Annotated in this window: 49 protein-coding genes and 3 pseudogenes; 3 read left to right on the forward strand and 49 right to left on the reverse strand. The window is 54.2% G+C overall.

Translation table 11 applies throughout. From position 1 onward, the window contains the following. A partial coding sequence (locus tag BUB35_RS05075; protein ID WP_159432863.1) for a ParA family protein occupies positions 1-414 on the reverse strand: 414 nt, incomplete at its 3' end. 161 nt (positions 415-575) lie between these two features. On the opposite strand from BUB35_RS05075, the gene BUB35_RS18460 reads away from it, so the two are divergent. After that, complete coding sequence (locus tag BUB35_RS18460) at positions 576-713, forward strand: Arm DNA-binding domain-containing protein (RefSeq protein WP_159432864.1); 138 nt, start codon at positions 576-578, stop codon at positions 711-713. Positions 714-736: 23 nt separating this feature from the next. Further along, positions 737-1,549 carry a tyrosine-type recombinase/integrase gene (locus BUB35_RS05085; protein WP_330391101.1) on the forward strand — a complete coding sequence of 271 codons (813 nt, stop codon included), beginning with the start codon at positions 737-739 and terminating at the stop codon, positions 1,547-1,549. A gap of 31 nt (positions 1,550-1,580) precedes the next feature. On the opposite strand, the gene BUB35_RS05090 is transcribed toward BUB35_RS05085, so the two are convergent. The 4 genes from BUB35_RS05090 to BUB35_RS05105 all read right to left on the reverse strand — a co-directional run bounded on the left by BUB35_RS05090 (position 1,581) and on the right by BUB35_RS05105 (position 6,729). Beyond that, positions 1,581-3,107: a recombinase family protein gene (locus BUB35_RS05090; protein ID WP_072849781.1), complete on the reverse strand. Its 1,527-nt coding sequence runs from the start codon at positions 3,105-3,107 to the stop codon at positions 1,581-1,583. Further along, positions 3,092-4,750, reverse strand: a complete 1,659-nt coding sequence (locus BUB35_RS05095; RefSeq protein ID WP_072849783.1) for a recombinase family protein — start codon at positions 4,748-4,750, stop codon at positions 3,092-3,094. Before BUB35_RS05095 ends, BUB35_RS05090 begins: the two co-directional genes overlap by 16 nt. 3 nt (positions 4,751-4,753) lie before the next feature. Continuing rightward, positions 4,754-6,382: a recombinase family protein gene (locus BUB35_RS05100; protein ID WP_072849785.1), complete on the reverse strand. Its 1,629-nt coding sequence runs from the start codon at positions 6,380-6,382 to the stop codon at positions 4,754-4,756. 122 nt (positions 6,383-6,504) lie between these two features. Beyond that, positions 6,505-6,729, reverse strand: a complete 225-nt coding sequence (locus tag BUB35_RS05105) for a DUF6870 family protein (RefSeq protein WP_176927043.1) — start codon at positions 6,727-6,729, stop codon at positions 6,505-6,507. Positions 6,730-7,432: 703 nt separating this feature from the next. Here BUB35_RS05105 and BUB35_RS05115 point away from each other — a divergent pair. Beyond that, positions 7,433-7,807, forward strand: coding sequence for a helix-turn-helix domain-containing protein (locus tag BUB35_RS05115; RefSeq protein WP_084730578.1), 375 nt, complete (start codon positions 7,433-7,435; stop codon positions 7,805-7,807). A 58-nt stretch (positions 7,808-7,865) separates the two neighbouring features. Here the strand turns inward: BUB35_RS05115 and BUB35_RS05120 are convergent, their stop codons facing one another. The 44 genes and pseudogenes from BUB35_RS05120 to BUB35_RS05345 form a co-directional block, all read right to left on the reverse strand. Beyond that, the gene (locus BUB35_RS05120) at positions 7,866-8,291 is read right to left on the reverse strand and encodes an RNA polymerase sigma factor (protein ID WP_072849789.1); all 426 of its coding nucleotides are present in this window, start codon (positions 8,289-8,291) and stop codon (positions 7,866-7,868) included. Positions 8,292-8,735: 444 nt separating this feature from the next. Continuing rightward, entirely contained in the window at positions 8,736-9,467 is a 732-nt protein-coding gene (locus tag BUB35_RS05125; protein ID WP_072849791.1) for an ABC transporter permease, read from the reverse strand. Between the two features lie 12 nt (positions 9,468-9,479). After that, positions 9,480-10,211, reverse strand: coding sequence for an ABC transporter permease (locus BUB35_RS05130; protein WP_072849793.1), 732 nt, complete (start codon positions 10,209-10,211; stop codon positions 9,480-9,482). Continuing rightward, complete coding sequence (locus tag BUB35_RS05135) at positions 10,204-11,127, reverse strand: ABC transporter ATP-binding protein (protein ID WP_071433747.1); 924 nt, start codon at positions 11,125-11,127, stop codon at positions 10,204-10,206. Before BUB35_RS05135 ends, BUB35_RS05130 begins: the two co-directional genes overlap by 8 nt. A gap of 17 nt (positions 11,128-11,144) precedes the next feature. Beyond that, complete coding sequence (locus BUB35_RS05140) at positions 11,145-11,570, reverse strand: DUF3887 domain-containing protein (RefSeq protein WP_072849795.1); 426 nt, start codon at positions 11,568-11,570, stop codon at positions 11,145-11,147. A 12-nt stretch (positions 11,571-11,582) separates the two neighbouring features. Continuing rightward, the gene (locus BUB35_RS05145; protein WP_072849796.1) at positions 11,583-12,350 is read right to left on the reverse strand and encodes an ABC transporter permease; all 768 of its coding nucleotides are present in this window, start codon (positions 12,348-12,350) and stop codon (positions 11,583-11,585) included. Positions 12,351-12,442: 92 nt separating this feature from the next. Then, positions 12,443-13,366 (reverse strand): sensor histidine kinase, encoded by a 924-nt coding sequence (locus tag BUB35_RS05150; RefSeq protein WP_071433753.1) that lies wholly within the window; start codon positions 13,364-13,366, stop codon positions 12,443-12,445. Positions 13,367-13,368: 2 nt separating this feature from the next. Further along, the gene (locus BUB35_RS05155; RefSeq protein WP_072849797.1) at positions 13,369-14,070 is read right to left on the reverse strand and encodes a response regulator transcription factor; all 702 of its coding nucleotides are present in this window, start codon (positions 14,068-14,070) and stop codon (positions 13,369-13,371) included. Beyond that, positions 14,063-14,251 carry a helix-turn-helix domain-containing protein gene (locus tag BUB35_RS05160; RefSeq protein ID WP_071433757.1) on the reverse strand — a complete coding sequence of 63 codons (189 nt, stop codon included), beginning with the start codon at positions 14,249-14,251 and terminating at the stop codon, positions 14,063-14,065. The genes BUB35_RS05155 and BUB35_RS05160 overlap by 8 nt, the downstream gene beginning before the upstream one ends. 109 nt (positions 14,252-14,360) lie before the next feature. Beyond that, positions 14,361-14,513: pseudogene (locus tag BUB35_RS05165) on the reverse strand (TnpV protein); the annotation flags it as partial. A gap of 74 nt (positions 14,514-14,587) precedes the next feature. Then, on the reverse strand, positions 14,588-15,013 hold the full coding sequence (locus BUB35_RS05170; RefSeq protein ID WP_072849801.1) for an RNA polymerase sigma factor: 426 nt from the start codon (positions 15,011-15,013) through the stop codon (positions 14,588-14,590). 470 nt (positions 15,014-15,483) lie between these two features. Next, positions 15,484-17,811 carry an ABC transporter permease gene (locus BUB35_RS05175; RefSeq protein ID WP_072849803.1) on the reverse strand — a complete coding sequence of 776 codons (2,328 nt, stop codon included), beginning with the start codon at positions 17,809-17,811 and terminating at the stop codon, positions 15,484-15,486. Then, positions 17,808-18,491 (reverse strand): ABC transporter ATP-binding protein, encoded by a 684-nt coding sequence (locus BUB35_RS05180; RefSeq protein WP_072849805.1) that lies wholly within the window; start codon positions 18,489-18,491, stop codon positions 17,808-17,810. The genes BUB35_RS05175 and BUB35_RS05180 overlap by 4 nt, the downstream gene beginning before the upstream one ends. 156 nt (positions 18,492-18,647) lie before the next feature. Beyond that, positions 18,648-19,349: a biosynthetic peptidoglycan transglycosylase gene (locus BUB35_RS05185; RefSeq protein WP_040917449.1), complete on the reverse strand. Its 702-nt coding sequence runs from the start codon at positions 19,347-19,349 to the stop codon at positions 18,648-18,650. Positions 19,350-19,390: 41 nt separating this feature from the next. Next, a complete protein-coding gene (locus tag BUB35_RS05190) occupies positions 19,391-21,208 on the reverse strand; it encodes an ABC transporter permease (protein ID WP_072849807.1) in 1,818 nt (605 codons plus the stop codon). Then, complete coding sequence (locus tag BUB35_RS05195; protein WP_072849809.1) at positions 21,205-21,888, reverse strand: ABC transporter ATP-binding protein; 684 nt, start codon at positions 21,886-21,888, stop codon at positions 21,205-21,207. Before BUB35_RS05195 ends, BUB35_RS05190 begins: the two co-directional genes overlap by 4 nt. A gap of 73 nt (positions 21,889-21,961) precedes the next feature. Next, positions 21,962-22,999 (reverse strand): sensor histidine kinase, encoded by a 1,038-nt coding sequence (locus tag BUB35_RS05200; protein ID WP_072849811.1) that lies wholly within the window; start codon positions 22,997-22,999, stop codon positions 21,962-21,964. An 8-nt stretch (positions 23,000-23,007) separates the two neighbouring features. Then, complete coding sequence (locus BUB35_RS05205; protein WP_007045920.1) at positions 23,008-23,700, reverse strand: response regulator transcription factor; 693 nt, start codon at positions 23,698-23,700, stop codon at positions 23,008-23,010. Beyond that, positions 23,697-23,891, reverse strand: a complete 195-nt coding sequence (locus BUB35_RS05210; RefSeq protein WP_072849813.1) for a MerR family transcriptional regulator — start codon at positions 23,889-23,891, stop codon at positions 23,697-23,699. The genes BUB35_RS05205 and BUB35_RS05210 overlap by 4 nt, the downstream gene beginning before the upstream one ends. Before the next feature lie 230 nt (positions 23,892-24,121). Continuing rightward, entirely contained in the window at positions 24,122-25,534 is a 1,413-nt protein-coding gene (locus tag BUB35_RS05215; RefSeq protein ID WP_072849815.1) for a relaxase/mobilization nuclease domain-containing protein, read from the reverse strand. Between the two features lie 59 nt (positions 25,535-25,593). Next, positions 25,594-25,944, reverse strand: a complete 351-nt coding sequence (locus BUB35_RS05220) for a hypothetical protein (protein ID WP_072849817.1) — start codon at positions 25,942-25,944, stop codon at positions 25,594-25,596. After that, positions 25,941-26,789: a nucleotidyl transferase AbiEii/AbiGii toxin family protein gene (locus BUB35_RS05225; RefSeq protein ID WP_072849818.1), complete on the reverse strand. Its 849-nt coding sequence runs from the start codon at positions 26,787-26,789 to the stop codon at positions 25,941-25,943. The genes BUB35_RS05220 and BUB35_RS05225 overlap by 4 nt, the downstream gene beginning before the upstream one ends. After that, positions 26,786-27,379 (reverse strand): type IV toxin-antitoxin system AbiEi family antitoxin domain-containing protein, encoded by a 594-nt coding sequence (locus BUB35_RS05230; RefSeq protein WP_072849820.1) that lies wholly within the window; start codon positions 27,377-27,379, stop codon positions 26,786-26,788. The genes BUB35_RS05225 and BUB35_RS05230 overlap by 4 nt, the downstream gene beginning before the upstream one ends. Before the next feature lie 102 nt (positions 27,380-27,481). Then, complete coding sequence (locus BUB35_RS05235) at positions 27,482-27,793, reverse strand: CD1845 family protein (protein ID WP_084730579.1); 312 nt, start codon at positions 27,791-27,793, stop codon at positions 27,482-27,484. Further along, the gene (locus BUB35_RS05240) at positions 27,790-28,095 is read right to left on the reverse strand and encodes a hypothetical protein (protein WP_072849822.1); all 306 of its coding nucleotides are present in this window, start codon (positions 28,093-28,095) and stop codon (positions 27,790-27,792) included. Before BUB35_RS05240 ends, BUB35_RS05235 begins: the two co-directional genes overlap by 4 nt. 141 nt (positions 28,096-28,236) lie before the next feature. Then, the gene (locus BUB35_RS05245) at positions 28,237-28,581 is read right to left on the reverse strand and encodes a plasmid mobilization protein (protein ID WP_072849824.1); all 345 of its coding nucleotides are present in this window, start codon (positions 28,579-28,581) and stop codon (positions 28,237-28,239) included. Beyond that, on the reverse strand, positions 28,578-29,654 hold the full coding sequence (locus BUB35_RS20250; protein ID WP_072849826.1) for a DUF3849 domain-containing protein: 1,077 nt from the start codon (positions 29,652-29,654) through the stop codon (positions 28,578-28,580). The genes BUB35_RS05245 and BUB35_RS20250 overlap by 4 nt, the downstream gene beginning before the upstream one ends. 1 nt (position 29,655) lies before the next feature. Continuing rightward, positions 29,656-37,632, reverse strand: a complete 7,977-nt coding sequence (locus BUB35_RS05255) for an SNF2-related protein (RefSeq protein ID WP_200777570.1) — start codon at positions 37,630-37,632, stop codon at positions 29,656-29,658. Between the two features lie 77 nt (positions 37,633-37,709). Continuing rightward, positions 37,710-37,925 (reverse strand): transposon-transfer assisting family protein, encoded by a 216-nt coding sequence (locus tag BUB35_RS05265; protein WP_007045895.1) that lies wholly within the window; start codon positions 37,923-37,925, stop codon positions 37,710-37,712. Position 37,926: 1 nt separating this feature from the next. After that, a complete protein-coding gene (locus BUB35_RS05270) occupies positions 37,927-41,058 on the reverse strand; it encodes an LPD16 domain-containing protein (RefSeq protein WP_072849830.1) in 3,132 nt (1,043 codons plus the stop codon). 2 nt (positions 41,059-41,060) lie between these two features. Next, positions 41,061-41,342 (reverse strand): immunoglobulin, encoded by a 282-nt coding sequence (locus BUB35_RS05275; RefSeq protein WP_072849832.1) that lies wholly within the window; start codon positions 41,340-41,342, stop codon positions 41,061-41,063. Further along, on the reverse strand, positions 41,339-43,438 hold the full coding sequence (locus BUB35_RS05280; protein ID WP_072849834.1) for a type IA DNA topoisomerase: 2,100 nt from the start codon (positions 43,436-43,438) through the stop codon (positions 41,339-41,341). The genes BUB35_RS05275 and BUB35_RS05280 overlap by 4 nt, the downstream gene beginning before the upstream one ends. Further along, a complete protein-coding gene (locus BUB35_RS05285; RefSeq protein ID WP_087232315.1) occupies positions 43,419-44,105 on the reverse strand; it encodes a conjugal transfer protein TraG in 687 nt (228 codons plus the stop codon). The genes BUB35_RS05280 and BUB35_RS05285 overlap by 20 nt, the downstream gene beginning before the upstream one ends. A gap of 193 nt (positions 44,106-44,298) precedes the next feature. Continuing rightward, positions 44,299-45,066, reverse strand: a complete 768-nt coding sequence (locus BUB35_RS05295) for a DUF4366 domain-containing protein (protein ID WP_072849837.1) — start codon at positions 45,064-45,066, stop codon at positions 44,299-44,301. Beyond that, the gene (locus BUB35_RS05300) at positions 45,056-45,310 is read right to left on the reverse strand and encodes a DUF4315 family protein (protein WP_072849839.1); all 255 of its coding nucleotides are present in this window, start codon (positions 45,308-45,310) and stop codon (positions 45,056-45,058) included. The genes BUB35_RS05295 and BUB35_RS05300 overlap by 11 nt, the downstream gene beginning before the upstream one ends. Before the next feature lie 27 nt (positions 45,311-45,337). After that, positions 45,338-47,071, reverse strand: coding sequence for a CD1108 family mobile element protein (locus BUB35_RS05305; RefSeq protein ID WP_072849841.1), 1,734 nt, complete (start codon positions 47,069-47,071; stop codon positions 45,338-45,340). Then, a complete protein-coding gene (locus tag BUB35_RS05310) occupies positions 47,064-47,444 on the reverse strand; it encodes a DUF3851 family protein (protein ID WP_054334883.1) in 381 nt (126 codons plus the stop codon). Before BUB35_RS05310 ends, BUB35_RS05305 begins: the two co-directional genes overlap by 8 nt. Next, positions 47,441-49,888 carry a VirB4-like conjugal transfer ATPase, CD1110 family gene (locus BUB35_RS05315; RefSeq protein WP_072849843.1) on the reverse strand — a complete coding sequence of 816 codons (2,448 nt, stop codon included), beginning with the start codon at positions 49,886-49,888 and terminating at the stop codon, positions 47,441-47,443. Before BUB35_RS05315 ends, BUB35_RS05310 begins: the two co-directional genes overlap by 4 nt. Next, positions 49,818-50,234 carry a PrgI family protein gene (locus BUB35_RS05320; protein ID WP_072849845.1) on the reverse strand — a complete coding sequence of 139 codons (417 nt, stop codon included), beginning with the start codon at positions 50,232-50,234 and terminating at the stop codon, positions 49,818-49,820. Before BUB35_RS05320 ends, BUB35_RS05315 begins: the two co-directional genes overlap by 71 nt. 22 nt (positions 50,235-50,256) lie before the next feature. Continuing rightward, positions 50,257-50,535, reverse strand: a pseudogene (locus BUB35_RS05325) (hypothetical protein); the annotation flags it as partial. A 99-nt stretch (positions 50,536-50,634) separates the two neighbouring features. Beyond that, a complete protein-coding gene (locus BUB35_RS05330; RefSeq protein ID WP_015573035.1) occupies positions 50,635-52,467 on the reverse strand; it encodes a reverse transcriptase domain-containing protein in 1,833 nt (610 codons plus the stop codon). Positions 52,468-53,076: 609 nt separating this feature from the next. After that, positions 53,077-53,715 (reverse strand): annotated as a pseudogene (locus BUB35_RS05335) (VirB6/TrbL-like conjugal transfer protein, CD1112 family); the annotation flags it as partial. A 70-nt stretch (positions 53,716-53,785) separates the two neighbouring features. Next, a complete protein-coding gene (locus tag BUB35_RS20255; RefSeq protein ID WP_072849849.1) occupies positions 53,786-53,950 on the reverse strand; it encodes a Maff2 family mobile element protein in 165 nt (54 codons plus the stop codon). 20 nt (positions 53,951-53,970) lie between these two features. After that, a partial coding sequence (locus BUB35_RS05345) for a DUF4368 domain-containing protein (RefSeq protein ID WP_072849857.1) occupies positions 53,971-54,769 on the reverse strand: 799 nt, incomplete at its 5' end.

Raw genomic sequence — 54,769 nt, forward strand, 5'->3', positions numbered from 1 at the left:
CAATGTACTAAGTGAAGGCATACAATCAATGATAATATAGTCATACCTATCTTTTATCAGTGATACATACTGCTTTAAAATCTGTTCCCTGCTCATAACATTAACTAAAGATACCTCTAAACCAGAAAGCTCGATATTGCCAGGCAAAATATCAATGCCTTCCTCATGGTGTAAAATTCCTTCTGTTGGCATAATTTCTTCTTCCTTGATTACTTTTCCAAGAATTGTTGCCAGAGATACTTCCAGCTGATCTGGCTGCGGATAACCCATACTGATTGTCAAGCTGCCTTGTGGATCGGCATCAATTAAAAGCACCTTCTTTCCTTCCTTTGCCAAACAAATGCCTAAATTAGCACAGGTAGTTGTTTTTCCTACGCCGCCTTTCTGATTTGCAACTGCAATAATCTTTCCCATAAAAATCCTCCTTTTTCCTGAGCAAATTTTATTCTTTTTTTGTTGTTGTTTTTTGTCTAAAAAAATATTATTTAATAGATATAAAAATAGCTTTAATTAGTAATACAAAATAATTCTCTATTTACAACAAAAAGTTGTTTTTTCTGAAAAGAGGTATGCTTATGGCTGCATTTAAAAATAATCGAGGTACTTGGACTGCAAAATTCTACTATACAGACTGGACGGGCAAAAGAAAGCAAAAGAAAAAAGAAGGATTTGTAACAAAAAAGAAGCCCTCCAATTTGAGAATGACTTCTTAAATAAATGCAAATCTACAGTTAACATTACCTTTCGTAACTTAGTTGAAAACTACATGGAAGATTGTAAAGTACATCTAAAACCTACAACTATGGAGAACAAAAAGTTTTTAATTCAAACGAAACTGATGCCTTATTTCTCTGATCTTCCAATTTGTGATATAGATATTTCAATGGTCCGCAAATGGCAAAATGAATTACTTTCTCATGAAAATGGATACTCACAAACGTATTTAAAAACAGTACATAATCAATTATCTGCAATTTTCAATTATGCTGTAAAGTATTATAGATTACCCAGCAATCCCGCTGCCACGTGCGGCTCAATGGGTAAGAAAAAGGCAGATACCATGCAGTTTTGGACACAGGAAGATTTTAATACTTTCATTTCATATCTTGAAGATCAAACACTATACTATGTAATATTTCACCTTTTCTTTTATAGCGGTATCAGAGAAGGAGAACTTCTCGCACTGACTCTTGACGATTTTGATTTTGAAAAAAACACTGTAAAAATTACAAAAAATTACGTGAAAATCGGGAATGAAGAAATCATTCAATCGCCAAAAACTCCCAAAAGTAAAAGAGTCATCACATTGCCGCAGGAAATTATGGACATGGTAAAAAATTATAGTGCAAAACTATATGGGTATTCACCATCAGAACGTCTGTTTTTTGTAAATAAACATGCCATCTTACGAAAGTTAAATAATATTTCCAAACTATCTGGTGTAAAAAAATACGTATACACGATTTGCGCCACCCGTATGTCAAGCACACGACAAAAAAATATAATTCTGAAAAGCAGAAAACCCAAGCTACCAAGATTGAGGATTTGATAGCCTGGGGTTTCTGTTTTTGTATCGTCAGTTATTCAAAGAGGTCATGGACCTTGTAAACAATCTCAATGCGGTTGTCGGGGAATACATATACCTTTTCAATCAGCAGATCGGTCAGCTCAGAGGTCAGCACATCTGCTTCTGCAATCGAGTGAACGATCTCTTGCCGGTTGCTTTGGCGGACCTGTTCTTCTCGCTTCAGTTTTGCCTGGGCGGTGACAGCAGCATAGGCATTTTTGACTTTCCGTATTTCTGCGTCATAAACTGCTTTCTCCGATTTATAAGCGTCCAGTTCGATCTGCCCCAGGAGATACCGTTCAAAGAGAGCTTGCTTCTGATCCCTCAAATCTTCTAACTGTTTCTCGTATTCGGAGCATTTAGCGGCGGTGGCGTCCAGGTGAAGGGTTCCGTCCTCATGTGCAGGCAGCAGGATTTCCAGCTGTTTTTTCAATGTGATAAGCACCGCTTCTTCCAGCCCGGCAGCATCCGCTCGTATAGTATGGCAGCGGCTGTTTGCATCGGCAGTCGAATGGCGGCACATATAAAACGGCTTCTTTTGCGCAATGCGGGAAAGTGCATGGTCACAGCAGCCACAATAAACCTTGCCTTTCAGTGGGTACGCCCTGGCTTTCCGGGCCGGTAAAGAAAACCGGCGCTGCACAGCTTGTACCTTTTCAAACAGCTCTTTCTCAATGATTGCCGGATGGTGGTCGGGAATAATGAACCATTTGTCACGGTCCTTCATGCGGCTCCGCGTACCACCCACTTCAATGACTGCCCGCCGTCCAATGACGTAGGAACCGATATAGCGTTCGTCCTCCAGGATGCGGAGAACCGTAGAACTGCTCCAGCGGCCACGAGAGCGTGAGACATCGTGGTACTGCTGCCCATGAGCGGCTTTATATTCTCCTGGGGTTGGGATGCCCCGCTTAAACAGTTCCCTGGTAATGGCTGCCGCTCCAATGCCAGTTGCCGCAAGCTGGAAAATGAGCTGTACCACCACAGCAGTTTCCGGGTTTGGCTCCATTCTGCCATCGGCGCTTTTGCGATACCCATACGGGCAAATCTTACTCTGATATTCTCCACGTTGCATTTTGGCGTATTTGGCACTTTTGGTTTTCATGGACATATCGCGGCTGTAATACTCGCTGATCAAATATTTGAAAGCCACATCCATCCCGCCGGTATCACCTTTGTGCTGATCGCTGTCGAAATCGTCATTGATGGAGATAAACCGGGTGTGAAACAATGGGAACACCCGCTCGATGAAGTAGCCGGTTTCGATGCTGTTTCGCCCAAACCGAGAAAAATCTTTTACAATGATGCAATCAATCTGATTGGCCCGCACCAATTCAATCAGCTCCTGGACTTTGGGACGCTCAAAATTTGTCCCGCTATATCCGTTGTCGATAAATTCCAGAACCTCTGCGTCAGTGGACTCCAGCATGGAAGAAACGAACTCGTTCAGCACAAGGTGCTGGTTCTCAATGCTCATGCTGTCGTATTTGTAATCCTCCAGGGAAAGACGGATATATAGGGCGATTACATATTTCTGCATTGGTTCAGCACCTCCTCGCAATGTTCAAATTCGCTTTGAAAACGGAAATGAACTGTAATCTGTTTCTCCCTGGAAACCTCCACACGTTCAATCAGCCGGTCAATCAGGGCTGCCGTCAGCTGGCGATCTTCCTTGATATGCTTTGCATCCTGGGACAGCATTTTATACTGTTCCAGCTGCCCGGCAATAATCGCAAGCCCCGCTTTCAGATGCTCGATTTCCTTGCTGACCGCCTCGATTTTGGCTTCGTACTTCTCTTTGAAGGCAAAATACTCGTCTTGTGACAGATGGTTCTGGATCAGACCCTCATACAATCCGCGCTGGTAGGTACGCAGCTGTTGGATTTCCTGTTTCCGGCTGGCAATTTTAGCCTGAATACTTTTCTGCTCCTCAGCTTCTTTGGAGAGGCTTTCCAGGCCGATTGAGTATTGCCCCAGCGTGGTATCAAGCTGCTCCTGTATCATATCGGCCAGGGCATCCAACAGCTCTTTTTCAAAGATAAACGTGCCAGGGCAAGCGCCTTTCTTGATGCGGTTGTTGCTGATGCAGTGGTAGACATATACATCCGGGGTCTTTTTGCGGACGCATTTTTGCCGGTGAAGGCTGTGCCCACAGTGGGCGCAGAAAATTTTCCCTCTCAGAAGATTGGGGGACCAGGAATGTATTTCCCTGTCCTTGGCCTGTTGTGCAGCATGGTCTAAGGCTTTTTGTACAGCATCGAACAGCTCTCTGCTCACAATGGCCTCATGCGTATCACGAACGACCGTCCATTCATCGGCGCTGGCCCTGACCTGTTTGTGGTCGATGACCTTGGAGACGCCCTGCACAAGATCGCCGGCATAAACGCCTGCCCGGAGAATTTTGGCAACCGTGCGCGTCTGCCAATTCCCATTTCCAATCAAATTCTCATGTGTAATCTCGCCCAGCCTTTTCTTATAGTGGCTTGGGGAGAGGACCCCAGCCTCGTTTAATCGAACTGCAATGGTGTTTAGGCCATCGCCTTCAGCGGCCCACTGAAACATAGTTTTGACCACCTCAGCCGCCACCGGGTCAACGATCAGTTGGTGGCAATCATCGGGGGCTTTCAAATATCCATAGGGTGTACGCCCGCCAACGTACTTGCCATCTTTCATTGCCTGCCGCTGCTGCGCTTTGATCTTTTTCGCTATATCCAGCGCATAGGCTTCGTTAATCATGTTCCGCAGAGGAATGATAATGCCATCATGGGCATGATCCGGGGAGGAAGAATCATAGCGGTCGTTTACAGCGATAAATCGAACCCCCTGTGTGGGAAAATACCGCTCGATATAGTAGCCAGTGTCAATGACATTCCGCCCCAGGCGGGAAAGATCTTTGACAATGACACAGTTGATAAGGCCCGCTTCAATATCGGAGAGCATCTGCTGGAAGCCGGGCCGGTGAAAATTCGTACCCGTTGCACCGTTGTCAATGTAGGTTTGAACCACGATGATTTCCGGGTTCTGCTCCAGATACCGGGCGATAATCAGCTGCTGGGTTTCAATAGAGGCAGTACGGGTATGCTTATCCTCAACGGAAAGCCGCACATAAACTCCGGCACGGCAAGTTGTATCTATCTCCGGCGCAGGAAGCACCGCAGTTTCTTTTCTGCTTTTTCTTGCCACAAATTATCCCACCTTTCTTTGGCTTGTTTGCTCCGCCAACTGAATCAGTTGAATGGCTTTCTGGTATTCATCCTGATATGTGAAGGTGATCTCCAGTTCCTTTTTCCCAATCACCTTGATACTCTGTATCATGTGAACCACAGCTTTGCGGTCAAGGGTCTCCATCGTGGAAAACTGCGTGAAATGGGAAATCCAACGGTTCCGCTCACTTCGGTTTTCCAACACATCGGACAGCTTATCTTTCAGCGTGCGGATCGCTTCTTTCGCATTTTCCGCAGCCCTTGTGTATTTGGCTTTATAATCGGTGTATTCTTCTTTGTCGATTGTGCCGGTAACCAGGTTTTCGTAAAGGCGGGCCTTAAACTCCAACGCCTGCGCCAACTGCCGCTCATTGGCTGCGATGTGGGAAGCGTATTCATTCGCCAGCGCCTGGTTGATGTTGCTCTGGTCGATGCCGTCCAGAATGGCTTGCAGGCAGGTCACATTGTCTATGTACCCCTTCAGGCTGTCTTTGACACACTCCACCAGATCGCTCTCCTTGAGCATCACAGGATTGGCACAGCCATGCTTTTTCCCGGTGGGGCAGTAATAATAGTGGTATTCCTTGCCTTTGACCCGGTTCGTTTTCCGCGTCATGCGCGCCCCGCAGCAGCCGCAGATCAAGATGCCGGAGAACAAATATACCGTATCTTTCTTTGGTGACGTGCGGGTATCCAGCCTGCGGATACGCTGAACAAGCTCGAAATCCTGCTTGGGAATCAGTGGCTCATGGGCGTCGGGAACGCGAATCCATTCAGAGGATGGCCGCTGCTCCATCTGTTTGATTTTATAGTGCGGCGTACCCTGTTTTCCCTGTACCAGTGTGCCAGTATAGGTTTCGTCCTGCAAAATGCGGATAACCGTCGTAGCAGACCATTTACAGTCCTCTTTGTCTGTGTATCCATGTTTGGCATAAGGGAAACCGTTGTTTTTCTTATAGGCCAGTGGCGACAGGACGCCCATCTCATTTAAGGTAGTGGCGATCCGCAGTGCGCTTGTCCCATCCAGACGCATACGGAAAATGTCCTGGACAACACGGGCCGCATACGGGTCTGGTACAAGCAGGTTTTTGTTTTCCTCTGACTTCATATAGCCGTAAACAGGGAAAGCCCCAACAAAATCTCCGTTCCGCCGCTTTATATCCAAAGAGGTACGGGTTTTGATGGAAATGTCCCGGCAGTAGGCTTCGTTCATAATGTTCTTGACGGATACGGTCAAGTCGTCCCCGCTGTTCTCATGGGCAGTGTCGATATTATCCGTGATGGCAATAAAGCGAACCCCATAAGCGGGAAACACCCGCCGCAGGTAGCGCCCGGTTTCGATGTATTCCCGCCCCAGGCGGGAAAGGTCTTTGACTATGACGCAGTTGATCTTGCCATCGGTAATATCCTGCATCATTTCCTTAAACGCCGGACGGTCAAAAATGATACCGCTGTAACCATCGTCGATTTTTTCGGATATGATTTCAATGTCCGGGTTCCGTTTAATAAAATTCTCAATCAGCTTTCGCTGATTGGTAACGCTGTCGCTCTCGCTGGAGCGGTCATCTGTGTAAGACAGACGAATGTAAGAGGTTGCCTGATATTTTGGCATGAAAAAGCACTCCTTTCCTCCCGGAAGCTCCCGCAAGAAAAGAGTGGTTTTTGAGGTTTTCAGTTTTCATCCTTTTCCAAGTCCATCGTAACATGGTCTTTGGAAAAAATCGAGGATGTCAGTCATCTCAAAATTCCTTGCAGGCATTCCTCCAATGTGACCCCGTTGTTGGCAAAAGCAGCGTTTACCACAAAATCGCCACAGCGGAAGCGATATGGATTTTTGATTTGGTGAAGAAAGGCTGCAATCCGTTCCTCTTTGGGTAGTGCCTTATCTACCGCAACTTCACGGATGTCAACCAATTCATCGGTTGTAGCTGGTGAACAGGCTTGCATCAACTGGCTCATAGGGATACTCCTTTCTTTGTGGTCGTGTTCAAAGTTACATGAATACGCTGGCAGCCGAAACTGCCAGCACATGGTATCTAACTTTGAAAGGCAACCCCCATCGGCGCTCATGCACCGATGGGGAATCGCCGCGAAATCAATTTGGTTATCACGCCACATTTGCCACGCATCCCTGACGCTGGGGACAGAACAGGTCTCCGCTGGCGCGGCTGTCATAACTCCGCAGCGTCGTTCATAGCGTGCGCCGCAGGGTTCCCCCCAAGTCTTTGGCGGGCCGTGAGGAAGTATCTTTAAGCCCCCGCGCAGTCATCGCGCCGGATGTGCCACCATCCGGGTCACAGGGACGTTGATCGCTCCGAAACAGCTTGTCCATCACCTCCTGGCTGCTCCATCTTCGCGGCGCCCTGCACTCGCTCATACGCGGGTTATGTACCTGTTCTGCCGTGTATTCAGTTGTCAAAGATCAGCGAAGGAAAAATCCCCTTCTTGCTAACCATGACAAAAACAGGCAGTTTGTCCTGCCTGTAATGCGATTTTTTTGAAAAATATTTTTGCCTTGCCGCTTCAATAAGAGCCGCGGGCGAGTCAAGCGTACAGCAAGCACAATAAAATAGGTACTATCGTACTCAAATACACCTTTTATAAGGTTCTTCCTGCAAGGAAATGGGCACGATAAAATATAAACAAGGAGACGATAGTGCCTATGGAACTGATAAAAGAGCTGGGACGAAGGATACAAAAAGCGCGTAAGGAAAAAGGACTGACGCAGCAGGAACTCGCAGATCTGAGCCACGTTTCTCTGAAGCACGTTCAAGGCTGCGAAAGAGGGGTGAAGAACCCTTCTTTTGAGGTCCTGCGCGCTTTTTGCAAAGTCTTGAATTTATCTTTGGATTCCCTGATGAATCTCGACCTGCCAGAAGATGAGCAAGCCGCCAACGATATGCGGCAGCTTTACCTTTCGTGCCCTCCGGCTGCCAGAAAAGTGCTGTTAAACTCGACCCGTGCGTTGGCTGATGAGCTGAAAGAGATGGTGCAGACGGCCGGAGTTGGCCCAGATGAACATTTAGAGGATAAGTAAGCCGGTGGAGGAATAAAAACCCCCACCGGCTTTCTTTTGCCGCTATGCGGCGGTCAGGTTATCGGGCTGTGTCCAGCAGACGCGCCAGCTTCTTCAGTCCGCGACGGATGCTCGCCCACACGCGGCGGCGGTCGGTGCCCTCGATCTGGGCGATCTCGGCCACCGTCATGCCCAGGTAAAACCGGGCGTAGATGCGCCGGGCCTGGATGGCGGGCAGCTTCATCAGCGCAGCATACACTTCTTCCCGTAGCTGTTTCTGCTCCAGAATTTCTTCCGGGGTGAGTGGCCGGTTGAGTGCATCGTTTTCAATGCCATCCTCCCGGTTCAAAGAATAATGAGCCTTATGCCGGTACTTCCGGCGTTCGTAGGCGGCATCGTCCTGCTCCTGGCCCCGGATCGCGGCCAGGACTTCCTCAGCCACGTCCACAAAGACATCGGTTTTATATGTATCGGGATACAGGTCCCGAAGATTGATCTTCTGCATGATGTACCTCCGTTTCAATTCACTGGTTGACGGGTGAACCGAAACGAAGGCGGCGGGCGGCACCGTTCGGGAAAATTCCCGAAAAAACGACAAGGAAAAGCGCCAGTTTCCGATGTACGGTGGCTGGCGCTTTTTATATGCGTCTTATAAGTCTTATGAACCAGCCACGATAGTGCCTGTTCATAAGCAGATGGGGGCCGGTTGGCGGCCAGGCTTTTTTTGGCAGGTAAATCCCTGCCGAATTATGTAGAAACCCTCTGTGCTTCACGGCGGCTCCCTCCGCGGGCCGCCGTGTCAGCGTGTAGTCGTCACTCCTTTGTCGAGAGCATAAGGAACGGCGGCCTTGATTTTGTCAAAGCCGCCGTAAGGTTGAGTATAGGGCATGGCGATTGCCTGCTGAACGACGGCTTTTTTCTTTTGCCGTCGTCCGGCAGGTAAAACTAATTATTTTGCTTTCCTGTTCAGCCCTTTCAGAATGAACAGTGCCAGAACAACACAGACCAGTAGAACGATGATACCAATGAAAACCTGAACCATGCTTGCATCGTAATAGCCGGAGATATTGAAAACGGCTGTCATGGGATATACCGTCTTTAGCTGGCTGGACATACTTGCGAACAGTCCGGCGAACGAATAAATTTCAGCAAATACCAGCGCCAGCCAGTAACCTTTTTTCATCCGGGCCACCAAAGCGATAATCGGAGAAATGGCAAAGAACACGCCGATCCCGTCCAGAAGATATGTTTTCAGGTTTCCCAAAACAAGACCAATGGAAAGAACTTCAAAGTGCAAAACGGCCTCAACGAGAAAGGTAATCGCAAAAAGCAGAAGATAGATTAAGACGCTGAACACCAGAGCAAGCATCATTTTGGAGAGTGTCAGCTTCACTTCATCCACGGGAATGAGCCGCAGGGATTTCAGGGTGTCCTCCTGTTCCTCTCGGCAGATCATATAGCTGCCCAGCAGGGCAATGACCGCAGGCAGCACATAAAAGGTGGCAAGGGATTGGGCCGCTGTCATAAACCATCCGGCCCCGTCGATATAGCGGCTTTCATAGAACGTGAACTGCCCCTGTGCAAAGACAATCAACGCCACCATAACTGTGGCAAACCCGGCAATCCACAAAATTTTGGAACGGCGGAGTTTCCGGCGCTCCGCCCAAAGTAAAAGCTCCATTTCAAATGCACCTCACTTTCTCTTTTTCAAAGCAGCCCCAGCCAGCAGGACAGAAGCAACGCCCCACACACCTATGCAGAGGAACGCCCCCGGAATGTTGAGGGGCTGGGTAATTACGACACCCGGAATATCCCGCATGACAATGGCGGTCATACTGGACAGTGGATGCAGGTACATATTCACCATTAAGAGGATAAAGCCGAGGAACGTATAAACCAGTGTCAGACAGACGGGAAGTATATAGCCTTTTTGCGCTGCGGCAACCGCCAGTACCGGCAGCATGGCAAAGGCGGTCAGCAGAGAGATTTCCATACACTTCCGCAGAAGATAAAGGACGCTCCCGCTGTCAAAGGCAATATAGCCGGACAGGACGCCAGTAAGGATGGACGCGGCTGCGGTAATCAGCATGAAGCAGGCCGAGTACACCAGCACCACAGCAAATTTACTGAAAAAGTACGCCATCTTATTGACTGGCACGATCCAGAGCTGTTTGAGCATATCATATTGGTTTTCGTTATACATCAGCATGGTACACAGCATCCCCAGCACCACCGGCAGGATAATCCACGGGGTATAGCTGAACGCCGTCCACTTGTAAAACTCGATGGGTTCCACGCCGGTTCCCTTAACACTTGCGAAGTAGAACACGGCGGCCAGCGGCATAAACAGAGCTGCCAGCAGCATGAGCCAGATAAACTTTCTCCGGCGCAGCTTTAGAAATTCAACCTGTATCAGTTTAAGCAATGCCCTCTCCCCCCGTAATCTGCTTGAAATAGTCCTCAAGGGTATCATTGCAGATTTGGGAGCTGATAACAGCCACATCCTGCACCACAAGGGCCTTGTTGATTGCCGCCATATCCAGTGCGGTGTCATAGAGCCGCAGGTTATGTTCGTCCTGCACCGCATAATCCGTCACATGGAACTGCCGTTCCAAAATCAGAGAGGCTTTGGGGACATCCGACACCTGAAGCTGGATGTATTTCCGATTTTTCTTTTCCAAATCCTCCATGCTGCTTTCTTCCAGCAGTACGCCGTGGTCGATGATGCCAATATCATCCGCCAGAAGTGCGATTTCGGAAAGAATGTGGCTGGAAATCAGGATGGTTTTGCCACGATCCACGCTTAAATCCTTGATAAAATTCCGCACTTCGGCAATGCCGATGGGGTCAAGCCCGTTGGTCGGTTCATCCAGGATCAAAAGCTCCGGGTCATGCAGGATGGCGTTGGCAATGCCGAGGCGCTGCTTCATACCGAGAGAATACTTGCTGAACAGCTTTTTGTCCCGGTAAGGAAGCCCCACGACTTCCAGTGCGTTCTTGACGGCGTTGGGCCGGGGCGTCCCGCGCAGCTTCGCAAAGATTTCAAGGTTTTCTGTGCCGGTCAGGTTCGGGTAAAAGCCGGGAGTTTCGATGATAGCCCCAATACGGGGATAAATGCGTTTCTCATGGCCTTTGATGTTCTGGCCGAACACATCCACTTCGCCGGAAGTGATTGGCGTAAGGCCCAAAATCATTTTCATAATGGTGGTCTTACCGGCTCCATTTCGGCCCAAAAGCCCGTAAATCCGGCCCGGCTTCACATGAATATCCACAGAACTGACGGCGGTTTGCTCGCCGTAAATCTTCGTCAGCTTTTTGGTTTCAATCACAAAGTCACTCATAAAGATGCCTCTCTTTCTTATTCTGCTTCATTTTTCCAAATGACATAGTTGTAAAGGCTGCCATCCGGGGAATAGTTGATGAACAATTTGAAATCGCCCTTTTCACAGGGAATGACAAATTCAACACGGATTTGGTCGGAGTGTTCCGGCACATAACAGGACACCTCCGGGGAAGCGTCCTCCGGCAGTCCGCCCAGCTTATCGGCTTCTTCCTCCCATGTTTCCTGTATCGCCTCCGCAGAAGTGTTGTCCTGTACGCCCTGCGGCAGCGCATTGAAGAAAGTTTCAAAATCTCCATCCATCATCTGGTTAAAGTATTCGGTTGCTTCCTCTGTAATGGCCTGCTGGTCGGGGGCCTCGCTGGAAGATGGGGCGGCCTGCTGGCAGGCGCAAAGTGAAAAAGTGAACAGAACACAGAGGAATAAACTAATCAATCGTTTCATAGGTCTTTCCTTTCAGTAAGATTGCTTTTTTAGAGCCACGACGGATGCGGCGGCAAATGCGGCACCAATCAGGAGCAGCGAACCGGCACAAACAAGCGGCGAAGTATTGGGTAAAACGCCTTGCATTAGGCTTTCTACCATAGCTGCGGCTGCTTCGGAAATATGGGGATAAATCCCCATCACGCTTGCCAGCGGGTGTATTCCCGTAAGGTAAGCCGGGGCAATGACTACGGGAACCAGATAAAGCAGCGTCATGCCAATAGGCAGGATATATCCTTTTGACAGCGTGGCAAGAAACACAATCGGAAGCATGGCTATGGGGATCAGAAGCCCGCCCGTCAGATACAAAAGGCCAGCATCCATCAGTGTTTGGGCGTTCAGGTCGGAAAATCCCCCGGCAATCAGCCCGCCGACAACACATAAAAGAAAGGTAATCAGGCACAGTCCCACGGACATCAGGATCACCACAGCGACTTTTGAAAAGTATAGCTGCGCTTTTGTGATAGGAATGATGAGCAGTTCTTTCAGCGTGTCGTTCTTGTGTTCGTCAAAAAATAAGGTTGTGGCGAACATTCCCAGCACAATCGGCAGGAACAGGCTGGACAGGTTCTTAAACGCCAAAGTGTAGAGGTCGCCAAAGCTATCCATGTAGGGGCTGCTCCTTGCAATGCTGCAAGCCCGCTCAATCGCAAATGCTCCAAACAGCAGCGTCAGAGCCAGAATACACCAGACAATCTTATTTCGCTTCCATTTCTGGATTTCAGTTGCAATGATCGTCATGCGGTTTCCTCCTTTCATGGTTCCCATTATAAAGGCCAAACCTTGCCATAACCTTGCCGAGAAAAAATTTTTTCAAAAAAAGCTCTGTGATTTCACAGAGCTTTCGGAAGTATGATGGTAAATGTTGTTCCAGCTTCAAGGATACTGTCTGCCGTGATGGTTCCTTTATGGACGCTTACCAGTTCCTTAGCAATGGAGAGGCCCAGCCCGTTCCCTTTGGCAGATCGGGAGTGGTCGCATTGATACATCCGCTCAAAGATATGGGGGAGATCAGCGGCGGAAATCCCTTTCCCGTTATCAGCCACTATGATTTTTGCCTGCTGCTCCGTTTCGGTCACGGTCAGGGTCACTTGTCTTGCGCCGCTGTGCGTCAGGATATTTTGCAGCAGGTTATTGAGAATACGGGTGTAGGCGGTAGGGTCAACCCTCGTCATGTATTCTGTTTCGGGTATCTCAATTTCATAGGTGAGATTGTGACTTTCCAGCAGCGGCACCCAGTCGGCCATGATGTCGCGGGAAAGCTCGTTCAGGTCGCAGACTTCAAAATGAAAAATCTGCTCCCCGGCATCCAGCTTCACCCATTCAAACAGGGCGGTCACAAAGTCTTTCAGGTGGTGGGCTTTTTCCATAGCTACCCGAATATATTCTTCCTGCTCGGCCCCTGTCACCATCTTGCTTTCCACGGCTTCCAAATAGCCCACCAGAGAGGCAAGCGGCGTTTTCACATCATGGGAAAGGCTTGTCATAAGCCGTTTATAAGCCTGCTCGGATTGCTTCTGCTGTATCAGTCGGGATTGGCTGCTCATAGCAATCTCGTTGATGTCATAGCAGATTTGTTTCGTCAGATCGCTTTCCCGCGCCAGTACACGGCGGTTCAAGTTCCCGTTCTTTATATCTGCCAGAGCGTCTTTGATAAGGGAAAGCTGGCCCCGGACGCGGTGAAGTTTTGCCAAAAGGTAACCGATTACCAGTAGGGCAATCAATAGGGCCAGCAGCAGATAAAGATTTAACTCCATGCTCATGCCTCCTTATTGAACCGATACCCCACACCCCGGACGGTTTGGATATAAAACGGCTGTTCTGGATTTGGCTCAATCTTCTTCCGTAGTTTACTGATAAAGGCCATGATATTGTTATCGTCAAAGTCGTATTCTTCCGTCCATACCTGCGTGTAAAGTTGCTTTTTTGTAAATACCCGTCCCTTATTGGACGCCAAAACCAGAAGCAAATCAAATTCCTTGCCGGTTAGCTCTACCGGGATATTTTGGACATTCACCGTCCGATTGACTTTATCAATCACCATATCTTTCAGAAGTATGGTGGCGGCCTCGTTCCCGGTCACGGGATTTAGGGTGGTGTAGCGCCGGATTAGGGAATTGACGCGGGCCATCAGCTCGTTAATGCTGAAAGGTTTTGTCAGGTAATCGTCCGCCCCCAGCCGCAAGCCGGAAACCTTATCTTCCTCGTCGCTTTTGGCAGTCAGCATCAGCACCGGCACATTATTTTTCTCCCGGATTTTCTGCAATACCTGAAAGCCGTCCATACCCGGCATCATCACATCCAGAATAATCAGGCAACAGGTGTCTTTGTTTTCTCCCAGCAGCCGTAAGCCCTCTAAACCGCCATGCGCCACCACCGCAGACAAGTTTTCCTGTTCCACGCATTTCTTCATCAAGGCACAAAGTTCCTTATCATCGTCTATAATCAAAACACTATTCATGTTTCAAAGCCCTCCCTTGCTTTGTCCTGCCGTCCACCGGCTTTTTAGCATCTTTGGGAATTAACCATAGTGTTGCCATTTTCACAGCGCCGGGAATACGGCCAGCTACGCAGTAGTAGTTTATTTGACGGGCAGAAATGCCCCATTTTTCGCCAGCTTCTTTCAAAGTCATGTATTCCATCTCGCATTCCTCCAATATATCCATTATATTTCTTGATCTCGAAGAATACAAGATACAAAGCGTGTCGGAATTATGAATTTAGGCAGAGGCCAAAGCCTCTGCCTAAAAACTAATTGTAAATCAGTTCGTCTTGAATAATTTCCTCTGCCTGCGCTTTCAGCGTGTTCATCAGCCCCACCCAGCGCATAGGGTCACGGGCTTTCAATTCCTCGGTGACGCCTGCCGCCTCCATCATGCGGGGCAGCATGGCGTCCATCCGTTCCCGCCCCGCCTTAGTAAAAGCCGATGGAGACAAATGCCCCACCGGCTTTCTTTTGCCGCTATGCAGCGGTCAGGTTATCGTGCCGTGTCCAGCAGGCGCGCCAGCTTCTTCAGCCCGCGCCGGATGCTCGCCCACACACGGCGGCGGTCGGTGCCCTCGATCTGGGCGATCTCGGCCACCGTCATGCCCAGGTAAAACCGGGCGTAGATGCGCCGGGCCTGGATGGCGGGCAGCTGCATCAGCGCAGCATACACTTCCTCCTGCAGCTGCTTCTGCTCCAGGACTTCCTCCGGGGTGAGCGGCCGGTTGATGGCATCGTTTTCAATGCCATCCTCCCGGTTCAGAGAGTAGTGGGCCTTGTGCCGGTACTTCCGACGCTCATAGGCCGCATCGCCCTGCTCCTGGCCCCGGATCGTGGCCAGGACTTCCTCGGTCACATCCACAAAGACATCGGTTTTATATGTATCGGGATACAGGTCCCGAAGATTGATCTTCTGCATAATGTACCTCCGTTTCAATTCACTGGTTGACGGGTGAACCGAAACGAAGGCGGTGGGCGGCACCGTTCGGGGAAATTCCCGAAAAAACGACAAGCAAAAGCGCCAGCTTCCGATGTACGGTGGCTGGCGCTTTTTATATGCGTCTTATAGGTCTTATGAACCAGCCACGATAGTGCCTGTTCATAAGCAGATGGGGGCCGGTTGACGGCCAGGCTTTTTTTGGCAGATAAATTCCTGCCGAATTATGTCGAAGCAGTTTTTGTTTCACGGCGACTCCCTCCTAAAGCCGCCGTAATCTTTAGCGTATGGTCGTCATTCCTTCGAAGGGTACAAAAGAGCGGCGGCCCTGAATTTCTTCAAAGCCGCCGGTACATGATAAAGGCATGGTAATTGCCTGCTGAACGACGGCTTTTTTTCTTTTGCCGTCGTCCGGCAGATGTTGATAAGAAATTTTCTAAAGTAGATTGCAATTATAATTCGTTGATTGTTTCAGTAATTGCCAAGTTGCGTATGCGTTTTGCCGGAGCGTAAACGGATATAACACATGAGAAAATGACCAGTAAAAGTATGATTGCAATCGAAGTAAAAGGAATCTTCCAAATACCACCAAAATGGGTAATAACAACCTTTACATAAATCAGATGGTGCAGCAGCAATCCAAGTACAACCCCGGCTACTGTGCCGCAAATAGAGTATGTAGCAGCTTCAGCAGCTATCATTTTTGTTACCTGTCTGCTTCCCATTCCAACCGCACGCATGACCCCATATTGCTTAATTCTTGCAGATACGCCCATTGAAACGCTGTTCATAATATTCAATATGGTAATAAGGGAAATAATCGCCAAAAAACTATACGCAGCAATTCGGAATACCCAATAAGAGCCACTTACTTCGCTGTTTTTCTCCCTGCTATCTGCAATTATATTTCCCTCTGCCAAATCGTAAATTTTATTTACTGCCATTTCGGACACATCTTTTTCCAATACAACGCCTACCATAGCGTAATCCTGTTCTCCTGTTAAGCGCGTATAAGTTTCTTCCGAACATACCACAACTGCTGAACCACTAACGCTTCCTACACCCTCGGACACAACGCACCCAATTTCAAGTTCTTCGTCTCCAATTTTAACCTTATCTCCGACATTCAAGGCGGTGTATTCACTATATACTGCCAACACATATTTGGAATTTCCATATATCTTTGACATATCTCCGCTGATAACGGATTTTTTGAAGCTGTCCATCATGGTATCCCCGTAGGAATATAGATCAACCGTTTCCGCATTTCCGTTAATTTCAGCAGGACATTCTATACTATACATCATGCCAAAAACAGACTCTATTCCTGGTATCTCCGAAATTTCTTCTGCCAAACTCGGGTCTATGGAATTCGAATCATCTTGACTTGCGATCGTAATGTCCGGAGTAAAATCACTCACCGACGGAAGCAGCTTATGAACAATATCAAGGCAGGCTGAGAATGTCAGAAAGAGCATAATCGTAAGTGCAAAGGAGCCTGTCATAAGGATTAAATTTTTCTTAGCTCCTGTTGCATGATGGATACCAAGAGAGGTTTCCACTTTGAGAAATTTGGTATTTGCTGCATGGACAATTTTTCCCGATACGCCTGTGTTACCAGATATTGCTGCCACAGGGGAAACCTTTGACGCCTGTTTAGCCGGTGATTGGGCTGCGATAAATACAGTGATAATACCGACGGCAGCTCCACAAAGGATACCGTTTATACTCACCGAAAACAGCGGCATATCTACCCATTCGCCTTTTACGATAAATTTTAATACCGCACACGATACCCAACAAGTTACTGTTCCCAATGCACAGCCAATAGGAATTGCGGTTTTACACCAATTCAACGCCTCAAGCCTAACAAAACGTACAATCTGCTGTTTGCTTGCACCAATACAGCGCATCATTCCAAAAAATTTTGTCCGTTGCGCCACATTGCTGTTCATACAGCTTGAAATCATAAAAATTCCTGCGATTAGAATGATAACAAAGCAAGCTACCGCTAAAGGATAAAGCGCATTTATACTTTCATTTGTACTTGCTCCCAACAGGCTCAAAACGGGTGTATTCTCACTGACATTTTCAGATGTGAGGGAATACTGCTCTTTTATATTGGCAATCGTTTTTTTCAAACCGTTCTCATTCTTAAAGCGAACATAAAATCGAGACATGGATTCCAACCCATTTAGGCTTCGCACTTCATCAAACGTGGCTCTGCACATATACATACAGGTCCCGTCAATAATATCGTTAAAATCCTCGTCATCTTCATAAAACCCTGATATAGTATAATTAAAATCTCCCGCAGGTGTATTCAAGATAATGTTGTCGCCTATCTGGAAGTTAAAGAGTTCCTTTGCGTCTGCACTAAGAGCAACTTCTTTTTCGTTTTGTGGATATGAGCCTTCCAACGGATATTTCATAATATCCGTAACATAAGTTTCCTCAATACCATACAGCACAGCATTTTTCCCATTGATATAATAACCCTGGTCTGCATTAACATTTATATCATCATACCAAGAAGAATACGCTACATCAGAGCTATCTATAATCTGTTTTGCTTCATCTTCGGACATATTTTGAAGAATAATGTGCCAATCGCCATGATTACTCCTCATTGCCATTGTTTGTCCATTTGTCCACATCTCTAACAAAGAAAAAATCGAGGTGACAAGAAAGACAGCAAGAATGATACAAATGCGTGTCATGCGGCTTTGCCGCCTATGCACCTTTGCAGAAATCGGGATCAAGCTCAGATAACTTTTCATTCCTTGCACCTCCCCAAATCCGTCACCACACCGTCCGACACCCGCAAAATGCGATCGGCGGTCTGGGCGATACTCTGACTGTGGGTAATCATAACGATGGTCTGCTCATATAGCCTGGAGGCTTCTTTCAGCAGAGCGATCACCTCACTGGTATTTTGGGTGTCCAGGTTGCCGGTTGGCTCGTCGGCCAGGATCAGGGCCGGGCGGGTAATCAGTGCGCGGCCTATCGCTACACGCTGCTGCTGGCCGCCGGAAAGCTGGCTGGGCAGATGGCGGCGGCGTTCTTTCAGGCCCAGCACCGTCAGCAGTTCTTCCAGATACTTTTTGTTTGGCTTCTGGTAGTCCAGCAGCACCGGGAAGATGATGTTCTGTTCTACCGTCAGCTCTGGGATCAGGTTGAAACTCTGGAAGATGAAGCCGATGTTTCGGCGGCGGAACACCGTCAGGTTACGCTCTTTCATCGAAAAAATATCTTTTCCGTCAATGAACACCTTCCCCGAAGTGGGAGTGTCCAGCGCGCCGATCATATTCAGCAGCGTACTTTTGCCGGAACCAGACTCACCGACAACCGCAACAAACTCACCTTTGGGGACGGAGAAGGTGGCGTCTTTCAAAGCATGAACCGTAGCCTCGCCGGTCCCGTATGTTTTTGAGATATTCTTAACTTCTAACAAATCCATATCGTGTAACACCTCTTTCTGTTTTGATGTAGAAAGAGTAACACGTCAATCCTACTGCATTATGACAAGAACCCTACAATTTTGTAGGAATTGCAGAAATAAAAGCAACGGCCTTGATGGTTATCTCAAAGCCGTTGCTTTTATGTATGACGCTATTTATTTTGTAATTGTCTTTGCCTGATCTTCGGTAATATAGTCGTACTTTACCATCTGTTTGACCACATATTTCTGCCGCTGCTCCGCCAAAGCGGGATTTTCTGTCAAGGAGTACACGGAGGGCGCATTGGGAATCCCCGCCATGAGGGTACACTCATAATCCGTCATCTCAATGGGAGATTCACTCAAATAACCTTCGCAGGCGTCACCAATGCCGTAATAGCCATCTCCAAAATAAATGGAATTGACATACAACTCCAGAATTTCCTCTTTCGTGTAAGCGCGTTCCAGCCGGAACGCCATAAACATTTCTGCTACCTTGCGAATAAAGCTCTTTTCCTGCGTGAAATACATATTTTTTGCAAGCTGTTGCGTAATTGTGCTGCCGCCTTCCCGCAGGCTCCAAGTGGTTAGGTTATTCCATGCGGCCCGTCCTATGGCAATCAGATCAATTCCAAAATGCTGTTCAAAACGATGATCCTCAACGGCCACAACGGCATTCAGATACATTTCAGGAAGTCCTGATAATTCCGTATAGCCCGGATCTGACTGAATTTCCTCTACTTTGCTTTCAAGACTTTGCTGGGTCAGCGCCGCCTGATACATCTGGTAGCCACGGCCAATCAACACACATCCTGCCATAACCGCTGCGGCAATTACCAGAAGCAACAGCCGCACAATGGTTTTTCTCAATGTCCTCATGGCGCGCTTTTCCCTATGTTTGTATCGGCTCATAACTGCCGTTACAGTTCGTTGATGGTTTCCGTCACCGAGATGGTTCGTATCCGTTTTGCCGGAGAATAAGCGGCAAGCACCGCCGCGGCAATGACAAACAGGACGATGACGGCCAGCGACCCGACAGGCAGGCTCCAGGACGCATAAGGGAATTGGTTTGTGATAAGGAAATCGTACATCATTTTGCTGAAGGGCAAGCCAATCGCGCAGCCAATGAAGCAGCCCCAAAAAGCATAGGTGAAGGCTTCTGCCAGAATCATCTTGGAAAGCTGGCGGCCATCCATGCCCACCGCCCGCATGGAACCATACTGCTTGATGCGGGCCGATACACTCATAGAGATGCTGTTCATGATGTTCATCACAGTAACCAGCGTGATAATACCAAGGAAAGCATAGACGCAGGCAACAAAGGCAAAATAGGTGCCGGATGTACGCTCGTCCCGCTTATCGTTCATGGTATAACCGTTTTCCTCCACGATCTGACGAATTGCGGCCACGTCCTCATCCGTCGCGCCGGAAGTTGTCTGAATCATAATCAGTGAATAGTCGGTGATACCAGTCAACCGGGTGAATGTCTCGCCAGATGTAATCAGCGTGATCTTCCCGCCAGTAAGGCCATCTCCGCTGAACGGGTCATATTTCAACAGCCCGGCAATCGTGAGCTGCTCGTTCCCTACAAGGATGGTATCACCTACGGCCCAGGAACTGTTCTGATCCCAGGTTGCAAGGACATACCCGCTGTCGCCATAGACCTTTGATAAGTCACTGCCCCAACGAAGCGTACCGTCTTTTTGGAGAGCCTTCAGGTCAAAATCGTCAAAGGAAACCAAATCCACAGTGCTGGAAAGGGTCGTGTCTCCGTCCAGGCCAGCAGCCACGTCGAAGCTGCTTCTGCGTCCGTAAACCTGTTTGACACCTTCCATATTTGTAAGTGTCTGCACCAGATCGCTGTCAATAGAATTAGCCCCATCGCTGCTTGAAATGTCAATATCAGAGGTGGCAGCCGATTGCGGCATCAGGTGATCGACAAAATCAATCAGGACAGAAAAGCTCAAAAACAGAATAATACTCAGGGCAAAGGAGCTAATCATTAAAAACAGGTTCTTCTTTGCGGCCACAGCATGATGAACCCCCAGCGTTGTTTCAATCCTGAGAAAGCCTGTATGGACGGCGTGGTGACCCGTTTTTACCTTTTCAGAATTTCCAGTAACCGCCGCAACGGGAGAAACCTTTGCGGCGTGTTTGGCCGGAGTCCTCGCTGCCAACAGGACGCTAATCACTCCAACCAAAATACCACTGACAATTCCAATGCCGCTGATACCAAACAGCGGAATGTTGGAGAATTCTTCCCCGACAAGAAATCGTAAGACAGCGCATAATACCCAGGAAGCCAAAATTCCCAAGACAAGGCCAATGGGAACGGCGGTTTTGCACCAGTTCAGGGCTTCCAGACGGACAAAGCGGATAATCTGCTGCTTACTCATGCCGATGCAGCGCATCATGCCAAAGAACTGCGTGCGCTGCGCCACACTGCTGTTCATGCTGCTGGAGATCATCAGTACCCCGGCAATCAGAACCAGCAGAAACATTACAACCGCCGTAACCATCAGCGTCTGTCCCATTACAGTGTCCACCAGACTGTCAACGAGCGAAAAATCACCATGTTTATCTGACAGCCTGGATTGTTCAATCCGAGCGCCCATTTCCGCCATGCTGAAAATAGCTGTGACCATAAACACGGCGAAAATGATGCAGAGCAGCGTCATGCGGTTTTGCCGCCGGTGAACCTTTGCAGAGATGGGGATCAGGCTCAAATAACTTCTCATTCCCGGCACCTCCCAAAATCCGTCACCACACCATCTGATACCTGCAAAATGCGGTCAGCGGTCTGGGCGATACTCTGACTATGGGTAATCATAACGATGGTCTGCTCATACAGCCTGGAGGCTTCTTTCAGCAGAGCGATGACCTCACTGGTATTTTGGGTGTCCAGGTTGCCGGTCGGCTCGTCGGCCAGAATCAGGGCCGGACGGGTAATCAGAGCGCGGCCTATCGCCACACGTTGCTGTTGGCCGCCGGAAAGCTGGCTGGGCAGATGATTGCGCCGCTCTTTCAGGCCCAGCACCGTCAGCAGTTCTTCCAGATACTTTTTGTTTGGCTTCTGGTAGTCCAGCAGCACTGGGAAGATGATGTTCTGTTCTACCGTCAGTTCCGGAATCAGATTAAAACTCTGGAAGATGAAGCCGATATTCCGTCGGCGGAATACCGTCAGGTTGCGTTCCTTCATCGAGAAAATGTCTTTACTGTCGATGAACACTTTGCCGGAAGTGGGAGTGTCCAGTGCGCCGATCATATTCAGCAGCGTACTTTTGCCGGAACCAGACTCACCGACAACTGCAACAAACTCACCTTTGGGGACGGAGAAGGTGGCGTCTTTCAAAGCATGAACCGTAGCCTCGCCGGTCCCGTATGTTTTTGAGATATTCTTAACTTCTAACAAATCCATATCGTGTAACACCTCTTTCTGTTTTGATGTAGAAAGAGTAGCACGTCAACCCTACTGCATTATGACTGGAATCCTACAGTTTTGTAGGATTCAGAAAATTGATGGTAAAGGTTGTCCCTACACCTAACGTACTATTCACCTCAATCGTTCCATTATGATCTTCTATAATCGCTTTCGCCAATGGCAATCCCAGACCAATTCCCTGGGTATCTTTTGAAAAACGGCTGCGGTAAAACCGCTTGAAAATGTGTGGCAAATCCTCCGGGTGGATACCGCTGCCATTATCGCTTACGATAATCTGCACCATAGAAGCGAAAGCCCGCCATGTAAGACGGATGGTAGCTCCCTCCTTAGTATGGTCAAAAGCATTTTTCACGATATTGCTGATTGCTTCGATCAGCCAAGTCTGGTCGCAGACAAGGGCGACTTCCTCATCCCCTGAAAGAACAAGAGTTTTTTCCTGCTGTTGTGCCTGATAGGCAAAATGCCTTTCGATATAGCCCATCATATCCGCAACATTTTGTGGCTGTTTATCCAATGTTATGGTTCCTGCGTCCAGTTTGGTAATTTTCAAAAGGTTTTGCACAAGACTTTCAATTCGATCCAACTCCTGCTCAGAGAGGGAGGCAAATTCTTTTAATTCCGAGCTGTTCTGCACCTCTTGCTGCATTAAACCATTATAAATGTTGAGGGCAGCCAATGGCGTTTTCAACTGATGGGAAATGTCTGAGATGGTATCCTTCAGAAAAGTTTTGGCACGCCCTTCGTTCTCAGCATGGGCGTTCAAAATCGTGACCAGAGAATTGACCTCATGGAACAGCCGGTACAGGTCACCCTCATCATCACACTCGATACGGGCATTCTGGTTCCCAGCTATGTATTCCCGAATCTGTGTGATGGCCTCATTCATGGTCTTGCTTTGATCTCGGAAATACCAATACAGAGCAGTGCAAATAATGAGCGCCATCAACAGGGCAGCGATTGCCACATAAAGGGCCGCGTTATTCAGTCCCAGGCAAATTGTGAGAACGGAAGCTGCGGTGAACACTGCCACCGATAGCAACACATACAGAAATAGCCGTTTAATTTTTCGATTGACCAGTATTTTCATGGCTCACCTCATCCCGTTGTGTTCCATTTATACCCCATACGTCGGACCGTCACAATCTTTTGAGGATCAGCAGGGTTATCTTCTACTTTTGTTCGGAGTCGCCGGATATACACAGTCAGAGTATTGTTATCAATGTATTTCTCATCACAATCCCAGAGCTTGCTCAGAATTTGCTCTGGAGAAAGAATGATGTTCGGGTTTTCCATAAACAGGCACAGTAACTTATATTCGCTGGCTGTTAAGTCAAGCGGTGTCCCGTTTTTAATAACCTTTTGCTTGAGAAGCTGAATCTGTATACCATTGGATTGCAGCTCTGTCTCAGCCTGTTCCTGATTAAAGTTTTCACTACGCCGCAGCAAGGCATTGATCCTGGAAAGGAACACAGCCAGTTTGAATGGTTTTGTCATATAGTCATCGCCGCCAATGTCAAGACCCATGATAATATCCGTTTCTTCGTCGGCAGCCGTCAAAAACATGATCGGCACTTTGGAGGACGCCCGGATTTTCCGGCACAGGTCAAAGCCTGATCCGTCCGGCAATGTCACATCCAAAATCACAAGATCATAGTTACCATTCGTCCACAACTGTTCAGCTTCAACGCTGGTACGCGCAATCGTCAGTTCATAGCCTTGCTTCTTGATTGCAAAGGACAGGCCGTTGATTAAACTCAAGTCATCCTCCACAAAGAAAATGTGCTTCATTTGTTTTCACCATCCTTACAGCGTGTGCTTTTGAATCTTCTGTCGGCGGGCTTTTGAGCGCCTTTGGGTATCAGCCAAACGGTTCCCATTTTTACTGCGCCGGGAATACGATCAGCCGCACAATAGTAGTTTATCCGTCGAGGGGTCACACCCCATTTTTTGCTTGCCTCTTTCAAAGTCATATAGTCCATGTTCATGCCTCCATAAAAGCCATTATAGTTCTTTTTCTCGAACAAAGCAAGAATACGGAGTTGCGCTGCAAAGTTATAGATAAAGGTTTGCAGAGTGACTGGCAAGCGATGCCTGTGGCTATCCAGATAGCCCCACGCGCTTGTTGAGGGAAGTCCCCCAAGCCCCCTTGGAACACAGATTTTCAATCTGTGGCTGCGCGTTCTTGCGAACGCTTTTGACCGCGACCAGCTCACCGCTGGCCGTGGTCTTTTTCTTTCTGTTGCGGTTCGGTCTGCTCCATCGCCAGGACCCGATCCACATTGTTCTTGACCGTCAGCAGCTCCCGCATGGCGGCGCGGGCCTGCCGGTACTCTCCATAAGCCTTTTTCTTGTCCGCCAGCAGCTGGGCGTACTCGGTCTGAAGCTCCTTGATGGTGGGCAGCTTCTTCACATTCAGCTCGTTGAAGGCTTCCTTGGCCGCCTGGTGCAGCAAGATTTCCTCCTCATGCTCCTGCCGGAATTTCTTTGAATATCCAGCCTTGCGATAGGCTACATAGGTCTCGCGGGTCTTGGCGTAGTTGACGATGTGGGTGCGCAGCACGGCAATCTCGGCCATGCGCTTCTCGGCGGCCTTGATCTGATCGGACAGCGCATTGTAACGGGCCGTCGCCTCTGCTGTTTTTGCTTCTAGATCGGCATAATCCAGCAGCCCGTGTTCAGACAGGTAGTTGAGGGTCTGTGCTATCTGCTTGAGGTTGAACACCTTGGCCCAGCGGACGTACCCGGCACCTTTCCTGGCCTGGAGTTTTGCCTGGATGTCCACCAGCAGATTGACCTTGGACGGAGCGGCCTGCGGAGCAGATTGCTTGCGGGGCGTATGCTCTTTCTGGCCGGAGAGGACCGCCAGCAGATCGTTCAGCGTGTAGCCGTCTCCCAGCCGGTCAAAGCGGACGTTGTTGCCCCAGCCCTCCGCGCCGATGGAGATGGTTTTTCCACGCCGGTGAACGGTAAAGCCGTCCTGCTCCAACAGGCGCAGCAACTCCTCCAGGCTGGCCGGTTTCTGTGCCAGCGCCCGGTCAATAGCCTGGCGCAGCTGCTCTTTGTGGGAGGGCTTTGCCGCATCGCCCAGCCACTTGTTGTAGCTCTGGCCGCGCCGCTTTGGAGCCTCCACAATGGAGTAGCCGTTTTCGATGCAGATGGTATCGCTCAGACGGTGGACAGCGCGGGTGCTGCCCCAAAAGTTGCGGAACTTGCGGTCACACTCCAGCGTGGTGGAGTTCCATATAATATGGTTGTGGACGTGAGCCTTGTCGATGTGGGTACAGACGATGAAAGCGTGCTTGCCCTTGGTGAAGCGCCGGGCCAGCTCCACGCCCAGGCGGTTTGCTTCCTCCGGCGTGATCTCGCCCGGCACAAAGGACTGCCGCAGGTGGTAGGCAATCACATTGTCCGCACCGCGCACCCGGCCGGTGCGGGCGGCGTAGGTCTGCTTGTCCAGCAGGAACTGCGCATCGGCCACGCGGCTGTCACACTGGTAGCTGGTGATGAGCCTACCGTGGTCGGTCTTTTCTGGATTTTTTACATAGTCGATGATGTCGCTGATCGCCTTGCCGACCGTGCGGCCCTTGCCGGCGTGCAGCGGTATAATGCGGGTGGTGGCCATGTGGGGTCCGCCTCCTATTCCAAAAAATAAGCGGCCTGCTCATCACAGACCGCATCGGTTTACTCTATATCAGTTTCCTCGTCCATATAAAAATCGAAATCTTCTTCAAAGTCATCTTCCAATTCATCCAGTTCTATCCTGGGCGGGAACCGAATTTCATATTGTTCCGTCGCCAGGGTTCGCACGGCATCCCGCCTGTCTTTCATCCGCTTCTTCAGCCACGAAAGCTGTTCTTTGGATAATCTCCAGGGAAGGTTGACAAGCCGGGTAAGTGTCATTTCTTCTGCCTGCCGTTCTGGCGGGAGAGCGGCGCAGGTTTTACAGATGTGTGCGGCATGGCCTTTGCCGGAAAACTTTTCGTTGGCTTTATACTCGCCACAGACCTTGCAGTAGTGCCCACGCTTTTTCATACCGTGCCCTCGCAACGAGCGAACAGCTGACGGACCGCAGCCATGACCGTATCCCAGCCAAGGTCGGACGCATAGGAGAACTTTTTCTGATAGGCCGCCCACAGGTCCTGCATGACCGGGCTGTTCTCCACTTCATCAAAGACTTCGGCGGCCTCGGCCAGATGGCGTTCGGTGCCGCGCTTGTGGGCTGTCGCCAGCAGCGCGTCATGGAGAACGTGCGGGTCCAGAGTGCTGCCATAGAGTTGTTGCAGGATGGCGATGTCGTAAAAATCTCTCATGCGGGTGTTGGTCGTGGTCCGGGTGATGATGGTTTCCAGCTTTTCAGCCAGCACAGTTTCCAGGTTATAGGCCCAAACGTCGATGGAGCGATCTTCCAGCATGAGCTTGAAGCTGTACCGCACCTCTTTAGGGGTGATGGCATCGCCGGTGGAAATGTCGATTTTCAGCGGCGTGCGTACCCCGTCAAAAAGCGTTGTCATCGTCACCCGGATGCCGGGATATTCCGCTTCATCCATGATCTCCGAAATGCTTTTCACCTGGAAGGTAACGCCGTCATCAATGGGAACAGCGATGATCTCGGCTATCATGTTCTCCACATCCTCCACGCTGATGTTGGCCCCCTTGACCGTTGCGTCCAGGTCCATCGTAGAGCGGGCATCCAGCCCGACCATCGCGGCCACCAGCATCCCGCCCTTGAGGATAAATTTGTCCCGGTAGGCCGAGAGGGAGATACGCTCCAGGAACCGCTCCATCATGTAGTTTCGCATCAGAATCTGCGCGTCCGCAGCGTTTTTCCTGGACAGGTTGCGGATCAAATCTTTCAGCTGTCTGGCTGTCTTTATCATAACAGCACCTCCAAATACTGGCGTAAAATCTTCTCGACCCGGAACAGTTTGGCATAGCGCACCAGCGTCCGCAGGTCCTTGTCTTTCCGGCGGGCATACGCTTTCAAAGCGTCCTGGAATGTCTGCATCTCGATGTGGCTCCGGCTGCGCAGCACATCGCAGATCGTCCGTTCCATATCATAGACCGGCACATCGTGGCCGAAGGGGGTTTGCGCAGTTGTCAGGCCGACCTCATACAGCTCCGCCTTGATGGTAAAGACCTGAACGCCCTCACTTTTAAGCCGGGTGGGGTTGTAGCCCGTCTTGACCGTAATGGAATAGGCCAGCGGCTCCCGGTCGGTCAGGTCGTGGAAAAACAGCGCCGTTTCATGGGAAAAAACCGCCTGCGGACAACGAAGATGCAGCAGATACATGGCGTCCACCCAGGCGTCTTTGGAAAGATAAATCCCATGCGCCGCCTGTTCCAACCCGCGGGAGCGTACAAACTGATAAAAAACAGGTTTTGAGATCCCGGCCGCGAGGGCCTGCCCGGTGCGCAGCATTCCGTCCTGACGTTCCATCAGCTGGTCCAGCTGTTGAAATTGGCTCACGTTCTTCACCTTCCTTTCATGCTAATATTATACGCGAAATTAGCACAAAAGTAAAGTTAAAAATTGCCGGGGCTTCACTCCCGGCAATTCTTCGTTTCCTGTTCAGCCATACACCGCATCCTGGATCATATACCGCAGGTCCTGCACCTTGCTCACCAGCCAGGCGGCGGCCATCGGAAGGCCCAGCGGGCTGACCAGAAAGGCGATCACCAGCAGGATCACGCCGTTTTGCGGCGAGTAGGTCACCAGCACCGCGACCCCCAGCAGCGCCACCACCGTGGAGGCCAGGCCGAAGATGAAGCTGGACACATACAGCAGCCCGAAGCACAGCCAGGTGAACAGCATCAGCGCCAGCACCACCGGCGCGGCAAGGATTTTTAGCCCCAATTTCAAAACAAACAGCACAGCTCTCATTTCAGCGCCTCCTTCCGCCAGTCCAGGTAGGGCTGGCACAATTCTTCCACGGCTTTTTCGTCGGCTTCTGTAACCTCCCGGCGGCCTTTCGTCCGGCGGAGCAATTCAAAGTCCTGGTAATCCGTGAGCAGCAGGTCAAACAGTTCCTCCGGGGTCCGGCAGAGGATGCCGTCCACGCAGTAGCGGGAATCCTTGTTCCAGGTCAATCGAACATAGCCGCGCTTGCAGGGGAGGACTTCTTCCTCCGGGTCACACAGCAGATACTCTTGAAACAACTCCAAGATATTTTCAAATGTCAACATCAGCCTTCACCTCCGTTTCTGATGATATTATCGCCTGCGGCCCGCAAAAGTGCAACGATACGGGCAAAGAAAAAAGAGGGAGGCCCGGCGCAGCAGCCTGCACGCGCCGGACCTCCCTCAAAGCCGGGGCGTATGCCCCTGTCACGACAGCTTTGCCAGCTGGGTCAATACCTGATGCACCCCATCCCACAAAGCATCCTGCCGCCGGGATATATCCTCCAGGTCGGCGTCATAAATGCGCCCGGTTTCATGCACGCGGCGGGTCAGCTGGTTCAGGTTGTTGCTGGAATAGCGCATCAGGGAGACCAGCTCCTTCAGCTCCGGCAGTTCCAGGCGCACCACATAACCGTCCAGGGCCATCTTGCGCAGATAGGCTTCCCGGTTCTTTGTCCCCAGCTGGACCATCTTCTGCTCGATCAGCGCCAGTTCTTCCGGCGAGACCCGGAAGTTCAGCTGCACCTCCCGCTTGCGCTTGGGGGCGCTCACCGTTCCGGCTCCTTTTTCTTATGGATGGGGGATTTTTTCTCCGGCTTTTCAGCAGGGCGCGGCTCCTGTTTCAGCTGGCGGCGGACCGAGGGGCGTCGCTGGCGCAGCCCCTTGGAGCGGTCCTCGCTGGCCAGAATGGTGACATAGGTGCCGGGCAGGTCCTTCATGCCGGTGATCGCCAGGCTACGGAACGGCAGCAGCGCCATCAGCTGGTCGTGGGCCTGGGTGCCGGCGCGGGCCAGAAAATCCGGCGAAACGCGGGCCATGTAATGGGTGCCGTGGGGGCTGTTGGGCGTATCCGGCGCACGAAGCTCCTGCAACAGCCGGGCGGCCTCGACGTGAATCTCCTCCGGTGTCAGCGGCTGGAGCCGCAAATAATCCTGCCGCGCCTGGCTCAAGAACAGATCGACCAGGCCGGGGTGGCCGTCCACCACGAAGTCCAGGTTGCGGTCGCTGCCGAAGCCATCCGGGTTGGGCGGGATGTCCACGGTCCTGGCCCACGCCTTGTTGGCCGGGCTGAACCGCCCGTCCCATTCCTTCTGCTGCACAGTGTTCGCCAGCACATAGAGGGTACGGGTGTAGCCGAACTGCTCGATCACCTGGGGCACCGCGTCTTTGTCCAGCCGGTTGTCCCGGTAATGTTCCGAAATGGACGCCTCGATGGCCTCCTTGCAGGCGATGTTGGCGCGCCGGGACGCCCGGTACAAATCCAGGTTGCCCTGCTCACGGGCATAGGCGGCGTCGTGCCGGTAGAGCGGCAGTTCCCGCTGGGCATCCAGCGCCGCCTCGGCCCGCTGCTCGATGCTGTCCCGCACCACATCCATGTAGGAAGTTTCCCGGTCGGCAAACTCCTTGTAGACATCCGCCAGCGGGGACGGGGAGGCCAGCAACGCGGCGGCCCGGCTTTGGGGCAGGTCCAACTCCTCCATCGCCATCAGAATGTCCTCCCGGACCGTATACTCGTAGGCATGATTTAAGATTTCCTCCGGCGGCTGGCTTTTCAGCCAGTCCCGAAACTTATCCTGTTCGGCGGCCATCTTCTCATAGAGGGCCGTGTTTTTATCGGTATTCATGTTATCGCACCTCCTGTTCGTGGTGTTTGGGTTTCTTCTCAGAGCAGCGCGGCGGCACCGGGCGTTTCAGCCCTTCCAGCACCGAGGGGCGGCTGCTCTTGGCAAGAACCGCTTCCGGCGCAGGGCGGCCCCGGCCGTCCATGTTCAGCAGTACATCCAGCTCGGCCAGCCGGGCGGATTTGTCCCGCAGCTCCTGTTCCTGGGGGAAGGGCTTGCCCACTTCGGCCTTGGCGGCGGCCTGTTGCTGGTAGAGATTGTCCAACTGGTTCTTCACCGCCTCCAGCCGCTGGGGCATCTGACCGAGTGCATTGTCGATGCGGGTGAGGTTTCCGCGAGGGTCGGTGCCGAGGGTCGCCCGGTGGGTCATCTGGCCTTTCAGCAGGAGCGTATACTCCTGTTTCCAGGCGTCAAACTGCACCGACATAGCAAAACCCCGATAACTGCCAACCAGCACCGGGTCGGACCCCTTGACCTCCTTGCAGGCGTCCAGCAGCGCCGCCCCGGCGTTCTCCTTGTCGGTGAGGGTGTCGCCACGGACTTCCATGCCGGCAAAGCCGTCCTCTGGGTGGGGATGGGCGGCCAGGGTCGCCATATCCGCTTCCAGCCCGGCGATAAAGCCCTTGTTTTTCTCGATCTCCTCCGGGAAGGTTTTGAGCAGCTGGTCCTCCAGCCGGTACTGCTTGCTCTGGTGGTCGGCCTTCAGCAGCTTCAGCCGGGACACGTCCACATCCAGGTCCATGCGCTCCTTGATGCGGGGGTCTCCGGCGCACAGCGCCTTGATTTCCGCAAAGGAAAGCGCCGTTTCGTCCACATCATCGCAGGAGCGCACCGGGCTTTTACTGGTCATGATTTGCGAAATGAATTTCTGCTTGTTCTCCACCGTCTGCCAGAGATAGGCGTCAAATGTTCCTTCGGTGACGTAGCGGAACACATGGACGGTCTCGTTTTGGTTGCCCTGACGCTCGATGCGGCCCTTTCGCTGGGCCAGGTCGCCAGGCCGCCACGGGCAGTCCAGGTCATGCAGCGCCACCAGGCGGTCCTGCACATTGGTTCCGGCCCCCATCTTTTGGGTGCTGCCCAGAAGGACGCGCACCTGGCCGGTGCGAACCTTGGAAAACAGCTCCTTTTTGCGCACCTCGGTGTTGGCCTCGTGGATAAAGGCGATCTGCTCGGCGGGCATACCTTTGGCGATGAGCTTTTGCCGGATGTCCTCATACACGGTAAAGGCCGGTTCCGGCTCATCCAGCGGCACCGCGTCCTCCAAAGCGTGGAGGGTCGGGTTGTCCAGGGCCTTCGCTACCTTTTTGGCGGGCTTGGCCTGGGGCGTGGAGATGTCGCAGAACACCAGCTGGGTCAGCTTGTCTGCCTGCCCGTCCCGCCAGATTTGCATGATATTGTCCACGCACTGGTTGACCTTGGTGCCCGGTTCGTCCGGCAGCATCTGGTTGATGATCCGCTGATCCAGCCCCAGCTTTCGCCCATCCGACGTGATCTTGAGCATATTGTCCACCGATGGGTCCACGCTGCCCCGGTGTACTTCGGACGCACGTTCGGAGAGAGCCTTTACCATCTCTTTCTGGATTTCGGTAGGCTGGGCCACGATGTTGTGGTACTCCACCTGGGGCGTAGGCAGGTGCAGCTGGTCGGCGGTCTTGATGTCGGCCACCTCTTTGAACAGGTTCATCAGTTCCGGCAGGTTGAAAAACTTGGAGAACCGGGTCCTGGCCCGGTAGCCGGTGCCCTCCGGGGCCAGCTCCAGCGCCGTCACTGTCTCCCCGAAGCGGCTGGCCCAGCAGTCAAAGTGTGCCATGCTCAGCTCTTGCAGCCGGTCATACTGGAGATACCGCTGCATGGTGTAAAGCTCGGTCATGGAGTTGCTGACCGGTGTGCCAGTAGCAAAGATAACGCCGCGGCTGCCGGTGATCTCGTCCATATAGCGGCACTTGGCGAACATATCCGAAGATTTCTGCGCGTCCGTCGTGGAGAGGCCAGCCACGTTGCGCATTTTTGTGTAGAGAAAGAGGTTCTTGTAGTTATGCGCCTCGTCCACAAACAGCCGGTCCACGCCCAACTGCTCAAACGTCACCACATCGTCCTTGCGCCCCTCGGCTTGCAGCTTTTCCAGCCGTGCCTCCAGAGACTTTTTCGTGCGCTCCAGCTGCTTGACCGTGAACCGCTCGCCGCCGCTGGCCTCCACCTCGGCGATGCCCTCGGTGATTTCCCAAATCTGCTCATGCAGCAGCCGCTCCTGGCGTTCCTTGCTGATGGGGATTTTTTCAAACTGAGAGTGGCCCATAATGATGGCATCATAGTCGCCGGTGGCGATGCGGGCACAAAACTTCTTGCGGTTGTGCTTTTCAAAGTCCTTTTTGGTTGTGACCAGGATGTTCGCGGACGGGTACAGACGCAGGAACTCCGAAGCCCACTGCTCAGTCAGGTGGTTGGGCACCACAAAAAGGGATTTCTGGCACAGCCCCAGGCGCTTGGCCTCCATCGCGGCCCCCACCATTTCAAAGGTCTTGCCTGCGCCCACCTCATGGGCCAGCAGCGTGTTGCCGCCGTACAGCACATGGGCGATGGCGTTTTTCTGGTGTTCCCGCAGGGTGATGGCCGGGTTCATGCCGCCGAAAACGATGTGGCTGCCGTCATATTCGCGGGGGCGGGTGGCGTTCATTTCCTCGTTATACTGGCGCACCAGCGCCTGTCGCCGCTCCGGGTCGCGCCAAATCCAGTCCTTGAACGCCTCCCGGATGGCCTGCTGCTTCTGGGCGGCCAGGGTGGTCTCCTTGGCGTTCAGCACCCGGCGCTCCTTGCCGTCCGCATCTTCAACAGTATCGTAGATACGCACATCCCGCAGGTTGAGGGAATCTTCGAGGATTTTATAGGCGTTGGCGCGGCTGGTCCCGTAGGTGGTATAGGCCGCCACATCCCTCTGTCCCACAGCGTTTTTGCCGGAGATCTGCCACTCAGCGGTGAACGCAGAGTAGTGGACTTCGATGCTGCGCTGAAGGTAAAAGGGCGTGTCAAATGTCTCGTACATGAACTGCTGGATGTACTCTTTGTCGATCCAGGTTGCCCCCAGCCGCACCTCGATCTCAGAAGCGTCCAGGTCCTTGGGCTGGGCGGCGGTCAGGGCCTCCACATTGATGGCAAAGGCCGGGTCCTGTTCCGCCGCCCGCTGGGCCTGGCGCAGCTTCCGGCGCACGTTGCCGGACAGGTACTCGTCCGCCGTGACGTATTGGGGCCGCTCGCCCTCCGACACCGGGCCGGGCAGGCGGAAAATCACGCCCCGCAGTTCGGCGGCCAGTTCCTCGCCGGTTTTGCCGGTGAGCTGTTCCATGTAGGCCATGTCCACGCTGGCTTTTTCAGAAATGGAGACCGCCAGGGCCTCGCTGGCCGTGTCCACGGTGGTGACGGCCTCATGGGGCTTAATCGTGCGCTTGGTGAACATATCTGCCTTGCGCTCCAACCGGCCATCCTCGTCCAGTACTTCCAGCGCGCAGAGCAGGTAATAGCTGCTGTCATCGGCAAAGGCCAGCCGATTCGCCCGGTCATTGATAAGACCGTACTTGGCAGAGAAATCGTCATAGCGGCGGTTCAACTCGGCCATCTGCGCCCGGATGTCGGCATCTGGCGCGGCGGCGTCCATCTCCAGGTCGATGAGCCGTTGCACACAATCCCGCAGCCCCACCAGCCCTTTGACGCGGGCCTCGGCGGTGGCGTTCAGGTCAGGGCGCACCATGCGGCTGTTTTCCCGGAAGTACACCGCGCCGTCCACCACCGTGTAGGAGTAATTCTTCACATTGGGGTCAGCCGGTAGGGAATCGTCGATGTCCTCGCCCTCGCCCAGCTCCGGCAGCGCGGCCTCCTGGTAGGTGCCGTGGATGTGCTGTACGGCGTCGTGCAGCTGGTCGGCCAGCTCCAGCCCCTCGATGGGGACCACGGTGTAATCCTGCTTGCCGTATTGGGTGCTTTCGGCGGTGGGCTGCCCCAGCACCATCTCCGGGTGGTCGAGAAAATACTGGTTGACCGTGAAGCCTTCCTCGGTCCGGCCGGTCTGCGTCCAGTCCGGGGTAATGTCCAGCGGACGGTCCCGCTTTTGCAGGAAGAGAATATCCGAAACGACCTCAGTTCCGGCATTTGCCTTGAACGCATTGTTTGGCAGGCGGATGGCCCCCAGCAGCTCGGCCCGCTGGGCCAGATACCGGCGCACGGTGGAATCCTTGGCGTCCATCGTATAGCGGCTGGTGACGAAAGCCACCACGCCGCCCGGCCGCACCTGGTCCAACGATTTTGCGAAAAAGTAGTTGTGAATGTTGAAACCCAGTTTGTTGTAGGCTTTGTCGTTCACCTGATACTGTCCGAAAGGGACGTTACCGATGGCAAAGTCATAGAAATCCCGCCGGTCGGTGGTCTCAAATCCTGCCACGGTGATGTCGGCCTTGGGGTAGAGCTGCTTTGCAATCCGGCCACTGATGGAATCCAGTTCCACGCCGTACAGACGGCTGCCGGCCATGCTCTCCGGCAGCATCCCGAAGAAATTGCCCACACCGCAGGACGGTTCCAGAATGTTGCCGGTGCGGAAGCCCATCTGTTCTACCGCGTCGTAGATGGCGCGGATCACAGTGGGGCTGGTGTAGTGGGCGTTGAGGGTGGAGGCCCTGGCCGCTTCATATTCCTCCGGGGTCAGCAGTTCCTTCAGCTCCGCATACTCAGCGGCCCACGCGGGTTTGTCCGGGTCAAAGGCGTCCGCCACGCCGCCCCAGCCCACATAGCGGGACAGCACTTCCTGTTGTTCCGGCGTAGCCTGCCCGGTGGTTTCCTCCAGGTATTTCAGCAGCTTGATTGCCGCCACATTAGCCTGGTACTTGGCCTTGGGGCCGCCCTCGCCTAAGTGGTCATCGGTGATGCGGAAGTTCTCGGCATTACGGCGCAGGTTGTCCCGATACTCCTGATAGGCCGCCTGCTCGGCTGCCCTCTGGTTGGGGAAGGTCTGCCACTCGCCGTTGACCGGGATAGAAACCGAGTGTTCCGGCTTTTCCTCCGGCGTCGGTTCGGGCGGCGTGGGTTCCGGCTGGTCAACGTGCAGCCGTTCCACCACTACGTCATAGGGCAAATGGTTCTGTTCGCCAGGATAGACGGTCACCGGTTCGGAATGGAACTCCGGTGCCTCGGCGGCTTCTTCAATGGGCTTGGCGGTTTCGGCAGGTTCTTCCACGTCGGCAGGGGCTTCCTGCTCCTGCACAAAGCCGTCCAGCTGGCGGGCATATAGCCCGCGCAGCAGCGGCGCGACCTCATCCCAGCGGAAGAACAACATGGCCAGTCGTTTTTCGTCCGCGTCCAGCACTTCCAGCTCGATGCCTTCGGGTATGGTGCGGTAGTCGGCGGTGTCGCCGGTCTCCAGCTCCATCGTCTCGATGATGTCGGGATAAGCCCGACTCAACCACTGGGCAATTTCAGCGTTGGACTCGCCGCTGCGCAGCAGCTCGGAAATCTCCGCCTTATCCGGCGCACCGATCAGGCCGTGGGCCAGCACGTCCCGCAAGTCCTGGTCTGCGGTATCAGGGTTGATGGGCAGAAACTCGGTGATGGCCTCGTTGCGGGCATCCTCGCGCAGCAGCGTCTCAAACCGTTCCCGACTTTCGGCCCGGAAGATTGGGTAAGCCATGCCGGAAGGAAGAAGCTGTACGGTATCCGCCCGCAGTTCTGTGATCTGGTATTCCTGATTTTCCAGATAGACCGTATCTCCCTCATGGTAGACCGGCGCGGTTGGGTCATAGACCTTTTCCTCCGGGATAGCCTGCTGAATGGCCTCGTATTCTTCATCGGAAACGGTAATGTCGATCTCATGGGTCGGCTCCCCGTTCCCGATGGTGATGGTGTCTCCCTCGCGGGTGACGGGCTGGCCGGACAGATCGGGCGGCGTAACCTGCGCCTGCGCGGCCTCATCCGGGTAGTTGCCAAAAATGCGCAGGTAGGTCCGCTGTTCTAAATCGTAGACCGCCGCGCCATCGTAGGCAAAGCCGTCCGGCTCCATCGTGCCGTCCACATAGCCCTGAGCGACTTTTTCGGCTTCTTCCCGTGTGGGATATTCCATGCGCTCATCAAAGCCGTTCTCAGAATGGTGATAGACCACCACCTGATACCGGCGGGCATCCTGCTCTTGCCTTTCCGGCTGGCGCTCCTGTTCTGTCAGAAAAGTGCCGTCCGCTATGAGCTGGGCAATCCGTCGCTGCACCTTGGGCCACGGCAATTCCATTTCTACGGAGCTTCCGGCGCGGGCGAGCAACAGCTTTGTGCTGTCCCCGCCGCTATATTCGCGGGCCAGCCAGGCAGCGGTATCTTTCTCTCGTGCATGATCTGCCATATAGTGGACCACCGCACGTTTGCTGGCAACGTCCCCATTCCAAGCGCGGATGGCATCGTCGATGTCATCCTGCGAAAGCGGGCGCAGCAGCTCGTGGAGACGCGGATAGGTCTCGTCAATGATTTCTCTGTGCAAGCGTTGGCGGAACTCCGGCGTATAGGAATAGAGCTGGAGCAGCTCCCTGTTGCCGGACGACAAAACAGCGCGGCGGATGGCCGATCTGCCTTCAATCACGGCACTTTCATAATCGCTGTGACCACAGGCGTTGCGGTATCGGGCGTCCTGGGTAACGGCCTCCAAAATGATGGGCTTATATTTCTCATGCAGCTCTCGGAGGGTAGGCTTTACCGCCTCCGCCTCATAGTCGCCAGCTTCTGGCTGCGGCTGCTCCTGGGCAAAAAAAGAAGCAGAGGGCGTTTTCACACTCTCTGCTTCATCAATTTTCTGGATTTGTTCCGCTTCGGAGAGGAACAGGTTTAAGCTCAGCTGTTGATAAGTTCCGCCATCAGAATCTCCTCGGCCTGGGCCTTGCAGGTGTTCATCAGGCCCACCCACTGCATCGGGTCGCGGGCTTTCAGTTCCTCCGTCGCGCCCGCCGCCTCGGCCAACCGGGGCATCATCTGCTCCAGACGGCTGTTCGCGGTCTCGTCGATCTCCTGAAGGTGCGGGTACAGCTTCTCGCTCATCAGCAGCTGGTTGTACAGGATGGGCCGATGCTCCTTCAGGTACGCTTTGCGCATCCTGCCGTACTTGCCCAGGGGCCTCTGCGGCTGCTCGGTCAGGTTCAGGTCGGGAATCAGGTAATCTCCGTTCCTCGTGTAAGTCAGGTTGTTCTCCATGTGTGACGCTCCTTTCTGCGAGTTGTTCACGTTCATAGTTCTGGATGGTGACGCCGATCTGCCGCAGCACCTGCTGGTTTACCTGGCTGACCGCCGTGCCCAGCGCCCCGATGGCCGCAGGGGTGTTGAAGTCGAAGATCGGCATGAAATCTTCATGGCCGAAATACTGCTCCGGTTCCAGCCCGCAGCGGGACATGAGGGCATAGGTGATGCTGACGGTGGCGGCGGATTTGAATTGCACCTCGATGTTGTACTCATCGTACTCCTCCAAAAAGGAACCGTCAACGATATAGAGAATGTCCTGCCTGTGTTCGTCCCAGTATTCCTCCGCCAGCTTGGCGGCCACATCAGCCAGTTGCTGGGCCAGGTCGTTGCTGCTCACATCGTAGTTGCGTTCCAGCATAGCCGACAAAGGCCCAATGTGCCGTTCCTCCAGCTGCCACAGCCAGGGGGTGCGGGAATGTTCCCGCGTGCCGGTGTCGGAAATATCGAACACATAGCGCAGGCGGGGCCGGTCCCCGGAATCGTCCACCAGGGCGATGCCCTTGGAACCGCGCCGCACATACCGGCCCATGCGGTCATTCCACAGGTCGTACTCGGCGCAGGCGGTAGCGTCCGGGCGCTGAGCGTAGATCATCAGCTGCTCATGGAATGGATACTTGTAGAGCCGGGCAGCAGTGGTGAGAAAGCCCGCCCACTCCTGCCAACTGCCGGTGAGCTGGACCGCGACCTTCTCCGCCATCTGCGCGTACATTTCTGCTTTGGTTGGCATGGTTATCTGTCCTCCCTTCCATTCAGGAATCGAAAAGGGGCGGCACGGTGGCCGCCCCGGCTGGTCAAAACAGGGTGTTACTCGTCAAAATCCGGGTACAGTTCCAGCTCGTCAAACTCGACGTCAGTCATGGCACGCAGCTTGGCGAGGGTGCTGTCGGTCAGGGCCAGCAGTTCGGTCTCGTCCGGCTCCAGATGGCCACGCATCTCGGACAACGCCTCGATGGCTCCCAGGCGACTGCCGGGGTTGTAGATACACAGCAAATTGGTTTCCTCAAAGGTCATAGCGTTCATATCAGATCTCCCTTTCCGCGCTCTTTTTGGGCGCTGTCTTTTTGTGTTCGGATTTAGGCTGACTTTTCAGCTGATCCATGACGGACTTCTTCTTGTCCCGATCTTCCCGGTGGGCGGCGGCCGCCAAATCCATGAGAGAGATGGGCTGGCCGCTGCGGGCCTGCTGTTCCAGCTGGGCCACCGTCGGCTCCTTGGTGCCGTTGTTGATAACGCCGTCGATCATGCCGTAGTCGTCCTCCACCGTCATCTCCGCACTTTTCAGCGGATTGTCCGGCAGGAAGCCGGGGATTTGCTGAAAGCCAAAACTGTCGCAGTAATGACAGGATACCTTGCCGTCCTGCTTGATGGCAACGATGTCACTGACGCTCATAGACGGGTGGCGGTAGTCGGCAGGGTGTTCGTTGTTGAAGCGGTATTCAAGATTATCCAGCACGCTGCCTTTCAGGTCGCCGGGTGTGAGCGGCGCAGTATAGACCAGATCGTAGTTATCGCGCTGCACAGTCCGCCCGATGGACTTGACCCATTCCAGCCCTTCATAGCGAATGTCCCTCAGTTCATCGGTGTGCTTTACCTGATAGATGGCATAGCAATCGCCCTTGTGGTTGAGAAACGCCTGCTCCCGTTCCTGCTGGTGGTCCATGCGGTCCATGACCTGAGCATCAAAGGAGGGACTATCCTCCCATTCCTCACGGGTGACGGCAAAAATGCCATCGTGGGCGTCCAGGTCGGCGGTATCAAAGGCCATCGCCGGATTCTCTCCCTGCTGGACCATGTACACAGTCAGGTCCTGCGCCATCAGCTCGTAGGCCCGCTCTTTGGAAAGGGGCAGAAGGTCGCTGTCCAGGTAGCCGCACTTTTCCAAATCGTCTTGGGTCAGCGCCGGGTCCGGCATGGGGTATTCGTCCAGCGCCTGCTCCGGGGCATCCGGCAGCTGGGTGACTTCCGGCACAGCGGCTTGAGCCGCTGCCTGCATCTGTTGGATTGCCGCCTCCTGCAAGGTCTCGATCATGGACAGCGGTGCATAGCGAATGGACTGGCCGCCCATGCCGCGCATCTCACAGATTTTCAGCGCAGCGGTGGACAGCGACAGCTCCGGCGCATCCAGCTGGCCGCCGTCCAGCTGCTTCATGGTCGCTGCATCGTAGAGCGTGTAGTCCCAGCCGGTGTCGCAGGACTGAACATGAAGATAAGTGGCATCATCAACCAGCAACAGGGCCTCCTGGGCTTCGGCGCTGGGCTGGGTCCTTTCAGTATCGAAGGATACCGGGAATTCCTTATCAGAGTTCCACGCAGTATCTACGCCCATCGCCCTCGCTTCATCCGCCATTTTCACAAGGTTGGGGTCAGGTTCCGGCACCAGCTGGTCCAGACGATCCAACAGCTCGGCAGCTTTTGTGACCGCTTCTCCAGGTTCATTTTCATCGGCAAATTCCTGGAGCCAGTCCCGAACACCGCTGGCATCCCCGCTGCGGAGCGTAGCGGTCAGTTCCCGCAGCGCATCCTCACGATTATCCACCTGATCCCGATATTCATAGGTATCGTAGTCAAAAGAAAACTGGTCGATGTCGGCTGCCAGCTGCTCGATAGGGTCCAGCTGCGGTTCCGGGGCAGCAGTCAGGTCAATACCGCGCTCCTTGCAGATAACCTTATAGTGCCGGTCGATGTCGTTAATCAGCTCACCGGCGGTCTTATTGATAGTTTCCAAACTGGCCCGCAGCTCCGGCAGCTCCTTACCCTGGCTCCAGTTGGCGATGTAGCCGAAGCTGTTCTCGCCGGTCTGGATACCGTAATACTGGCAAACCGCGTAGGAAATGCTCTCGGCTTCCACCTCCTCGGTATTGCGGTCTTTCTTCTTGGGCGGCTCCTTGTCACCGGCCCTGGCCGCTTCCTCCTGTGCCTTGGCGTAGTTGTGCAGCTTGCTGTGGGCGATCTCATGGACGGCGGCGGAAACGGTCTGTACCTCGCTCATGCCTGCTCGGATGGCGATGCGCTGCTGGTCCGGCGAGAAATACCCGTCCATGTTGGCGGCCATCGGCTCCACAGAAAGCGGCACCGGCGCGGACCGGCGCAGCGCCTCCATGAAAGCCTCGTAGTTCTGGACACTCCCGGAAAGGGTGGACGCCAGCTCCGGCAGCGGTTTCCCGTCTGTCTGGCTTACATCGAACACCTTCACCGGACGGAACATGGGAATCTCAACTTCCCGTTCCTCCATGACCGCCTTGCCCTCTGCGTCCAGGATGGGGGCCTTGGTGTCCGGGTCCAGCTTCTGTTCCTCAATCTTTTTCTTGAACGGCGTGGGCGCGATGATGGTAATACCATGCTCACCCTTTTTTACATGGCGCTCAAACTGATTTTTCCACTTGTTGTACCCGGCCACCAGCGTGGCGTCCGGCTTCTGCATATAAATGAGCATGGTGTTGTTGACGGAGTAGCGGTGGAAACGGGACATCACGGACAGGTAGCGCATATACTTTTCGCTCTCGAACAGCTCCTTGATACCCTGTTCAATGCCCGCCGTGATTTGCTGCAACCGTTCCCGGTTGGTAGGTTTGTCAGCCATGATGTTCACTCTCCTCCCTATGGCCGAAATTTCAGCGGTGTGTTCTGCGATCCACTGGTCCTGTTCCTCGGTGCTGCTGTCGAGGAGGGTGTCCAGCAGATAGCCCATGTAATCTTTTTTCTGGATGGCCTCCAAAAAGCGCGGGTGCGGGTCCTCGTCCGGCGTCTTGGGGGAATAGTCGGCCTCCCATTTTCGGAGCAAGTGGTAGTAGTCCGTCAGGACACGCCAGCCGTGTTCCCGTTTTTCTTTCCGCGCCTGCGCCTCGGATTTTTGCCGGACATAGTTTCGCCGGGGCGGGGCCTTGCTGTCATAGGCAAGGCCAAAATCTTGGGCCAGTTTTTCGGCGGCCTCCTTGGGGGACAGGCCATAGAGCCGGGCGGTGAAGTCGATCACGTCGCCGTCTGCGCCGCAGCCAAAACAGTGGAAACGGGTGTCCACCTTCATGCTGGGGTGGCGGTCATCGTGGAAGGGGCAGCAGGCCATGCCGCCGCGCCCCACCGCGATGCCGTAAAGCTCCGCCGCCTCCCGGACGGTGACGGACTGTTTTACGACTTCAAAGACGCTCTCGCCCATGCTCACTTGCCGCCCGCTTTCGGGATGGGTGGTTTGTACCCGGCGGCCTTGGCCCGTTCGCTGGCGGCCTTGCGGCGCTCGGCGCTGTACGGCTCCCGCACCGACACGCAGCGTTTGGGCACCGTAAAGGTCTGACGGTCCTTTTTCACGATCTGGTCCGGGTACTTCTCCGCCAGCCGCCGCAGCTTTTCCAGCAGGCGCGGATCGTGGGAATAGACCTCGGCGGTGGCCTCGGCCTGGTTGTAGAGGATAATCGTTTCCTGTTCATACAAACTCAATTTCATTTGCCGCCGCCTTTCTGCCGGTCAAATTCCAGCTTGAAGTTGACGTACTGGCCGGTATCTTCCAGCACCACGGTGGCGTCGTAGGTCTTGCCGCTTTTCTCGGAGTACAGCCCCGCCACATGGGCGCGGCCATCTTTCAGCAGCGCCGCCACAATGTCCTTGGTGGGTTGTTTGCGCTTCGCTGCCCACCAGTTGCTGTTCTTCCAGATCGCAAATTTGCAAGATTTGTCCTGGCAGAAGAAGCCTTTTTGCATTTCTGCAATTTCACCGCCGCAGCGGGGGCATTTGCCCACCACCTCGCGGGGCGGAGCAAACAGGTACTCGCTGCCCTTGATGACCTGATAGGTCCCCACCAGCTCCTGCAGCATGGCGGTAATCTCGGCCATGAAGTCCTCCGGGGCCAGCTCACCGCGCTCGATCTCACCCAGCCGGTACTCCCACTCGGCGGTCAGCAGCGGGGATTGCAGCTGCTCCGGCAGGACGGTAATCAGGGAAATGGCGTCGTGGGATGGCAAAAGCTGCACGGTTTTCTTGCTCTTTTTGCGTTCCAAAAAGCCGGTGGACACCAATTTTTCTAAAATCCCGGCGCGGGTGGCGGGGGTGCCCAGCCCCTTGCGCTCGGCGTCCTCCGGCATATCGTCTTTTCCGGCAGTCTCCATCGCGGAGAGCAGAGTGTCCTCGGTGAAGTGCTTGGGCGGGCTGGTCTTACCCTCCTTGACGGTGGCACCGGCGACAGGCAGCTCCTGGCCCTCGGCCAGCTCCGGCAGGGCTTTGTCCTCGGTCTCTTTGTCCGGCTCCGCATTTTTCATGCTGGCCCGGTAGGCGGCGTCCAGCGCCCGCCAGCCGGGCTGCTTCACCGTGCGGCCTTTGGCGGTAAACTCCGCACAGGCGCACTCCACCGAGACAGAAGTTTCATCGTAGATATAGGGAGGTGCCACCGCGCACAGCAGCCGCAGCGCCACCAACTCCAGAATCGCCCGTTCACCCACCGGCAAAGCGGACAGGTCCGCCTCACGGATGTTGCGGGTGGGGATCACCGCATGGTGGTCGGTCACTTTCTTGTCGTTGATGACCGCCGCCGCATCGCAGGAAATGGCGATGCCCTTGCGGAACTGCATGGTCTTGGCGACCAGATTCACCAGCACCGGCAGGCTTTCAGCCATATCCGAGGTCAGATATTGGCTGTCCGTTCGGGGATAGGTGCAGAGCTTCTTTTCATAGAGGTTTTGCAGATAGTCCAGTGTCTGCTGCGCCGTGAACCCCAGCAGGCGGTTTGCGTCCCGCTGGAGGGTGGTGAGGTCATAGAGCGCGGGCGGCTTCTCGGATTTGTCCTTGCGTTCCACCTGTTTGACCGTCACCGTGCCGCCCTGGCAGGCGTTTTTCAGCTGTTCGGCATCGGCTTTCTTGTCCATGCGGGCGCTGGCAGCGGTAAAACTGGGCAGGTCCAGAGCCACAGAATAGAACGGCACCGGCTTGAAGGCGTCGATCTCTGCCTCCCGCTGGACGATGAGGGCCAGCGTCGGGGACATGACCCGCCCGATATTGAGGGTGCGGTGGTACAGCACCGAAAACAGCCGGGTGGCGTTGATACCCACCAGCCAGTCGGCCTTGGCCCGGCAGAGGGCCGCCTGGTGCAGCCCGTCATAGTCCGCGCCGGGGCGCAGGTGTGCAAAGCCATCCCGGATGGCGGAATCCTCCATGCTGGAAATCCACAGCCGTTTCATGGGTTGGGTACAGCCCGCTAGGCAGTAGACCGTGCGGAAGATCAGCTCGCCCTCGCGCCCGGCGTCGCAGGCGTTGACTACCTCGGTCACGTCCTCCCGCCGCAGCAGGGTGCGCAGCACGTCAAACTGATCCCTTTTGTCCTTGGCGATGGTAAAACGCCAGGACTCCGGCAAAATGGGCAGGTCGTCATAGCGCCACTTGGCATAGTCGGGGTTGTAGGTGGCGGCGTCCGCCAGCCCGGCCAGGTGCCCCAGGCACCAGCTCACCAGCCAGCCGCCGCCTTCCAGATAGCCGTCCCTGCGGGTAGTGGCCCCCAGCACGGCGGCCAGGGATTTTGCAACCGAGGGCTTCTCAGCGATCACAAGGCGCATCTTCCTCAACCTCCATTTCTGCATTGGATTTTTTCAGTTTTCTGGAAACGCTATTGCCATCGTCCAGAAGGCAGTCATAACCGACGTTGTAATCATAGCGGTACAGCTTTCCCAGCAGGTCGTTGATGATGACCCGGCAGGCCAGCAGCACACGCGCCTTATCCACCTGCATGAGCTGGTAGCGGCGGTAATCGCTGAAATATTCCTCGCGCTGGCGGGTCCGGGCGGCGGTTTCCTCCATCAGAATGTCGATCACGTCTTTGTCGCCGTCCTCTTTCGCGCCCTCGGCATAGTTCAGCATCTCCATCACCATTGGGAAGCTCTGCTCATCCATCGGGGCTTCCTCTTTGAGATAGCCGATCAGGGCGCAGAACAGGAACCGGGCCGCTGTCTGTTCCGGCTCGGTCAGGGCGGAAAGCGTCTCCTGCCCGCTGGGCAGAAGTTTGTTTCGGACAAAATCGTGGACCTCACCGCGGAACAAGTGGCGAATGGCGTCAATGGACAGAGACGGTTCTGCGGGTTCGTCCTCCACTTCAAATTCATAGGGGTCTTTCTGGCCCGGTTTTTTGCGCACCTTGGCGAGCGCCGTGCAAACGATGTCGCCGCCAAAATAGACGCCGAAGCAGATCAGGTCGAACACAATGAGAAACTGAATAAAGGGGTTCATTTTGGTTTTCTCCTTTCACGCAGCCACGCGGTCAGCTCTTTGTGGCAAAAACCCACGCAGGGCTGGCCGGGGCGGTAGTTTCCACAGCCATAACAGGGGTGGCCGGGAGATAAAGAGGGAGGGCGGGAAGCTGCCTTCCCGCCCTCCGGCCTGCGCGTCATTATGGGTTCAAAGGGGCTGTCGGTGAACCGGGTCATTTGGCCGGGGTCTCGCTTTCCTCATCGCCGCCCCCGTCGGCGTCCTCCGGCTCAGTCTCCCAGGTTTCATCCTCCGGGAGTTCCTCGTCCTCGCCGTAGTCATAATCATCCAGGTTATCGCTGCCCTTGGTCTTGGGCTTCTGCTTGATGAATTTGAAGTAGACCAGCGCACCGATGCCGCCCAGCACGGCCAGCACCACCAGCAGCATCGCCGGGTTCAGCCCAGCCGGTTCCTGTTCCGGCTCGGTTTCTGTCTCCGGGTCAGGGGTGGGTTCCGGCTCCTGGCCCATACACTCCGCCATATTCACGGCGCACACCGGGCAGGCCGTATTCACCGCACCGGCGGCGCATTTTTCCGTGCAGTTGCAGACAGCGGGCGTTTCCTGTGTAGTCTCGCCGTCCTCCATCAGCGCCATCAGGTCGGCCTCGTCCACCTGGTTTAAGAAGTGGACGGCGGTTTCCTTGTCCTCGTTGGCGCGGTCGATGAGGATATAGAAGTAGTTGCCCGCCTTGGTGGTGACGGTGATGAGCTGCTTGTTGCCGCCGAAATCATCCACCAGGGCGGCGTTGCCCTCCGGGGTCAGGGGCGGGCTGTCCTCGGTTTCCTCCACCACCACATTGCTGTCATTGGTGGCGTCCGCCGCAGGGGTAGCCGCCGGCGCAGGGTCGGTGCCCTGGGCAAAGGCGGTCACAGAAAAGCCGCCCATCAGCACCAGGCAGGTGCAAAGGGCGGCAAGGGTTCTACAAATTTTCTTATTCTTCATGGGGCATATCCTCCTGTTCGGAATCAGCGGGAACCGCCGCCCGGCCGGGCACCATGCCGCCCGACAGCATGGCGTTCAGCTGGGCCGGGGTCATGCGCACAGCGCGCACCATCTGGACGATCTCCAGGTTCTCCGCCTCGGTTTTCTGCGCTTCCAGGGCCTTCAGCTTTTCCTGCTGTTCCGCAATCTTCTCGCGGGTCTTAGCGATTTCCTGGTCAATGCGCTGGATTTTGTTCTTAGCCATAGTCAATCACTCCTTCATAAAAAATGTTCACCAGTTCATCAGGCCGTAGCCCTTGATGCACTCGTAGGTCAAAGAGTAGCTCTTGATCTTGCAGGCGTCGCCGGAATTGCCCTCCACAGTGTAGACTTTGCTGCCGTCGGTGCCGACAACGATCCCCACATGATCGGCCCGGCCGTCCAGGTCCCAATCGAAGAAGATGGCATCGCCGGGGGCGATGTTGGCGTAATCCCGCCCGCCCCATTGTCCATGTGACTGGAACCAGGGGATGCCCTGGGACTGGCAGGCGGCAAAGCGCGGCTCCGTCAGCCCCATCTGGCCGTAGCACCAGGACACGAAGCAGGCGCACCACTCCACGCGGGAGGTAAAGCCGTACCAGCTCCAATAGGGCTGGCCGCCCACGTTGCCAACCTGGCTCTTGGCGATGTCCACCACCGCCTGGTTGCCGGGCCGGGTGCCGTTCACAAACTCCACACCGGCCAAACTCTCGGAATCGCTGGTGTCGGCGGACCCGCCGCCGAAGATCAGGGGCTTGTTGCCCAGCGTCTGCCGGTACACCTGGTACATCTCCAGTTGGTCCGGCGTCAGCAGTTCAGAGGCCACGGAAGATATAGGTTTGCTGGTGAGGGTCACATTTAAGATGTAATAGTTGTAGGGGACCTCGACCGTGTAGCTGTTGCCCTCGCTGTCCGTCCGGGTTTCGGTGCGGTAGCGCATCTCCACTTCCTCGGTCAGCGTCAGCTGGTACTGCGCCGCGAAGATACTTTCCAGCTCCGCCTGGGCGCTTGCCCGCGTGTAACCTTGCAGCACAGCGGACAGGTAGGCCGCCAGCTCGTGGGGGTCGTGGCCGATCATATCCAGGTCATAGCGGTACTCGTCATAGCCGGGGTGGCTGCTCTCGATGTTGTCGATCTCAGCTTGCAGCGCCGCCTCCTTGGCGGCGTAGTCGGCCTCCACCGCCACCAGCTCCGGGTCATCCGAAGGGTAGGTGGTGCCGGAAATCGCCGAACCGATGCTCTGCGCCATCATGGAGCAGGAGGACATGGTGTTGAGCAGCAGGCAGACCAGCAGGAAAATCGCCAGCAGGATGCCGAATCCCTTTTTGTGCTGCATCACATAGGCCCCGGCCTGCTGGGCTTTCTCCTTGACCGTCTTGGCCGCCTTGCCGGTCTTTTGGGCGGCACCGGCGGCGCTCCCGCCGGACTGTGCGGCCCGTTTGGCGGCGGCGTACTGTTTCTTGATTTGCTGTTTCTGCTGCCAGCGGGACAGTGGATTACTGGCTGCCGCAGGGTTTTCATAGACAGATTTCTGGAACAGCGCCTCGATGTTGGCCTTTTCCAGCTTCCGCTCGGCCTGGGCGGCCTTGCGGTAAGGTTTCAGTTTGTGGCTGCGGTAGCCCTCCCGGACCAGATGCACGCCGGTCTCTACGGCTTCCTCGGACTTGTGGGCGCTCTCCACGCCCACGTTATCGTCCTCGGTCTTGCGGATCTCCTGATGGAGCTTACCCGCCACCGCGTTGCCCGGCGCGTCCCGCACCGTATGGGACAGTTTGGAGGGCGGCCGGGGCTTATCCTCCAGCACCAGCTTGGTCGTGACCTTGCCGGTCTTGGGGTCCACCTCGGCCCGCTTGACCTGCTTTTTCGGGATTTTTGCCTGCGCCTTATCCGCTTTGGCGGCGGCCTTTTCCGCCTTGCGGATGGGCTTCTCCAGCGCCGGGTCCGCCCGTTCTTCCTCCGTAAAGCGCAGGCGCGGTTCCTTAATCAAACCATTCCCCCAGCATGAGGGAGGCCGCCATGCTGGAAAGCTCCGCATAGGCCGCCAGCCCCAGCGGACCCACAAAGCGGCACTCGGTCAGGCAGGCGTAGAGCTGGGCCACCACGTCGGCCAAAATCTGGACCTCGGTGCCCTCCAGCACGGCACCTCCGGCCTGCCCGCGCTGGACCTTGGCGGCGCACAGAATCTCCACCAGCCGCAGCAGGCCAATTTCGCCGGTTTCAGTCAGTTCAGCGGCCTGGTCCGCCGCCGTGCGGCACTCGGAAACGGCGTCCGCCATCGCCGTCAGCAGCGCGGTGCGCTGGGTTTCCAGCGCCCGGTCCAGAAACATCATGTGGTCGTTATGCAGAATTTCGGGTTTCATCGTCCATCAGCCTCCTTCATTTCCTGGGGTTTGGTCGTCATAATGCGATACAGTTCGGTATTCTTGGGGAAGTGGTCCACAAAGGGCAGGATGGTGGAGCCGTAGAACAGCAGCCCCTCGCCCTCGCCGGAGTGGGTCACATAGGACAGCTGGTGCGGGGAAATACCCAGCTGCCGGGCCAAAATCTGCCGGTCACCGCCCGCCTGGTTGAGCATATACACGAAGTCGGAGTTTTCAAAGATGTTCTCCACCTCGCGGGAAGAAAGCAGGTCCTTCACGTTCTGGGTGATGCCCGTGGGAATGCCGCCCCACTTTCGGAACCGCTTCCAAATCTCCACCGTGTAGGCGGCAGTCTGTTCCTCTTTCAAGAGCAGGTGCATCTCGTCGATGTAGTAGCGGGTAGACTTGCGGGCGGCCCGGTTGATGGTGACGCGGTTCCACACCTGGTCCTGGACCACCAGCATCCCGATCTTTTTCAGCTGCTTGCCCAGCTCCTTGATGTCGTAGCAGACAATGCGGTTGTTGATGTCCACGTTGCTGCGGTGGTTGAACACGTTGAGGGAGCCGGTGACGTAGATTTCCAGCGCCGTTGCGATGTACTGCGCCTCTTTCTCATCCTGCGCCCGCAGCAGGTCGTACAAATCCTCCAGAATGGGCATATTCTCCGGGCGCGGATCGTTGAGGTAGTCCTGATACACCAGCCGCACACAGCGGTCAATGATGGTTTTCTGCACCGGCTGCAATCCGTCCTTGCCGCCCACAATCAGTTCACACAGCGACAAGATGAAGTCGGATTTCAGCGACAGCGGGCTTTCATCGTCCGAATAGTCCAGGTTCAGGTCCATCGGGTTGATATAGTTGGTGGAGGTGGGCGAGATTTTGATGACCTGCCCGTGCAGGCGCTCCACCAGCGGCGCGTACTCGGCCTCCGGGTCACAGATGATGACATCATCGCTGGTGAGCAGGAAGCAGTTAGCGATCTCACGCTTGGCGCTGAACGATTTGCCGCTGCCCGGCGTGCCTAAAATCAGGCCGTTGGGGTTTTTCAGCAGCTTGCGGTCCACCATGATGAGGTTATTGGACAGGGCGTTGATGCCGTAGTACAGCGCCTCTTTGCCATTCTGAAAAAGCTCCTGGGTGGTGAATGGCACGAAGATGGCGGTAGAGCTGGTAGTCAGCCCGCGCTGGATCTCCACCTGGTTCAGCCCCAGCGGCAGAGAGGACATCAAGCCTTCTTCCTGCTGGAAGTCCAGCCGGGTCAGCTGGCAGTTGTACTTCTGCGCGATGGAGCTCGCCTGGAAGATGTTGTTGCCCAGCTGGCGGGGATTGTCCGCGGTGTTCAGCACCAAAAACGCCACCAGGAACATCCGCTCGTTGCGGCTTTGCAGGTCCTGCAACAGCTTCTTGGCCTCGGCCCCGTAGGTAGCAAGGTCGGACGGGATGATGTCCATGTCATACCCGGCGCGGACGGCCTTTTTCTGTTCCTCGATCTTGCTGCGGTCCAGGTCGGTGATCTTGCGCTTCACCGTCTTGATAGCCTTCACCTGGTCCACCGACTGGATGTGCAGGTTGACGATCAGGCTGCTTTCCATGTCCAGGAAATCCGCCAGCATCCGGTCGTTCAGCTCCGGGGCCAGAATCTGCACGAAGCTGACAGCCCCGTACTTTCTGCCCATGCGGAACTGCTTGCCGGTGCGGAACTCGAAGCCGGACGGGGCGATGAAGTCTTTGGTGGAAAGGCCGCTGGGGGCCAGCCAGTCCCACTCGAACTGGAAGGGCACCTGCTCATCCATGTGGAAGATGGCGTGAAGCTGGGCCAGCCGGGCTTTGCCGTCCAGCACCTCGGCGGCCACACCCAGCCGCTTGAAGTTGTTCAGCACATCGGTCTCGATGCGCTCCAGCCGGGGCTTGGCGGAGCGGATGCTGTCGGCCTCGATGGAAAAGGTCAGGTACTTGGTCTTGATGAGGCCGTTGTTGCCCCGCGCCAGCTGGTTTTGCAGCATCTGCGTGTACTCCACCCGGATGGGGTCAAAGTCATCTCCCTGAGCCGGGATGGTGATGCTGTTGGCGAAGGTCTCCTGGGACGCTGCCAGGTTCAAAAAGGACAGCTGGAAACGGATGGAGCTGTCAAAATAGTTGAGGAAATCGCACCAGCCTTCAAAGATGGCGGTCTTGTCCTCGTTCTGGCTGAGCTGGTAGTTGATGTCCTGGAACTGGATGGTCTTGGTGTAGCGGCCATCCGCCACCTTGCAGATGCCGTCCGGCCACATCCGCTCATAGGGGATGCTGTCCTGGGCGGACTGTTCCTTTTTGCCCGTGCGGTTGGCGCGGGCAATCGCTGCCTCGATCTGTTTGCGTTCGGCGCGGGTCAGCTTACGCCGGGGTTTGGTCTGCGGCTGTGCCGGTTCGGCCTGCCGCTTTGTCTTTGCCGCGAACAATGTCATACACCTCCTTGTCGAGATTTGCCTGCCGCTCCAACACGGCATAGAAGTTGTTGGTGCGGTAGGGGCGCTGCTTGGGCCGGATGACGGCCACCTTGAGGATGTTGCCGATGATCTTTTCCAGGGGCTGGCCGTGTTTTTCATACATCGCCAGCATGAAGAAAGGCAGCATGACGAGCATCATGCACATGGCCGCTACGCTGTTGCCAGCAGGCCCCCGGAGCAAAAAGAAAAGCGGCACGCCGATGAGCGCCCCGCAGCCGAAGCAGACAAGCTGCCTCTTGGTTAAATTGAACGCGACCTTGGTTTTGACTTTCGTCAAGTCTTTGGGTACGGGTACATAAGCCATTTTGCGTTTCCTCCTTCCTGGCTCAGTGCGCCTGAAAAACTGCTTTCGCGAGGCTGCCGGTTTTGAACAGTGTGAAGCACAGCAGCACGGTATAGCCCACGCAGCTCCAGATCGCCATGATGATGTCCTCCTCGGTGGCGATGTTCTGCACCAGTACGGCGTAGATCGCCACGCAGACGATAATCAAAAACGCCTGGAAGCCCAGCGCCAGCAGGCTGCGCAGGTAGTTCTGGCCCATGCCGCCCCATTCCTTGCCCATCATGGTCGCCATCGGGATGGGGGCCACCGACGTGACAAGTAGGGTAAGAACCCAGCGCCTTGCCATATCACTATGGCAGGTTTCCGAGAACTTCCCTCCGAACCGGACTTACACCTCTCGATGTATCCGGCTCTCCAGATGTCAGTCTAATTTCCCAGCGTGTAACTTATCGTGACAGTCAACGCAGAGTGCCATTGTCTTGCGCTTGCGCCCAATCATGGCAATTTCCCATTGTTTCTTGCCGCTTAAGTCTTTGAGTTTTCGTACATGGTGTATTTCAATCGGTACATTCTCTGCACCGCACCACTCACATCGACTCGCTTTCAGCCGCTTTATCAGGCTATTGCGTCCGTAGTTCTCAAACACTCTTGCAATCACATCGGGATTGCCGCTTTCCACTTTGGTATCACGGCGAAACCCGTTGTTGTAGAACAGCACCTTTCCAACCTGGCCGTTTTTCTTCGGATACTCCACAACAAAATCTTTCCCTTGACGGTACTTCTGAATGATTCTGCTAATTCGTGTCCGGTATTTTCCGGAAAAGGTCTTGAGCATACTGTATCTCATTACATAGTAGAAGTTGTTGAGGACAGACACATTGTTTGCGAGCCGATAGTAGTTGTACAATCCACGGATTTCTGCGTTGTACTGGTTCAGGATTTCCAAATCGTCCAGGTGCAACAGGCGGGTGCGCCGGACAGGTTCCCAAACCTCTCTGTTTCCATTCTGTTTGTCGTATCTGATTTTGAGGGCATGATAGGAGAGTAGCCGCTTGATCCACTTGTCGTGGGGGACATAGAGCAGGACCTTTCCGTTGTTTACTCGTCTGGTGGCTCCGGTTCTGGTCTTTTTGTTACACTCACCTTTGGCGATTGTGACCTCATATCCCAGGAACTTGGCAAAGTCATGCCCGTGGGTAATCAGAGTTTTTTCCTCGGACATTTCCAGATGGAGATTTTCCCGGATAAAGTGCCCCACATCCTGTTTGACCTGTTCTGCGTCCGCTTTTCTGCCAATTACTCCAATCAGAAAATCATCGGCGTACCGGATATAGAAAACTCTTTTATAGCCTTCGTCCATCTGGTCGCTGTACGGCATTGACCGCAAGCTACGCCGCAGTTCGCTGATTTCGGCGAGCAAGCCCTCTTTTTCCTCCTCGCTCATTTTGGAGATGTTTCTTTTGAGCCGTTCTTCTTTCCCCCGGCAGACATCCAATTTCTTCTTGAACGCCGGATTGATTCTACGGCGATCTCCGCAGTTGAACTTCTCTGCGTATTCCGCCATGAAGTGATCCAATTCGTTCAGATAAATGTTTGCGAGGATGGGGCTGATAATAGAGCCTTGCGGAGTACCGGAGTAAGTATTGTGGTAGTTCCAGTCCTCCATATATCCGGCTTTCAGGAACTTCCAGAGCAAACCAATGAACTGCTCGTCCGCAATCCGCTTTCGCAGAATGGCAATCAGCACGTGATGGTCTACATTGTCAAAACAGCCCTTTATGTCGCCCTCAACAAACCATTTTGTCCCCGTGAAATATTTCTGCACATACTTGAGTGCCGTATGGCAGCTTTTGTTCATGCGGAAGCCGTGGGAGTGGTCGCTGAAGGTTGGCTCATAGATACTCTCCAGAATGAGCCGCACCACCTCCTGTATCAGTTTGTCATCGAATGACGGTATTCCCAAGGGGCGCATTTTTCCGTTGGATTTCGGAATGTATGTTCTCCTTGCGGGGTTGGGCTGGTAGCTGGAATTCCGCATTTTTTCAATGAGGGCGTTGATTCTCGCCATTCCCATGCCGTCAATCGTCTTGCCGTCTGTTCCGGCAGTCATATTGCCTGGTTTTGCCTGTATCCGCTGGTATGCCAGCAGATAGAATTGTGGATTGTACAGATTGCGGTATAACCGCTCGTACTTGTAACTCTGGTTACACGCCTTGGATTTTAGGCTTTCCAACACATTCTCAGGACTTCTCATAATGCCTCACGCACCTTTCCTTTTTATGAGTTGGTTGACATCCTGCCTTCCTTCGCCATGTAGACGGCTTTCCCGTCCTCGGACTACTACGAAGGCTCCGTTGCCATGCCGGATATTCAGCGTCATCTTTCTTAGGTTTTTACCCCTTGAAATTTTTCACCTTGCGGCATTACGCATAGCCGGATGGTTCCGGCGTTCCGGTTTAGGCAATCTCCAGTTAGACACTTTGGGAAAAGCGTATTGTGATGTCGGAGTGGGTTTTCGTCCTTTTCCGCTTACTGCGGCTGGCTGTCATAAGTATCCTGCGGTCTGTGTATACCTGTCACATTCCGCTATGACATACGGCGAATACAACCATCCTACGCCGCCGGGTCGAGTATCCCGCCTCGGACTGCCCTTAAAGCAGTTTAGCCTTATTCCTTGTTCACAATGTTGCGTCTTGCCGCTCAGTCGTGGGTAGATGGTTTTCCCAACTTGCGACGTTTCCGGTACGCTATTGTCCCCCTTGTGGTTTCCCTCCGGGGTAAACCAGCTGACGCTAAAGCGACACTTTTTCAGCGTCTTTGATACTTTTCTTTACCGGCTTGCCAAAGCCGGATTCCCAAAATGTCCGCACACCGCCTGCGGATGACAAGCGGCGCTTCTGGACGCGCGGTAAATTTCGATCATACGGCCATAAATGACGATGAAAATGCAGATATACAGCGCCCACATGGTAATGCCGATAAAAAGCGACTGGAACCACAGGCCGAACAGCGGCCCCAGGTCCATATCCATCAGCCGGGACTCCATATCGGTCATAACAGCGGAGATGTCGATGGAAGCGTCCGAGCCGATGATGCCGGACGCCTGGGCCACCACGCTTTGGGCCATGTCGAACACGCCCATGACGAGGTTCCAGGTGTTGGTGACGAGCAAAATCGCGGCGGCGGATTTGAACACCCATTTGAAGATCATCCAGGTGTCCACGTCATGCAGGTTGTTGCGGTCGGTAATCATCTGGATCAGCTCCAGCGTCATCACGATAGCCAGGATCACGCCAGCAATCGGCACCATGATGGAGTTGGAGAGGTTCTGGATCATACTGAAAATGCTGCCGTTCCACCCCTGCGGGGTCTGGCCCACCTGTACGGATATATCCGCGACCTGCTGATTTACGCTGTCGAACATCCCCGATAAGTTTCCCATGATGCCGCCCACCAGCATCTCTTTCAGCCAGTTGGTAAGGGCATCCAATAAGAAATCCATACGGTGTCAAACCTCCTTTCAGCCCCTCCCGCTGTGCGCGGGAGGGGGCGAGGATTTCAGCGGGGTACGATCAGACGGTGAACAGGCCGGACAGCAGCGGTACAAGGACCATGCCCACGATGGCGACGCCCGCGCCGGCCATCAGCTGTTTCATGCCCTGCGACTTTACTGATGTGCGATAAAGAAGTAATAGAAATGTAAAAAATTTTGCCGTTCCTATCCGGCACTTGGCCATTGTGTCGGATAGGTCGGGCGTTAGGCTTCGGGCAAGTCAATCTTGCCGACAAAGCTGTAATAAATCTCAATGTCCTGCCTGCGGGTGCCGTTCTCGTCATAGCTACACTCATGCACGACGATTTTTTCAATCATTTCCCGCAAGAGGGTGGGGGTCAATTCCTCAAAGGCAAGGTGCTTTCGGACGATACCCATAAACTTTTCCGCGTTGACGGTGGCGGCCTGCGACTTGTCCAGTTCGGCCTGCAAAGCGGCGGCGCGGTCTTTCAGTTCCCGCTGTTCCTGCTCATAGTCTGCTGACAGTTCCATGAAACGCTCGTCACTGATTTTGCCGTTCACATTGTCCTCATACAGCCGCTTAATAATGCGGCTCACTTCGGAAATGCGCTCCTGCGCCTGTTCAAGCTGCCTCGTGGCTGCGGCGGTCTTTCTCTTGCCGCCGATCTCGTTCTGCTGGATAAGCAGCTTCACAAAGCGGCTCTCATGCTTGGCGGCATACTCCGTCACTTGCCGGAGATTGGAGAGGACACCGGCGGTCAACAGGTCGGTGCGGATAAAGTGCGCCGTACAGTCGCGGGTGCGCTTCTTGTAGCTGCCGCAGATGTAACAGTCCTGCTTGCGGTTCTTGTTCTGATACCGCTGCTGGTACATCACATGGCCGCAGTCGGCGCAGAACAGCATACCGGAGAACAGCCCCACTTCATCATAGCGGTTCGGGCGTTTGCGCTGCTTGCGTAACTCCTGCACGCGCTCCCATGTTTCCCGGTCTATGATAGGCTCATGGTGGTTCTCAAAAATGGCCTGCTTCTCCACGGGGTTC

The sequence above is a fragment of the Anaerotignum lactatifermentans DSM 14214 genome (assembly GCF_900142265.1).
Taxonomy (GTDB): Bacteria; Bacillota; Clostridia; order Lachnospirales; family Anaerotignaceae; genus Anaerotignum; species Anaerotignum lactatifermentans.

Bases quoted from the DNA above. Each gene is read 5' to 3' on its own strand.
- BUB35_RS05120 (WP_072849789.1), bottom strand. From the start codon at position 8,291: ATGCAGAAGATCAATCTTCGGGACCTGTATCCCGATACATATAAAACC.
- BUB35_RS05270 (WP_072849830.1), bottom strand. From the start codon at position 41,058: ATGGGCGAGAGCGTCTTTGAAGTCGTAAAACAGTCCGTCACCGTCCGG.
- BUB35_RS05175 (WP_072849803.1), bottom strand. From the start codon at position 17,811: ATGAAAAGTTATCTGAGCTTGATCCCGATTTCTGCAAAGGTGCATAGG.
- BUB35_RS05205 (WP_007045920.1), bottom strand. From the start codon at position 23,700: ATGAAGCACATTTTCTTTGTGGAGGATGACTTGAGTTTAATCAACGGC.
- BUB35_RS05140 (WP_072849795.1), bottom strand. From the start codon at position 11,570: ATGAAACGATTGATTAGTTTATTCCTCTGTGTTCTGTTCACTTTTTCA.
- BUB35_RS18460 (WP_159432864.1), top strand. From the start codon at position 576: ATGGCTGCATTTAAAAATAATCGAGGTACTTGGACTGCAAAATTCTAC.
- BUB35_RS05310 (WP_054334883.1), bottom strand. From the start codon at position 47,444: ATGAAACCCGAAATTCTGCATAACGACCACATGATGTTTCTGGACCGG.
- BUB35_RS05105 (WP_176927043.1), bottom strand. From the start codon at position 6,729: ATGAGCCAGTTGATGCAAGCCTGTTCACCAGCTACAACCGATGAATTG.
- BUB35_RS05190 (WP_072849807.1), bottom strand. From the start codon at position 21,208: ATGAGAAGTTATTTGAGCCTGATCCCCATCTCTGCAAAGGTTCACCGG.
- BUB35_RS20250 (WP_072849826.1), bottom strand. From the start codon at position 29,654: ATGAATACCGATAAAAACACGGCCCTCTATGAGAAGATGGCCGCCGAA.
- BUB35_RS05150 (WP_071433753.1), bottom strand. From the start codon at position 13,366: ATGGAGTTAAATCTTTATCTGCTGCTGGCCCTATTGATTGCCCTACTG.
- BUB35_RS05100 (WP_072849785.1), bottom strand. From the start codon at position 6,382: ATGCCAAAATATCAGGCAACCTCTTACATTCGTCTGTCTTACACAGAT.
- BUB35_RS05115 (WP_084730578.1), top strand. From the start codon at position 7,433: ATGGAACTGATAAAAGAGCTGGGACGAAGGATACAAAAAGCGCGTAAG.
- BUB35_RS05300 (WP_072849839.1), bottom strand. From the start codon at position 45,310: ATGGCTAAGAACAAAATCCAGCGCATTGACCAGGAAATCGCTAAGACC.
- BUB35_RS05240 (WP_072849822.1), bottom strand. From the start codon at position 28,095: ATGTTGACATTTGAAAATATCTTGGAGTTGTTTCAAGAGTATCTGCTG.
- BUB35_RS05160 (WP_071433757.1), bottom strand. From the start codon at position 14,251: ATGGAATACATGACTTTGAAAGAAGCTGGCGAAAAATGGGGCATTTCT.
- BUB35_RS05145 (WP_072849796.1), bottom strand. From the start codon at position 12,350: ATGACGATCATTGCAACTGAAATCCAGAAATGGAAGCGAAATAAGATT.
- BUB35_RS05170 (WP_072849801.1), bottom strand. From the start codon at position 15,013: ATGCAGAAGATCAATCTTCGGGACCTGTATCCCGATACATATAAAACC.
- BUB35_RS05125 (WP_072849791.1), bottom strand. From the start codon at position 9,467: ATGGAGCTTTTACTTTGGGCGGAGCGCCGGAAACTCCGCCGTTCCAAA.
- BUB35_RS05285 (WP_087232315.1), bottom strand. From the start codon at position 44,105: ATGAACCCCTTTATTCAGTTTCTCATTGTGTTCGACCTGATCTGCTTC.
- BUB35_RS05275 (WP_072849832.1), bottom strand. From the start codon at position 41,342: ATGAAATTGAGTTTGTATGAACAGGAAACGATTATCCTCTACAACCAG.
- BUB35_RS05200 (WP_072849811.1), bottom strand. From the start codon at position 22,999: ATGAAAATACTGGTCAATCGAAAAATTAAACGGCTATTTCTGTATGTG.
- BUB35_RS05315 (WP_072849843.1), bottom strand. From the start codon at position 49,888: ATGACATTGTTCGCGGCAAAGACAAAGCGGCAGGCCGAACCGGCACAG.
- BUB35_RS05255 (WP_200777570.1), bottom strand. From the start codon at position 37,632: ATGCCAACCAAAGCAGAAATGTACGCGCAGATGGCGGAGAAGGTCGCG.
- BUB35_RS05265 (WP_007045895.1), bottom strand. From the start codon at position 37,925: ATGAACGCTATGACCTTTGAGGAAACCAATTTGCTGTGTATCTACAAC.
- BUB35_RS05155 (WP_072849797.1), bottom strand. From the start codon at position 14,070: ATGAATAGTGTTTTGATTATAGACGATGATAAGGAACTTTGTGCCTTG.
- BUB35_RS05220 (WP_072849817.1), bottom strand. From the start codon at position 25,944: ATGAAAAAGCGTGGGCACTACTGCAAGGTCTGTGGCGAGTATAAAGCC.
- BUB35_RS05280 (WP_072849834.1), bottom strand. From the start codon at position 43,438: ATGCGCCTTGTGATCGCTGAGAAGCCCTCGGTTGCAAAATCCCTGGCC.
- BUB35_RS05135 (WP_071433747.1), bottom strand. From the start codon at position 11,127: ATGAGTGACTTTGTGATTGAAACCAAAAAGCTGACGAAGATTTACGGC.
- BUB35_RS05320 (WP_072849845.1), bottom strand. From the start codon at position 50,234: ATGGCTTATGTACCCGTACCCAAAGACTTGACGAAAGTCAAAACCAAG.
- BUB35_RS05180 (WP_072849805.1), bottom strand. From the start codon at position 18,491: ATGGATTTGTTAGAAGTTAAGAATATCTCAAAAACATACGGGACCGGC.
- BUB35_RS05195 (WP_072849809.1), bottom strand. From the start codon at position 21,888: ATGGATTTGTTAGAAGTTAAGAATATCTCAAAAACATACGGGACCGGC.
- BUB35_RS05225 (WP_072849818.1), bottom strand. From the start codon at position 26,789: ATGATAAAGACAGCCAGACAGCTGAAAGATTTGATCCGCAACCTGTCC.
- BUB35_RS05330 (WP_015573035.1), bottom strand. From the start codon at position 52,467: ATGAGAAGTCCTGAGAATGTGTTGGAAAGCCTAAAATCCAAGGCGTGT.
- BUB35_RS05090 (WP_072849781.1), bottom strand. From the start codon at position 3,107: ATGCAGAAATATGTAATCGCCCTATATATCCGTCTTTCCCTGGAGGAT.
- BUB35_RS05210 (WP_072849813.1), bottom strand. From the start codon at position 23,891: ATGGACTATATGACTTTGAAAGAGGCAAGCAAAAAATGGGGTGTGACC.
- BUB35_RS20255 (WP_072849849.1), bottom strand. From the start codon at position 53,950: ATGGCCAAGTGCCGGATAGGAACGGCAAAATTTTTTACATTTCTATTA.
- BUB35_RS05295 (WP_072849837.1), bottom strand. From the start codon at position 45,066: ATGAAGAATAAGAAAATTTGTAGAACCCTTGCCGCCCTTTGCACCTGC.
- BUB35_RS05235 (WP_084730579.1), bottom strand. From the start codon at position 27,793: ATGAGAGCTGTGCTGTTTGTTTTGAAATTGGGGCTAAAAATCCTTGCC.
- BUB35_RS05215 (WP_072849815.1), bottom strand. From the start codon at position 25,534: ATGGCCACCACCCGCATTATACCGCTGCACGCCGGCAAGGGCCGCACG.
- BUB35_RS05185 (WP_040917449.1), bottom strand. From the start codon at position 19,349: ATGAGGACATTGAGAAAAACCATTGTGCGGCTGTTGCTTCTGGTAATT.